Source organism: Deinococcus terrestris, assembly GCF_009377345.1.
GTDB lineage: Bacteria > Deinococcota > Deinococci > Deinococcales > Deinococcaceae > Deinococcus > Deinococcus terrestris.
Genome location: NZ_WBSL01000007.1, coordinates 1 through 57,671 on the forward strand (window position 1 = coordinate 1; position 57,671 = coordinate 57,671).

The 57,671-nt window shown below is 65.7% G+C and carries 52 protein-coding genes and 2 pseudogenes (1 of these 54 running past the window's edge); 37 read left to right on the top strand and 17 right to left on the bottom strand.

Annotated elements, in window-relative coordinates; genetic code table 11:
• Positions 1–128: 128 nt before the first annotated feature.
• Positions 129–407, top strand: a pseudogene (locus F8S09_RS18005) (integrase core domain-containing protein); the annotation flags it as partial.
• Here F8S09_RS18005 and F8S09_RS18335 read toward each other — a convergent pair.
• Complete coding sequence (locus tag F8S09_RS18335) at positions 395–637, bottom strand: helix-turn-helix domain-containing protein (RefSeq protein ID WP_152871939.1); 243 nt, start codon at positions 635–637, stop codon at positions 395–397. The pseudogene F8S09_RS18005 and the gene F8S09_RS18335 overlap by 13 nt on opposite strands.
• Positions 638–1,149: 512 nt before the next feature.
• On the opposite strand from F8S09_RS18335, the gene F8S09_RS13065 reads away from it, so the two are divergent.
• The 3 genes from F8S09_RS13065 to F8S09_RS13075 all read left to right on the top strand — a co-directional run bounded on the left by F8S09_RS13065 (position 1,150) and on the right by F8S09_RS13075 (position 3,044).
• On the top strand, positions 1,150–1,617 hold the full coding sequence (locus F8S09_RS13065) for a MarR family winged helix-turn-helix transcriptional regulator (protein WP_152871941.1): 468 nt from the start codon (positions 1,150–1,152) through the stop codon (positions 1,615–1,617).
• Positions 1,618–1,681: 64 nt separating this feature from the next.
• The gene (locus F8S09_RS13070; RefSeq protein WP_152871942.1) at positions 1,682–2,110 is read left to right on the top strand and encodes a DoxX family protein; all 429 of its coding nucleotides are present in this window, start codon (positions 1,682–1,684) and stop codon (positions 2,108–2,110) included.
• A 70-nt stretch (positions 2,111–2,180) separates the two neighbouring features.
• Complete coding sequence (locus F8S09_RS13075; RefSeq protein WP_152871943.1) at positions 2,181–3,044, top strand: VOC family protein; 864 nt, start codon at positions 2,181–2,183, stop codon at positions 3,042–3,044.
• Between the two features lie 308 nt (positions 3,045–3,352).
• On the opposite strand, the gene F8S09_RS18340 is transcribed toward F8S09_RS13075, so the two are convergent.
• The 5 genes from F8S09_RS18340 to F8S09_RS13100 all read right to left on the bottom strand — a co-directional run bounded on the left by F8S09_RS18340 (position 3,353) and on the right by F8S09_RS13100 (position 7,074).
• Complete coding sequence (locus F8S09_RS18340) at positions 3,353–3,550, bottom strand: PAS domain-containing protein (protein ID WP_152872006.1); 198 nt, start codon at positions 3,548–3,550, stop codon at positions 3,353–3,355.
• A gap of 155 nt (positions 3,551–3,705) precedes the next feature.
• Positions 3,706–4,008 (bottom strand): RrF2 family transcriptional regulator, encoded by a 303-nt coding sequence (locus F8S09_RS13085; protein ID WP_152871944.1) that lies wholly within the window; start codon positions 4,006–4,008, stop codon positions 3,706–3,708.
• 22 nt (positions 4,009–4,030) lie between these two features.
• A protein-coding gene (locus tag F8S09_RS13090) for an IS3 family transposase (protein WP_227978682.1) occupies positions 4,031–5,136 on the bottom strand; the annotation gives its coding sequence in 2 pieces (ribosomal slippage) (positions 4,031–4,887 and positions 4,887–5,136; 1,107 coding nt in all).
• A gap of 256 nt (positions 5,137–5,392) precedes the next feature.
• Entirely contained in the window at positions 5,393–6,307 is a 915-nt protein-coding gene (locus tag F8S09_RS13095; RefSeq protein ID WP_322618820.1) for a ParB/RepB/Spo0J family partition protein, read from the bottom strand.
• Positions 6,304–7,074, bottom strand: coding sequence for a ParA family protein (locus F8S09_RS13100; protein ID WP_152871945.1), 771 nt, complete (start codon positions 7,072–7,074; stop codon positions 6,304–6,306). The genes F8S09_RS13095 and F8S09_RS13100 overlap by 4 nt, the downstream gene beginning before the upstream one ends.
• An 862-nt stretch (positions 7,075–7,936) precedes the next feature.
• Between F8S09_RS13100 and F8S09_RS13105 the strand changes: the two genes are divergently transcribed.
• Positions 7,937–9,298, top strand: a complete 1,362-nt coding sequence (locus F8S09_RS13105; protein WP_194165341.1) for a replication initiator protein A — start codon at positions 7,937–7,939, stop codon at positions 9,296–9,298.
• Positions 9,299–9,455: 157 nt separating this feature from the next.
• On the opposite strand, the gene F8S09_RS13110 is transcribed toward F8S09_RS13105, so the two are convergent.
• The 3 genes from F8S09_RS13110 to F8S09_RS13120 are packed head-to-tail and all read right to left on the bottom strand — an operon-like array spanning position 9,456 to position 12,158.
• Positions 9,456–10,229: an ABC transporter ATP-binding protein gene (locus tag F8S09_RS13110; RefSeq protein WP_322618821.1), complete on the bottom strand. Its 774-nt coding sequence runs from the start codon at positions 10,227–10,229 to the stop codon at positions 9,456–9,458.
• Complete coding sequence (locus F8S09_RS13115) at positions 10,226–11,245, bottom strand: FecCD family ABC transporter permease (protein ID WP_152871947.1); 1,020 nt, start codon at positions 11,243–11,245, stop codon at positions 10,226–10,228. The genes F8S09_RS13110 and F8S09_RS13115 overlap by 4 nt, the downstream gene beginning before the upstream one ends.
• Positions 11,246–11,264: 19 nt before the next feature.
• A complete protein-coding gene (locus F8S09_RS13120) occupies positions 11,265–12,158 on the bottom strand; it encodes an ABC transporter substrate-binding protein (protein ID WP_152871948.1) in 894 nt (297 codons plus the stop codon).
• A gap of 491 nt (positions 12,159–12,649) precedes the next feature.
• Between F8S09_RS13120 and F8S09_RS13125 the strand changes: the two genes are divergently transcribed.
• From F8S09_RS13125 to F8S09_RS13155, 7 genes are all read left to right on the top strand, one after another.
• Positions 12,650–13,831, top strand: coding sequence for an O-antigen ligase family protein (locus tag F8S09_RS13125; protein WP_322618822.1), 1,182 nt, complete (start codon positions 12,650–12,652; stop codon positions 13,829–13,831).
• A gap of 423 nt (positions 13,832–14,254) precedes the next feature.
• A complete protein-coding gene (locus F8S09_RS13130) occupies positions 14,255–15,475 on the top strand; it encodes a polysaccharide biosynthesis protein (RefSeq protein ID WP_152871949.1) in 1,221 nt (406 codons plus the stop codon).
• Complete coding sequence (locus F8S09_RS13135; protein WP_152871950.1) at positions 15,472–16,521, top strand: glycosyltransferase; 1,050 nt, start codon at positions 15,472–15,474, stop codon at positions 16,519–16,521. Before F8S09_RS13130 ends, F8S09_RS13135 begins: the two co-directional genes overlap by 4 nt.
• A 1-nt stretch (position 16,522) precedes the next feature.
• Positions 16,523–18,412: an asparagine synthase (glutamine-hydrolyzing) gene (gene asnB / locus F8S09_RS13140; RefSeq protein ID WP_152871951.1), complete on the top strand. Its 1,890-nt coding sequence runs from the start codon at positions 16,523–16,525 to the stop codon at positions 18,410–18,412.
• Positions 18,409–19,428, top strand: a complete 1,020-nt coding sequence (locus F8S09_RS13145; protein WP_152871952.1) for an NAD-dependent epimerase — start codon at positions 18,409–18,411, stop codon at positions 19,426–19,428. The genes asnB and F8S09_RS13145 overlap by 4 nt, the downstream gene beginning before the upstream one ends.
• Positions 19,425–20,552 carry a glycosyltransferase family 4 protein gene (locus F8S09_RS13150; RefSeq protein ID WP_322618823.1) on the top strand — a complete coding sequence of 376 codons (1,128 nt, stop codon included), beginning with the start codon at positions 19,425–19,427 and terminating at the stop codon, positions 20,550–20,552. The genes F8S09_RS13145 and F8S09_RS13150 overlap by 4 nt, the downstream gene beginning before the upstream one ends.
• Positions 20,549–21,208 carry a sugar transferase gene (locus F8S09_RS13155; protein WP_152871953.1) on the top strand — a complete coding sequence of 220 codons (660 nt, stop codon included), beginning with the start codon at positions 20,549–20,551 and terminating at the stop codon, positions 21,206–21,208. Before F8S09_RS13150 ends, F8S09_RS13155 begins: the two co-directional genes overlap by 4 nt.
• Positions 21,209–21,376: 168 nt before the next feature.
• Here F8S09_RS13155 and F8S09_RS13160 read toward each other — a convergent pair whose 3' ends face one another.
• From F8S09_RS13160 to F8S09_RS13180, 5 genes are all read right to left on the bottom strand, one after another.
• Complete coding sequence (locus tag F8S09_RS13160) at positions 21,377–22,627, bottom strand: O-antigen ligase family protein (protein ID WP_152871954.1); 1,251 nt, start codon at positions 22,625–22,627, stop codon at positions 21,377–21,379.
• Positions 22,628–22,843: 216 nt separating this feature from the next.
• Positions 22,844–24,499 (bottom strand): tyrosine-protein kinase domain-containing protein, encoded by a 1,656-nt coding sequence (locus tag F8S09_RS13165; RefSeq protein ID WP_152871955.1) that lies wholly within the window; start codon positions 24,497–24,499, stop codon positions 22,844–22,846.
• Between the two features lie 233 nt (positions 24,500–24,732).
• Positions 24,733–25,362, bottom strand: coding sequence for a YdcF family protein (locus F8S09_RS13170; protein WP_152871956.1), 630 nt, complete (start codon positions 25,360–25,362; stop codon positions 24,733–24,735).
• Positions 25,363–25,532: 170 nt separating this feature from the next.
• On the bottom strand, positions 25,533–26,237 hold the full coding sequence (locus tag F8S09_RS13175) for an HAD family hydrolase (protein ID WP_194165342.1): 705 nt from the start codon (positions 26,235–26,237) through the stop codon (positions 25,533–25,535).
• A gap of 20 nt (positions 26,238–26,257) precedes the next feature.
• Complete coding sequence (locus F8S09_RS13180) at positions 26,258–27,238, bottom strand: ATP-grasp domain-containing protein (protein ID WP_152871958.1); 981 nt, start codon at positions 27,236–27,238, stop codon at positions 26,258–26,260.
• A 424-nt stretch (positions 27,239–27,662) separates the two neighbouring features.
• On the opposite strand from F8S09_RS13180, the gene F8S09_RS13185 reads away from it, so the two are divergent.
• On the top strand, positions 27,663–30,512 hold the full coding sequence (locus tag F8S09_RS13185; RefSeq protein WP_152871959.1) for an FG-GAP repeat domain-containing protein: 2,850 nt from the start codon (positions 27,663–27,665) through the stop codon (positions 30,510–30,512).
• Positions 30,513–30,786: 274 nt separating this feature from the next.
• Here the strand turns inward: F8S09_RS13185 and F8S09_RS13190 are convergent, their stop codons facing one another.
• Positions 30,787–32,790: an NPCBM/NEW2 domain-containing protein gene (locus F8S09_RS13190; protein WP_152871960.1), complete on the bottom strand. Its 2,004-nt coding sequence runs from the start codon at positions 32,788–32,790 to the stop codon at positions 30,787–30,789.
• Between the two features lie 466 nt (positions 32,791–33,256).
• On the opposite strand from F8S09_RS13190, the gene F8S09_RS13195 reads away from it, so the two are divergent.
• From F8S09_RS13195 to F8S09_RS13215, 5 genes are read left to right on the top strand one after another with little or no spacing between them, the layout of a single operon-like run.
• On the top strand, positions 33,257–34,645 hold the full coding sequence (locus tag F8S09_RS13195) for a UDP-glucose dehydrogenase family protein (RefSeq protein WP_227978684.1): 1,389 nt from the start codon (positions 33,257–33,259) through the stop codon (positions 34,643–34,645).
• Positions 34,642–35,592, top strand: coding sequence for a UDP-glucuronic acid decarboxylase family protein (locus tag F8S09_RS13200; protein ID WP_152871962.1), 951 nt, complete (start codon positions 34,642–34,644; stop codon positions 35,590–35,592). Before F8S09_RS13195 ends, F8S09_RS13200 begins: the two co-directional genes overlap by 4 nt.
• The gene (locus F8S09_RS13205) at positions 35,579–36,850 is read left to right on the top strand and encodes a glycosyltransferase (RefSeq protein ID WP_152871963.1); all 1,272 of its coding nucleotides are present in this window, start codon (positions 35,579–35,581) and stop codon (positions 36,848–36,850) included. The genes F8S09_RS13200 and F8S09_RS13205 overlap by 14 nt, the downstream gene beginning before the upstream one ends.
• Positions 36,847–37,977, top strand: a complete 1,131-nt coding sequence (locus F8S09_RS13210; RefSeq protein WP_227978685.1) for a DegT/DnrJ/EryC1/StrS family aminotransferase — start codon at positions 36,847–36,849, stop codon at positions 37,975–37,977. Before F8S09_RS13205 ends, F8S09_RS13210 begins: the two co-directional genes overlap by 4 nt.
• On the top strand, positions 37,974–39,407 hold the full coding sequence (locus F8S09_RS13215) for a polysaccharide biosynthesis protein (protein WP_152871964.1): 1,434 nt from the start codon (positions 37,974–37,976) through the stop codon (positions 39,405–39,407). The genes F8S09_RS13210 and F8S09_RS13215 overlap by 4 nt, the downstream gene beginning before the upstream one ends.
• Positions 39,408–39,422: 15 nt before the next feature.
• Here F8S09_RS13215 and F8S09_RS18010 read toward each other — a convergent pair whose 3' ends face one another.
• Positions 39,423–40,157, bottom strand: coding sequence for an LCP family protein (locus F8S09_RS18010; RefSeq protein WP_227978686.1), 735 nt, complete (start codon positions 40,155–40,157; stop codon positions 39,423–39,425).
• Between the two features lie 973 nt (positions 40,158–41,130).
• On the opposite strand from F8S09_RS18010, the gene F8S09_RS18265 reads away from it, so the two are divergent.
• The 12 genes from F8S09_RS18265 (at position 41,131) to F8S09_RS13280 (ending at position 53,275) form a co-directional block, all read left to right on the top strand.
• Entirely contained in the window at positions 41,131–42,804 is a 1,674-nt protein-coding gene (locus F8S09_RS18265; RefSeq protein WP_152871966.1) for a cellulose synthase operon protein YhjQ/BcsQ, read from the top strand.
• A 3-nt stretch (positions 42,805–42,807) separates the two neighbouring features.
• Positions 42,808–44,262 (top strand): undecaprenyl-phosphate galactose phosphotransferase WbaP, encoded by a 1,455-nt coding sequence (wbaP, locus tag F8S09_RS13230; RefSeq protein WP_152871967.1) that lies wholly within the window; start codon positions 42,808–42,810, stop codon positions 44,260–44,262.
• Positions 44,263–44,264: 2 nt separating this feature from the next.
• Positions 44,265–45,557 (top strand): lipopolysaccharide biosynthesis protein, encoded by a 1,293-nt coding sequence (locus F8S09_RS13235; RefSeq protein WP_152871968.1) that lies wholly within the window; start codon positions 44,265–44,267, stop codon positions 45,555–45,557.
• On the top strand, positions 45,554–46,399 hold the full coding sequence (locus F8S09_RS13240) for a glycosyltransferase (protein WP_152871969.1): 846 nt from the start codon (positions 45,554–45,556) through the stop codon (positions 46,397–46,399). Before F8S09_RS13235 ends, F8S09_RS13240 begins: the two co-directional genes overlap by 4 nt.
• Positions 46,400–46,446: 47 nt before the next feature.
• Complete coding sequence (locus tag F8S09_RS13245) at positions 46,447–47,208, top strand: glycosyltransferase family 2 protein (protein ID WP_152871970.1); 762 nt, start codon at positions 46,447–46,449, stop codon at positions 47,206–47,208.
• A 13-nt stretch (positions 47,209–47,221) separates the two neighbouring features.
• Positions 47,222–48,124, top strand: a complete 903-nt coding sequence (locus F8S09_RS13250; protein ID WP_194165343.1) for a glycosyltransferase family 2 protein — start codon at positions 47,222–47,224, stop codon at positions 48,122–48,124.
• A complete protein-coding gene (rfbB, locus tag F8S09_RS13255; protein ID WP_152871972.1) occupies positions 48,121–49,155 on the top strand; it encodes a dTDP-glucose 4,6-dehydratase in 1,035 nt (344 codons plus the stop codon). Before F8S09_RS13250 ends, rfbB begins: the two co-directional genes overlap by 4 nt.
• Entirely contained in the window at positions 49,152–50,051 is a 900-nt protein-coding gene (rfbA, locus tag F8S09_RS13260) for a glucose-1-phosphate thymidylyltransferase RfbA (protein WP_152871973.1), read from the top strand. Before rfbB ends, rfbA begins: the two co-directional genes overlap by 4 nt.
• The gene (locus F8S09_RS13265) at positions 50,044–50,613 is read left to right on the top strand and encodes a dTDP-4-dehydrorhamnose 3,5-epimerase family protein (protein WP_152871974.1); all 570 of its coding nucleotides are present in this window, start codon (positions 50,044–50,046) and stop codon (positions 50,611–50,613) included. The genes rfbA and F8S09_RS13265 overlap by 8 nt, the downstream gene beginning before the upstream one ends.
• Positions 50,613–51,341: an SDR family oxidoreductase gene (locus tag F8S09_RS13270; RefSeq protein ID WP_152871975.1), complete on the top strand. Its 729-nt coding sequence runs from the start codon at positions 50,613–50,615 to the stop codon at positions 51,339–51,341. The genes F8S09_RS13265 and F8S09_RS13270 overlap by 1 nt, the downstream gene beginning before the upstream one ends.
• A gap of 298 nt (positions 51,342–51,639) precedes the next feature.
• Complete coding sequence (locus tag F8S09_RS13275; protein WP_152871976.1) at positions 51,640–52,809, top strand: O-antigen ligase family protein; 1,170 nt, start codon at positions 51,640–51,642, stop codon at positions 52,807–52,809.
• Positions 52,796–53,275: a hypothetical protein gene (locus F8S09_RS13280; RefSeq protein WP_152871977.1), complete on the top strand. Its 480-nt coding sequence runs from the start codon at positions 52,796–52,798 to the stop codon at positions 53,273–53,275. The genes F8S09_RS13275 and F8S09_RS13280 overlap by 14 nt, the downstream gene beginning before the upstream one ends.
• A 160-nt stretch (positions 53,276–53,435) precedes the next feature.
• Here the strand turns inward: F8S09_RS13280 and F8S09_RS13285 are convergent, their stop codons facing one another.
• On the bottom strand, positions 53,436–53,645 hold the full coding sequence (locus tag F8S09_RS13285; protein ID WP_152871978.1) for a hypothetical protein: 210 nt from the start codon (positions 53,643–53,645) through the stop codon (positions 53,436–53,438).
• A gap of 342 nt (positions 53,646–53,987) precedes the next feature.
• Between F8S09_RS13285 and F8S09_RS17705 the strand changes: the two genes are divergently transcribed.
• The 7 genes and pseudogenes from F8S09_RS17705 to F8S09_RS13310 all read left to right on the top strand — a co-directional run.
• Positions 53,988–54,152, top strand: coding sequence for a hypothetical protein (locus F8S09_RS17705; RefSeq protein ID WP_194165344.1), 165 nt, complete (start codon positions 53,988–53,990; stop codon positions 54,150–54,152).
• A gap of 136 nt (positions 54,153–54,288) precedes the next feature.
• On the top strand, positions 54,289–55,299 hold the full coding sequence (ilvC, locus tag F8S09_RS13290) for a ketol-acid reductoisomerase (RefSeq protein ID WP_322618824.1): 1,011 nt from the start codon (positions 54,289–54,291) through the stop codon (positions 55,297–55,299).
• A gap of 223 nt (positions 55,300–55,522) precedes the next feature.
• Positions 55,523–55,711, top strand: coding sequence for a hypothetical protein (locus F8S09_RS13295; protein ID WP_152871979.1), 189 nt, complete (start codon positions 55,523–55,525; stop codon positions 55,709–55,711).
• 184 nt (positions 55,712–55,895) lie between these two features.
• Entirely contained in the window at positions 55,896–56,054 is a 159-nt protein-coding gene (locus F8S09_RS18345; protein WP_407643667.1) for a magnesium transporter, read from the top strand.
• A 108-nt stretch (positions 56,055–56,162) separates the two neighbouring features.
• The gene (locus tag F8S09_RS13300) at positions 56,163–56,912 is read left to right on the top strand and encodes an ATP-binding cassette domain-containing protein (RefSeq protein ID WP_322618825.1); all 750 of its coding nucleotides are present in this window, start codon (positions 56,163–56,165) and stop codon (positions 56,910–56,912) included.
• Positions 56,912–57,561, top strand: a pseudogene (locus F8S09_RS13305) (methionine ABC transporter permease). Before F8S09_RS13300 ends, F8S09_RS13305 begins: the two are co-directional and overlap by 1 nt.
• Before the next feature lie 28 nt (positions 57,562–57,589).
• A protein-coding gene (locus tag F8S09_RS13310; RefSeq protein WP_152871980.1) for a MetQ/NlpA family ABC transporter substrate-binding protein crosses the window boundary here: on the top strand, positions 57,590–57,671 show its start. The gene runs 689 nt beyond the window's last position; the window shows 82 of its 771 coding nt (coding positions 1–82); its start codon is at positions 57,590–57,592; its stop codon lies beyond the right edge, outside the window.

A 57,671-nucleotide genomic window follows, 5' to 3' on the forward strand; every position in this document is an offset into this window, starting at 1 on the left:
CAAATTTCGTGACTGGTACAACCAGGTCCGGCTTCACTCAGCTCTGGGGTACGCCTGCCCCTGGGCTAAGCTGCTGGAAGCGGCGAAGTCTCGCAACGCTGCTTGAAGGATTTCCTGGAGCAGTACCCGGCCCTGAGTTTATCAGCAAGGCTCTGGATCGGTGGGCCCACGGGCGAGGTATCCAGCAGGTATTCATCCGACCCGGAAAGCCCGTGGAAAACGCCTATATTGAGAGTTTCAACGGTTGCGTGCGGGATGAGTGCCTCAACCTGCACTGGTTCTAAACACTCCATCAGGCCCGTCTGGTCGTGGCAGCGTGGCGAGAGGACTACAACCGGATTCGCATGCACAGCTCGCCGGACGGAAAGTCACCACACGAGTTCGCCCGCCTGAGTCAGGCGGGCTGAGGTACGCTCGAAGTGCAATTGGACTGGGCCGACCATGGGGGCCCCTCAATCCAGGTGGCGATGTCCTCTTCGTTGCGCTTCACGGCTCGCAATGCGGGCCGCTGGTAGGAGAAGTCCCAGCGTCTAAGTTTCCGAGAGAAATGCGCTCGGTAAAGCCCTACACTGTGCTTCACGCCAATCACCTGGTGAATTCTTGAAATCGTACAGTCACTGCTGCCGAAGCCATGCATATGAGGATCACCGTGAGTCTAGGCAGTGGAGCGCCTATCTGCGTGAAGGCGTCAACCGTTCAGGTGGCTCGGGAAGCGCTTCCTGTCCGGCGCATCTCAGCCGCGCATGCCGCGCGCGGATGGTCACTTCGGCAACCCCGAATTGCTAGGCCAGGTCACGAGTGGTGCGCTTGGGGTCATACAGGACGGGCTGAGCGGCGTCTCACCGCTCCTCCTGTTGGGTGCGGGTAAGGCGGCTGGGCCGCCAAGGTGGAACCGTTACGCCCTACGCTACATATTTACGCACGGATCACTAATCGGAATCCGTATGAGGGCGCCACCGCGTACCAGCCTTGCTCTGCTCCGCAGCAGAGGCGCCACACATCATGATCCGCAATCCGTATCAGGCGGCCCTCTCCCCCGACTCCTGAGCCGATGACCAGCTCCACACGCCTGCCTCAAATCCCATCTTGACAATTTTTGTTACAACGACTATTGTTTAACCGTTGTTCTTGACAAAAAGGAAGTGCCTCATGTCTATCTCTCCCCCTCAAGCTGAAGCCGCGAGCACCCTGGAACATCAGGTCTACCTGAGCCTTCAGCGGTTGGCCGCCGATCTCGGGCACCAGACAGCCGAGGTGCTGAAAGGGTCTGGGCTCAGCCTGGCGCAGTTCAACGTGCTGCGCATCCTGCGGGGGGCGGGCGAGGATGGGCTGACCTGCGGCGAGATTGGCGGGCGGCTGATCACCCGCGACTCGGACGTGACCCGCCTGCTCGACCGGCTGGAAAAGCAGGCGCTGGTGACCCGCGTCCGCAGTACCCAGGATCGCCGGGTGGTCCTGAGCAGCATCACGCCAAAGGGCCGGGACCTCCTGGCCGACCTCGACGCACCACTGTCGACCCTGCACCGGGCGCAGCTTGGAGCCCTCGGGCCGCAGAAGCTCAGGCAGGTGCTGGCCCTGCTCGATGAGGTCGCCGCCGCAAGTCGGCAGGTCGGCTAAATCGGCGCTCCCCATTTGCCTAAATATTCGTTTTCACGACTTTCAGCCCGACAAGGAGGTTCTCATGACCACGCTGCCGTCTACTCCTACCCATCCCAAGGGGCTTGACCTCGGCCTCACCGTACTGCGCGTGCTGATCGGCGTGATTTTCGTGGCGCACGGCCTGCAAAAGTTTTTCGAGTTCGGCCTTTCCGGAACGGTCGGCGCTTTCACCCAGATGGGCGCCCCACTGCCTGGCCTCACGGCACCCCTCGTGGCGGGGGTTGAGCTGCTGGGTGGCGCGGCACTGATCCTGGGGCTGCTGACCCGCGTGACGGGCGTTCTGCTCGCGCTGGATATGCTCGGCGCCCTGCTGTTGGTTCACCTGGCAGGCGGGTTCTTCGCGCCCAACGGCATCGAATTCGTGCTGGCCCTGTTTGCCGCCAGCGTGGCCCTCGCCTTCACGGGGGCTGGCCGGTACTCCCTCGACGCTTTGATCACCCGCCGGGCCTGACCCGCCCTCCCTCACCGCTAGTCCGCGCTCCTGTCAGCCCATCCCCTTTCCCCCACCCCCCGGAGGACCCATGACCACCCCCCCCGCCTACCGCCTCCATCCCGACCTCTCCCCCGGCGCGGCCGAGCTGACCGTCTCTGACCTGAGCCGCAGCGTCACGTTTTACCGGCAGGTGCTGGGCATGACTGTGCTGGAGCGTGGGGACGGGACCGCCCAACTGGGCACGGCCACCCGCCCGCTGCTGCGGCTGATGGAAGTGCCTGGAGCGCCTCCCGCGCCCCGCTCCTCCCCTGGGCTGTACCACTTCGCGGTGTTGCTGCCCACCCGCGTGGACCTCGCCCGCTGGGTGCGGCACGTGGCGGGACTGGGGCTACGGGTCGGGCAGGGTGACCACCTCGTCAGCGAAGCGTTTTACCTGAACGACCCCGACGGCCACGGCATCGAGGTCTACCGCGATCGGCCACGGCCAGAGTGGCGCTGGACCCTCGATCAGGTGGAAATGGCCTCCGACCCCGTCGACATCGCCGGACTGCTGGCCGAGCCCGGCGCCGAGATGCCCTTCCAGGGACTGCCGGAGGGCACCGTGATGGGCCACTTCCACCTGCGGGTGACGGACGTGGCCGCCGCCGAGGCCTTCTACCGGGGCGTTCTGGGCTTTGACGTGGTGTCCCGCTGGCCGGGGGCGTTGTTCGTATCGGTGGGCGGCTACCACCACCACCTCGGCCTGAACGCCTGGCAGAGCGAGGGGGGCAGGCCCGCCCCCGAGGCGACGGCCCGGTTGCTGGGCGCGGAGCTGGTGCTGCCGAGCGCTGCCGAGATCGAGCGGCTGGCCGGGCATCTGGAGGCGGTGGGCGTTCCCTTTACCCGTGATGGAGCAGGGCTGGACGTGCGCGATCCGGCGGGCAACCGGCTGAGCTTCAGAGCTACAGCGTAGACACCTCAAAACGGCGGGCGGCCTGAGATGGAGGTTGCCCGCCGCCATATGTGTCCGGCCCGCCGTACCCGCTCAGACTTGGCGGCTCTGGCACAAAGGCGACCTGTTCGAGGACCGCCGCATTCCCCGTTGGTGCGCCGCAGGGCTTCTTCGGCCTGTTTGCTGGCCGTGATGTCACTGAAGGTCACCATGGCCCTCAGAATCTCGCTGCATGGCGACGTGCTCCACCGGGAAGCCAGTGCCGTCCCTACGTCAAAAGACCTTTGCGTCGGCGCGGCGGACCTTGACGTCTTACCGGGCCTGCCCGATCAGGCATTTCTCCTCCGCGGGTAGACCTGGCCGTCCGAGCGGGTAGGGTGCAGCAGCGGATGCTGGGAGCATCTCAGCATCGCGCCCAAGCTGTGGCTTGTCATCGCCAGCGCCGCCGGATTGGCAAAGGTCGTGTTGACAGAGGGGTCCACCCTAAGGATGCCTTCTCCAGCCGATTCGAGCAGTTGCCGGTTCAGCGCCTAAAGCTGCTATCCATGGCGGTGTTACGGTTCCCGACCTCCCGCCCGCCATATCCCTCAAACGGGCGCGGTTTCACCGGCCGAGGGGTGTTGCAAAGTTGCACCAGGGTGATGCTCCTCAGAGTCTCGCGGATGCCCCGCGAGGCCGAGCGTCACGCCCGCTTGAGGTTGCGCTCACCGGTACGCTGGTGGGTCGCGCAGCGCGGTTTGGTCTGGCAGGGATTGAGCATCACCGGGCCGTTCACCGCCCCAATCACGTCGAGCAGACTGATCCTGGCCGGGTCTACCTTGAAGGTCACGCCGCCGCCCCGGCCCTCCGTACAGGTGACGAAGTTCATCTCCGCGAGACGCCGCAGTACCTTGGCCAGAAAGGGATAGGGCAACTGCGATTGCTCAGCGATGGTGACGGCATTCGTGCTGAGGGTGCCCCAATTGCGGTACCAGCCGATTTGCAAAAGTCAGCGTACCTCAGCCCGCCTATTCTAGGCGGGCGAATTCGTTCGGGGTCCGTCCACCCAGCGAGGTATGCGGCCTGACGGCGTTGTAGTCCTGGTGCCAGGCAGAGAGGATCAGGCGTGCCTGATCCAAGCTTTGGAACCAGTGCAGATTCAGACACTCGTCTCGGACGCGGCCGTTGAAACTCTCGATGTAAGCGTTCTCGACGGGCTTCCCCGGCCGGATGAAGGTGTGCGTGATGCCGCGCCCATGGGTCCAGAGATCCAGGGCCTTGCCCGCGAACTCCGGGCCGTTGTCGGTGGTGATGGCCTGCGGTCTGCCCCGGAATCGCACGACCGCTTCCAGAGCGCGGACGACGTCATGACCCGTGATAGAGGTCCCGACGTGCATCGCCAAGCACTCCCGGGTGAAGTCATCCACGACGTTCAGAACGCGAAAACGTTGCCCGGAGGCCAGCTGGTCCGCCATGAAGTCCAGGCTCCACCGCTGATTGGGCGCAGAAACCGCAGGTTTCTGCTGGCGCTCTCCTACGCTGAGCTTGCGGCGCTCCTTCTTCCGAACGGCCAGCCCTTCGGCCCGGTACATCCGGTAGACACGCTTGTGATTGACGGCGATACCCTCTCGGCTCAGCAGCAGGTGAATCCGCCGATACCCGAACCGAGGTCGCTCTCGGGCCAGTGTGCGGAGACGCTCGACCAGGCGCTGGTCTTTTTCCCTTTTGGGGCTGTTCCGTCTGTGCGTGGTCCGGGAGAAGCCCAGCACCCGGCAGGCCCGACGTTCGCTGACCGCAAAAGAATCCCGCAGGAGGGTCACCATCTGCTTTTTAAGGGGCGTCTGCGCCTGGGACGACGTCCCAGGCGTCACCACTTTCGTCCTACCACCTCCTTCAGCATGGCGTTGTCGAGCGACAGGTCTGCCACCAGCTTCTTGAGACGCTGGTTTTCTGCTTCTAGCTGGCGGAACTTCCGGGTTTCGTCTTTGGTCATGCCGCCGTACTTGGCTTTCCAGCGGTAGATGGTCGTCATCGCGACTCCATGAAGTCGCGTCAGATCGCTGATGGGTGTGCCCGCTTCAAGCTGCCCGAGGATGTCCAGGATCTGTTGTTCGGTGTACCGTTTGCCTTTCATGCGCCTCCAAGTTTGCTGCTGGATTTGCAATCAGACTGGCACCGGAAACAGGGGCAAGGTCAGTGCCGGGATGCTGAGCGGTGTTCAGCAGCGCGTGGACTGCATAACTTTACTCACGCTTGAGCAGGGTACGTCAAGGGCCACCGGGAACCCCGGTTGGGCCAGCCGTGGACAGGGCGGTCGTGAATCCATCTTACCTGGACAGAAGTGTCCAGTTTCAGAACAGGTGGTGGAGTCCGCGCGATTCCCCCCGCGTTCACGTCGGGTCAGCCCCTTCCTCCACCCTTTCCCGCATCCACTTTGGCATCTGTTTCAGCCACTTTTTCAACTCGGCTTCCTGACCACGCCCAAGTTGCTGAAGGAAGCGGGGGTGGCCCAGGGTCCGGCGCACCTGTTCGAGTTGCCGCACCACCAGCGGGTCAGCTGGGGGAATCGGCCGCAGCGCGGCGACGGCCCCACGCAGTTCGCGCCCGGTGGCCCCTCCCAGGGCCATGTCCAGCAGGCGCGGGCGGTGCTCGTCGGCGACGGCGGCGACGATCCCAGCGACGCTATAGGGCAGGCCGTGGGACCGCATGGCTTCCAGCACCTCCGGCGGCCATTGCAACATCCTCAGCTTGTTTTTGGCGAAGCTCTGCCACGTCTGCTGACCTACCAGCGCGAAGACGTCCTCCAGCAACGCCACCTGCTGCGGGTCGGGGTTGCGGAGATTGGCCATCAGGGCCTGCCGCGCTCCCCCCGGCGTGAGGTCCAGGCGCAGGGCGATCAACCGCAGCAGTCCCTCGGTTTCGTCGATGGGTGAGAGGCCCTCGCGCTGCAGGTTCTCAACCAGACCAACTTCGATCATCTGCAAGTCGGTAAGGGGCCGCACCAGCACAGGCACCTCGGCCAGTCCTGCTGCCAGGGCCGCCCGGTAGCGGCGCTCTCCGGCCGCGATCTCGAAGCCTCCCCCCGAGGAGGCGGGCCGGACCAGCAGTGGCTGCAAGACGCCCTGTTCCCGCACGCTGCGGGTCAGCCGCTCCAGTTCCTCCGTGCCGATGTAGCGCCGGGGCTGGCTCCCGTAGGGCCGCAACTGCTCAAGCGGCAGGCGCTGAACTTCCGGGCCTGCCTGGGTCAGGGCTTGGGCGCCTCCCAGCAGGCCCCCCAGCTCACGCTGTGGCCGCTTACGGGTCACGCCGCCCCTCCCCGGACTTTCAGGCCCACGGCCCGCGCCACGTCTTCTGCCAGGCGCCGCACGTCCCCGTGCACGGGCGAACCCGGTGCATACAGGCCCACGGGCTGGCCTGCCGTCGTGCTGTCAAGCCAGACCGCTTCCCGCTGCGGCACCGGGCGGGCCAGCGGAGCAAGGTTGTCCTGCAGGGCCGCGAGCACCTCCCGGTCGTGCAGACGCCGGGCGTCATATAGGGTCGGGACGTAGAGGGCCACCGTCAGGTCCGGCCGCACATCCCGGTACTCCTGAAAAGCCTCGGTCAGCCCCGGCAGGGCGTCCAACCCCTTCTGGCGGGTGGGGACCGGGACAATCATGTGGTCGGCAGCGATGGCTCCCAGAATCGACAGTTGCCCCAGGCTGGGCGGACTGTCGATCAGCACGAGGTCGTAGTCTTCCGCGACTTCCAGCAGGGCGCGGCGTAAGCGGGCGTGTGCCCCCACCCGGCCCATCATCTGATTTTCTGCCAGAGCAAGGCTGACGTGCGAGGGAATCAGCGAGAGGCCATGCGTCTGCCGGGGCGTCGGTAGCCGTGCGCCGTCCACTGCAACGCTGTAGACCGTCTCTGGGCGCTCCACCCCGCTGACCCCCAGCCACCCAGTCAGGTTGGCCTGGGGATCAAGGTCGATCAACAGCACGCGCTGGCCCTGCTGACTCAACTCGTAACCCACCTCTCGGGTCACACTGGTTTTGCCCGCGCCTCCCGCGTGGTTGAAGACGGTGAGGATGTTCATGCCCTCACCATAGCCCGGTTCACCGTTCTTTTTGAAAAGAACGCACGGCCGATAAGTGGGCAGCGGTGCTGTCCTTCTTAGAATGGAGGGCGCCGCCGCGTCAGCCGGACCATCGAAAGACTTGGTCACCAAGGTAGGTCTGAAAGTAGAGATGCGTTCATGACCTAGACGCTGAATCGGCCTAAGCCACCTATGGTGCGACCCCCACCTCCTAATTCCCCAGCTAAAACGGCCTCTGCCACAGTGCCCTCGACCGAAAGGAACCTGTTCTTTTCAAAAAGAACAGTTCGGAGGACTGGGTCCAAAGACAGCCACCTAACAGGAATCTCTTGTGCCTTATTTCACTTTATTTGACGTTCGATAACTGACTGAGAAAGCAAAATGGCAATTGGCCCCAGCCTTCTGTATGGGCCACCTTGCAGTGTCTTGATGGCTGCCAATTGGTCAGTTGTTGGCCCAGTCTGTGCCTGAGACATACCTGTGGGATTCCCTGAGACATACCTGTGGAGTTGCCGTGTTTTGCCTGAGACATACCTGTGGGGTTTGACTCTCTTCCGCTGGGACATACCTGTGGGATTCGGACCATTCCCCACAGGTATGTCTCAGAGGCCTGCTGAGACATACCTGTGGCGTTTGCTGAGACACACCTGTGGCGTTTTTTTCGGCCTCTGGGACATACCTGTGGCATAAAGCCTGCCTGCCTGAGACATACCTGTGGCGTTTGCTGAGACACACCTGTGGAGAAAAATCCGAAAACGCCGTATGAGACGACATGTATAACGCCGCTTTGGTGGTGTTTTTTCACCAATATCTTTTCCAAAATCTTTTCCAGAAAGCACTACTATCCAACACCAGGGAACCTATGGACGACCACAAGCGGGCAGGCTTCGACGATCTGAACTGGGGACGGCTGAACCTCGTGTCGGCCCAGGATCAGGTCGTGCAGCAGCACAGTTGGCGGGTCACCTACCAGCAGGGGGACCGGGTAGTCCGGGTGGCGTGCCGCGCCCTGCCGGACTACGGGGTGCCGCACGGGATCGACAACGACGTCAGCAGCGCCCTGCTCGATCACTACATGAGCATCGGGCTGCCCGAGGACGGGGAGATGATCCTGGCGGTGTCCGAGCTGATGCAGCTCGCCAACTTCCACCGCAGCGGCAAGTACCGCGAAATGCTCGCGGTGAGCCTCGACCGGCTGCACACCAGCTCCTTCGAGGTCAGCGGGGGCTGGCGCGACCATCCCAACCGGCGCTGGACCACCGCGAAATTCCACTTTATCGAACTGCTGGAGTACACCCACCAGGGCGAGTCGGGACGATTCGACGAGCGCAGCATGCTGCGCATCCGCTTGGCCGAGCCGCTGGTCGCTTCCCTGCGCAGCGGGTACACCAAGCCGCTGAACCTCGACTTCATGCAGTCGCTCTCGCGGCCACGCACCCGCATCATCTTCCGGCTGCTCGACGCCATGCGCTACAACCCGGAAGACCCCGACGAACTGATTGACGAGTACGAGGTCGGCCTGATCGAGTGGGCGGACCAGTGCAAGCTGCCCAACACCCGCCCCGACGCCATCCGCCGCGCCCTGGAAGGCCCCCATGAGGAGCTGCTGCGCCGGGGCTACCTCCAGGAGGTCGGCCTCAGCGGACGGGGGCGTCAGCAGCGGTTGCGCTACGTGTTCTCGCCGGAATTCACACCGGTCAGCCCAGCTCTGCTGCACCGCCTGCGGCTGCACGGGGTGGCCGACGGCGTCTCGCGGCAACTTGCCCGCCAGTACCGGACGACGGTGCTGCTGAGCCGCATCGACCTCTTCGAGCGTCTGCTCAAATCCGGCAAGCTTACCCTGCGCAAGACGGCGGCCCACGCCCTGGTGCACCTGATCAAGCATCCCGACCAGTACGTCGAGGACGATCCTGCGCCCAGCCGCCGCGCCCCGGCCCTTCCGGCCCAGACTCAACTCGCCCCCGCTGAGCCCTCCGCGACGCCCGGCCTGCCCGAGCAGCTTCAGGGCCTCGGCGATGAGCAGCGGGCCACCTTCGCGGTCAAGCGGGTGTCGCTGCTCTACCACCGCAAATTCACCCCGCTGGAACTCGACACGCTGCGTCACCGCCTGCTGGAAGGGGAGATGGACGCCCTCGCGCTGCTGGAGGAGGCCTACCGCCGCCTCGCGGTGCTGGAAGCCCAGAGCTTCGTAGATGAGCTGAAGACCTCTCTGCGGTCCGGATGATGGTCGAGCTCGGATGCGGATGGGCCGTGCGGCTCCCAGGAAAGCCGTGAAGGCCCCTGCGCTCTGCCCCATGAACTCCGGGTCACCTCGCCGCCTTGAAGGGGCCTTCCTGAGCCTCCTGTGAGGTTCCCCCTCATCCATAAGAAAATCCCGCACTTCAGGAGCGCGGGATGATCAGCAGGGTTCCGGTTTCGGGGTCGGGGAGGACGCGGGCCTCCAGCCCGTATACCTCCCGCAGAAACGGCGGCGTGATGACCTCGGCGGGAGGTCCCTGGGCGACCACCTGTCCGGCTCGCAGGGCGATTACCCGCGTGGCGAAGCGGCTGGCCTGCGAGAGGTCATGCAGGACCATCAACAGGGTCATGCCCCGCTCGGTGGCGAGGCGCTGGAGGAGCCCCAGGGCCTCGTGCGCGTGGGCAAGGTCGAGGTAGGTCGTGGGTTCGTCGAGCAGCAGCACGCGCGGCTCCTGCACCAGCGCCATGGCGATCCAGGCCCGCTGGCGCTCGCCGCCCGAGAGGCCGTGGACCTCCCGCTCCGCGAGGTGGGTGATTCCGGTGTCACGCAGCGCCTGCTCCACGAGGTCCTTGTCACTCACCCCGCCCCCGGAGAGCAGCCCCCGGTGCGGAAAGCGCCCCCGAGTCACGAGTTCGCGCACCGTCACGCCTTCGGGCAGGGCGGGGGCCTGCGGCAGGATGCCCAGCGACCGCGCCGCCTCCCGCCGTCCCAGCTGGGCGAGGTCGCGGCCTTCCAGGCAGACCGTCCCCCCACGGGGGGCCAGTTGCCGCGCCAAGAGCCGCAGCAGCGTGCTCTTGCCGCTGCCGTTGGGGCCGATCAAGGCCACCCGCTCGCCGGGCGCGAGATGCAGGTCCAGCCCCGCGATCAGGCCCCCTGGCCCCCCGTACAGGCCTTGAGCATCCAGCGCCGCTGTCACACCCGCCTCCGCAGCAGGTGCAGGAAGTACGGGGCACCCAGCGCCGCCGTGAAGATGCCGACCGGGAGCTCGGTCGGGTCGAGCAGGAGGCGGGCGGCCGTGTCGGCCACGACGAGCAGCGCCGCCCCCAGCAGCCAGGAGAGGGGCACCACCCGTTCATGGGCCGCGCCCACCGTCAGGCGGGCGACGTGGGGCACCACCAGCCCCACGAAGCCGATCACGCCGCTCGCCGCCACGCTGGCCCCCGCGAGCATCGCCCCCAGGGCCAGCAGCCCTAACCGCAGCCGCTCGACCCGCAGCCCCAGCCCGTGCGCGAGTTCGTCGCCCAGCGCCAGCACGTTCATCGCCCTTGAGGCGACCAGCGCGGCGATCAGGCCCACCACGCTCCAGGGCAGCAGGGCTTCGAGTTCGCCCCAACTGCGCCCGGAAAAGCCGCCCATCAGCCAGGACATCACGACCGGAAGCGGAGCGCTGGACACGCTCAGCAGCGCGTTCGTCGCCGCCCCCAGCAGGCTGGTGAGGGCCACCCCCGCCAGAATGAGCCGCAGCGGCTGCGCCCCCTCTCGGTAGGCCAGCCCATAGACGATCACCGCGCTGAGCAGCGCCCCCGCGAAGGCACTGAGCGGCAGCGCTGCGAAGCTCCCCGCGAAGAAGGAGAACGCCAGCACCGCCCCCAGGCCCGCCCCCGCACTCACGCCGACGAGGTGGGGATCGCCCAGCGGGTTGCGCAAGGCCGATTGCAGCAGGACCCCGGCGACGGCCAGGTTGCCCCCCACCACCGCCGCGAGCAGCGCCCGTGGCAGCCGCAGGTCCAGGATCACGGTGCGGGCGAGGTCGTCCCCGCCCCCGCGCAGGACCTCCACGATCTGCGCGGGCGAGACGGGCACCGACCCCCGCGTGACCGCCAGGACGAGCGCGGCGAGCAAGACGGCGAAGGCCCCGGCCAGCCACAGCACGAAGGTGCCCGGCGACCGCCCGGCGGCGGTGGGGGAGACCGCGACAGAGCGGTTCAGCATGACCTAGACAGGCCCACGGTCACTTCTGGTAGATGAAGCGGGCGAGTTCGCCGATGGCCTCGGCGGCGCGGGGACCGGGGCTGGAGAGCACCACCTCGGGGGCGATCTCGTAGACGCGGCCCGACTGCACGGCCCGCAGCTTCTGCCACAGCGGGTTGCGCCGGAAGTCGTCCAGGACGCTGCCCTGCTGCTGTCCCGTGGTGGTCGGCTTGATCACGATAATCACGTCCGGGTTGTCGGCCAGCAGCCGCTCGAAGGAGTAGGGGGTAAAGCCGGTGTAGCGCTTGTCGTCCGGCCCCTTGGCGACGTTCCGCGCCCCCAGCGCCGCGATCAGGTTGCCGGTAAAGGACTCCTTCTTGGCCCCGAAAAAGCTCTGGGGTGTGCCCACCAGTGTAAAGACGTTCAGGGGCCGCGACCCCCCCTTGGCGCGGGCGGCGGCCACGGCGGCCCGCAGAGTCTTCTCGGCGCGCGCGGCCTGCCCCGGCTGGCCCAGCCAGGTGCCGAAGCGCTGGAGCATCCCGTAGACATCGTTCACGCTGCTGCTCTGCAGTGCCACGACCGGGATCCCCAGCTTCTCCAGGCTGGGAATGAGCTGCCGCTGCGAGACGCTGGAGACGAACACCACGTCGGGCCGGGTCGCCGCGAGGCGCTCGAGGTTCGGCGTGTAGCTCAGGCCCACCTCGGGCACCCTCAGCGCCGCCTGCGGGTACGTCGCGCTGCTGGGCCGGGCGACGGGCGTCACGCCAACCGCGAAGACGCCTTCGACCAGAAAGGGGCTCAGCGCCGCCACCCGCTTGGGCGCGTCGGGGATGGTGACCTGACGGCCGAGGTCGTCGGTGACCGTGCGGGCCTGGGCGGACCCCAGTGCGGCAAGGGTCAGGAGCAGAAAGGACTTGCGGGACAGGGCATTCATCGGGCGTCAATTTAGTCCGCCTGGGCGGGACGATTGGCCGTGTCCGACCGGTCGGTTATGCCGGGAAGGCCGGGGGGGGTGGCTCGGGGATCTGACGGGGCCGTAACGTGCTGGAGCGGCCGCGCGATCCGCGTAGGCTCATTGGGGACCAAGTTCAGTGGGCTCATGGGCGAATGGGCACAGGGCGCAAATCAGGTGAGAAGCGTCGGGTCCGGTGAGGGAAAGGACGGGCCACGGTACGGGCTGTGCGGGGCGTCCAAGAGGCAGGCCGACCCGGTCCGGGCCTTCACTTCCAGGGGGGGGCCTGCGGCTGAAACGCCCCGCAGCAGCCGCTGCAAACTGAACACGCCGTCGGCTCCGCGCTGGCGAGAAGCGGGACTGCGGCCCATACCCCCGACAGGAAGAACCACGCCTTGTCCAGGATCCGTCGTGGCTGCATCTCGGTGGCGCGGACGTTCTGCCCTCAGCTGCGCGTTTCTATACTGGCACGCGTGAGCTTTTCTCCAGCGGCTGCCCCCGTCTCAACTCCACCGAAGTGGGTAAGCTGGTTGATAGCTCTGGTTCCCCTTTTCCCGCCGCTGTATTTGGTCGCGTTGGGGTGTCTGGGTCAGTTGCGCCAGCTTCCCCTTCCAGCGCGATACGTCCTTTTTTTCTTCGCCAGCACCCAACTGATCGCGGCCCTCTTCACGCCCGCGCCCCTGCTGTCGTTGGGACTGGCCGTTGGCCGTACCCTGCTGATCTTCGCCATGATTGCCGCGGGCGTGTACCTGCGTGAGAGCTCGAACGTACGTCCCCTCCTCTGGGGGCAGCTGGCCGTGTTCGGAACGGCTTGGGCCTATACCCTGGTGGCGCAGGGCTTCGGTGGGGTGCAGGCGCGACTTGGACACCCCTACTATTCCGTCGTCTCCCTGGGACTGGTGGCAGTCACCGCTCTCTGGCTGGTGATGTTCTGGCGCGGCACGCGGGTGTGGTGGCGCTGGCCCGCCGGGTTGCTCGCGCTGATGACCTTCATCGCCGCTGGCAGCCGGGGACCACTGCTCGCCCTGGGTGTCGGCTCGCTGGCAGCTTTGGCCCTGGGTGGTCGGCAACGCCGGTGGTGGGTGCTGCTGCCAGCGGCGCTGGTGCTTGGCCTCGCGGCGGCTTCCAACTCCCTCCAACTTCCGCTCCAACCGCTTGACCGACTGTTGAATGACCAGACGAGCGGACGCGAATACATCTGGAAAGATGCTGTGCTCGGCTGGCAAACCTCCCCGCTGGGGGGCGTGGGGGCCTACCAGGGAGGACCGTACCTGACGTTCCTCTTCAAGGATGGATGTCAGCTGACTCCGACCCTGGTCCGGAGCGGCGTTACCTGTCCAGAGGAGATCAGCCGCTGGTCGAGCGTCTGGTTGATCGCCCACAACGCCTGGCTCCACTGGCTGCTCGAGACAGGTCTGATCGGCGTGGCAGGACTGCTCGGCGTTATGGGCTACGCCCTGTGGCGGGCGACCCAGATCGTTGACCCGTTCGTGCTCGCCGTGCTCCTCGGGTTCACGGCCATGAACGTCGTCGACGTTGTCATCGCCGTGCCAAGCCAGCACTTTGCCGAACTGTGGTGGGTCTGTGTTGGCATCAGCTTGAGCGCGGGCGCACCAGCTGGGCGCTTGCCGCAGGAGGCGCTGCCTGGAAAGTAATCCAGCGTCCAGAGGCGCCGTGGTGGAAGAAGTGTGAATCTGACCAGTCAACACTCAGCGCAGTTGCCAGCCTTGTCCAAGCGGGTCAGGTTCTCCGGCAGGTCGAGTCGGGGGCGCTGACGGAGCTGCCGTCGCCAGAAGTCCCGCAGGCAGAAGCCGGGCTATTGTGAAGCCCGTGAGAACCCTGACCGTTTCCGGCCATGTGGGGGGAACTGGAGAGTCCAGCCTGACCCGTCAGATGGGGCAGGGAGGAAGGCGGCTGGGCCACCGGGCGTGGCGGGTCGCTCCCGCGCCTCGGGTTTTCCTGGCAGGCTGGTGGGACCTGGGGAGCGTGCAACGGAAAGAGCCGGTTTCCGGGAGTGCGGCACACGGCACCGCCCCCTGCCGCCGGGGGCCTTCACCGCTTCTCGGGGAAACAAGGCGGTGAGGGGCCAGGGCGGCGCGCTGCTGCGGTACCTGGCCGCCCACCGGACTTCAGCGGCCGGACGGGCCTTGCAACTGATCGCCCAGGGATACGCCGTCACCCTGATTGGCCTGGCCATCGGCGTGTGTTCTGCCCGCGCCCTGTCGGTCGAGGACCGGGGCACCCTGGCCCTGTTGCTGCTGGGGGGACAACTGTTCAGCCGTCTGGGCTCGCTCGGGTTCGAGCAGTTGATTCAAAAGGATGGCGTGGAGCGGGCCAGCCTCACGGCGTACTACCAGGCCGCCGCACTGGGCAGCGCGGCGTTGTTGCCGGTGATGGTCGGTTTCGTGATGTTCACGGACCTGGCACCGGCGCTGGCGCTGACGACCCTGCTGGGTGCTGGGCTCGTCAGCGTCCTGCGAATACACTCGGCCCTGCTGCTTCATCTGGACCGGCTGCGGACCCTCTTCGTGCTGAACGCGGCGCAGGCCGTCTTGCAACTGCTGCTGTTCCTGGCGGTCTTCCCGACCCATCACTACGGCGCCTTTTACGCGGCGTGGTTGCTCACCGTGGGCCTGGCCGCCCTGCTGAGCGCCCGTCTGGTTTCCGATCAGCGTGCGTCCTTGCCGGGCACAGCGGGTCCGCGGGCGGTCTGGGGATGGAGCCGGAGGTATGCCAGCGTCGCTTTCCCGGAAACCGTCCTGAGCTTCTGCCTGGAGTTGCCGATCGTCCGGTTCGTGCTGGGGGAGACGAGCGCGGGGCTCTACGCCATCTCCAACACCTTCACCAACATCTATTTTCAGGTGTACACCGCCCTGTCCGCCGTGCTGATCCGGCGCCCGTCCGGTCCCCGGTGGCCCATCTACCTATTGGTCGCTCTGGCCGGAGCTGGCCTGACCGTGATCAGCCGACCGCTGATCACCCTGCTGTTCGGCCCGGCCTACGCTGGGGCAGCGGACTATGTCGCCTGGATGATCCCCGCCACCTTCCTGCTGGGCGTGGCCCGGCTCGAGCAGGTCACGGCCAGGGCACCCATCCCGTTTCCGTGGCAACTGGGGTTGGTGACCGGATTTCTGCTTCTGCTGGTGCTGGCCGCGTTGGTGCCCGAACGGGCGCTGGCCGTGCCGTACATTGCGGCATGCTACGGTAGCTACTCCCTGGCCCTGGTCCTGGCTTCCCGCTGGCAGGGCCGGAAGGTCCCCACCGACGACGTTCCTTCCACTCGCCAGGAGACGCCATGAGAGTGCTGGCCCTGACCCCCTACCCCCCCGAAGGCCCCAGCTCCCGCTACCGGACCTACAACTTCGGTCCCTTTCTGGAGCGCGAAGGCGTGTCGCTGGACATCCGGCCCTTCATGACCCCGGAGATGTACCGGCGCTGGATGGCCCACAAACGTCTGGACGTCCCCATGCTGGCGGCGTTGGCGGGGCGCGGCACGCGCCGCTTGCTGGAGGTGGTGCAGGCGGGGCGTTACGACCTGGTCTGGATTCACCGTCAGATCGCGCCCGCCTGGCATGAGCCCTTCGCGCGGCTGCTGGGCCGAACGGCGCGGGCCGTGGTCTTTGATATGGATGACGCGGTGTTCACGGAGTATCCCATTGATTCCCTGCTGCGCCGCAGCCACGCGGCCACGGTGGGCAATACTCACCTGGAACGCTACGTCGGCCTGATCAGTCCCGAAACCCAGACCCTGGTGGTGCCCACGGTCATCGATCCGCACATCTACAGGCCGCTGGCCAGGCCACCCCACCCGAGGGTCCGGCCGCTGGTGGGCTGGATTGGGACGGGGGCCTCGTTTCAGAGCTACCTGAGGCCGGTCCTGTCCGCCGTGGTCGCCACCTGCCGTGACCACGGCGCAGACTTCCGGGTCATCGCTGCGGCGAGCGTGCGCGAAGAGGTCAGGGCGGCAGGGGCCGAGTTCACCGAGTGGACCCTGGACGGCTACCTCCAGGCGCTGGGAGAGCTGGACATCGGCATCATGCCGCTCCAGGACGACGAGTACGCGCGCGGCAAGTGCGCTTTCAAACTGATCGAGTACGGGGCCATGGGCCTGCCCAGCGTGGCCACGGACATCGGGGCCAACCGCGAGGTCATCGCCGACGGGGAAACCGGATTTCTGGCTCCGGATGACGCGACCTTCGCCCGGCGGCTCGGCGAACTGATAGGCCGTCCCGAGCTGCGCCGCCGTCTGGGGGCCGGTGCCCGCAGGCGCGTCGTGGAACACTACAGCCTGGAAGCTCAGGCGCACGCCGTGGCGCAGCTGTTCAGGCGCCTGGCGGGGGGTTGATATGTGCGGAATTGCGGGAATCTGGCATGCCCAGGAACAGGGACCGGTGGGCGAGGGCACCCTCCGCCGCGGTCTGGAGGCGCTGCGGCACCGGGGTCCCGATGGAGAGGGGCTCTACCACACCCCGGACGTCCATCTGGGGATGCGGCGGCTGGCCATCATCGACCTCGCGGGGGGGGACCAGCCCCTCTACAACGAGGACGGCAGCGTGGCGGTGGTCTTTAACGGGGAAATCTACAACTACAAGGAGCTGAGGGCGGGGCTGCGGGCGCGGGGGCATACCCTGGCCACCTCCTCGGACACCGAGGTGCTCGTTCACCTGTACGAGGAAAGAGGACCCGAACTGGTCCAGGAATTGCGCGGCATGTTCGCGTTCGCCCTGCATGACCGGCGGCGGCGCCGCGTCGTGCTGGCCCGTGACCGCTTCGGTAAGAAGCCGCTGTATTACCTGCAGACGTCTGCGGGGGCCTGGCTGTTCGCGTCGGAACTCAAGGCGCTGCGCGCGATGGCTGCGGAGTGTGGGGAACCGCTGAGCCTCAATCCACAGGCCCTCTACGACTTCCTGTCGCTGGGCTCGGTGCCGCAACCCTCGACCATCTTCCGCGGCGTCTACGCCCTGCCGCCAGGCAGCTGGGCCACCCTCGACGAGAGCGGGCTGAAGATCCAGCGGTACTGGGCGCCCGAGTTCTTGCCCAAGCACCCGCTGGGCTATGGGGAGGCCCAGGAGCGGGTGCGGGACCTCGTGGCCGAGGCCGTGCGGCTCCGCCTGCGGTCGGACGTCCCCCTGGGGGTGTTTCTCTCGGGGGGGGTCGACAGCACGGTGGTGGCGTACGAGGCGGCGCAGGTGGTGGGAGACACCCTTCAGACCTTCACGGTCGCGGTGGAGGACCGCGCCTTTGACGAGTCGGCCATCGCGGCGCAGACCGCCCGCCGACTGGGCGTGCAGCATACCGTCTTGCCGCTGAAGGTGGAGGCGCTGGGCAGCCTCCAGGCCCTCGTGCGGCAGTACGACCAGCCTTTCGCCGATCCCAGCGCGATTCCCAGTCTGGGCATCGCCCAGCTGGCCCGCGAACACGTCAAGGTGGTGCTCAATGGCGATGGGGGAGACGAGGTGTTCGGCGGTTACCGCCGGTATGTGGCGGCGCAGTGGGCGTCTCCTTTCTCCCACCTGCCCCGGCCCGTCCTGCGGGGAGTGTCGCAGGCCCTGGGTCAGCCCGCCGCGCGGCGCTCGGCCCTGGGCTTCGGCGCCCGCTTCGTGCGCGGCCTCACGCAACCTGCGGGCGAGCGGTACCTGACCTGGACCACGGACATCCTGCGCGAGCAGGACAAGCGGGACATCTGGCGCGGTGCGCCGCAGTTGCCGACCGAGGACCGCGTCGCTGCCCGGCTGGACCCCCGGCTGGACCTGCTGGACAGTCAGGTGGCGCTGGACCTGCAGTTCAACCTGCTCTCGGGCCTGCTGGTGAAGATGGACATCGCGACCATGGCCCACTCCCTGGAGGCCCGTTCCCCGCTGCTGGACCACCGGCTGGCAGAGTTCGCCCTGCGGCTGCCGGGCACCTACCGGGTCCGGGGAAGCCGGGCCAAGGCCGTGCTGCGCGACGCGTACCGGGAACCCCTGGCCGCCGCGGTGGTGCAGGGCCCCAAGCGGGGCTTCGAGATTCCGCTGGAGCGGTGGCTCCGGGAAGACTTCCGGGAGGTCCTGCACGACACGCTGGGGGCGCCGGACGCCCAGGTGCGCGACTGGGTGGACCCGACCTTCGTGGACGGCCTCCTGGCACGGCGACTGCTGCCCGACCGCAACTGGGCGACCCTGGTCTACATGCTCCTGACCCTGGAATTGTGGCTGCGCGAGCAGCGGGAGTCCGGCGTCCTGGAAGGGACGCGATGAAGATCCTGGTGACGGGAGCCGCCGGATTTATCGGCTCGGCCCTGGCCCTGCGGTTGCTGGAACGGGGCGACGAGGTGATCGGGGTGGACAACCTCAACCCCTATTACGACGTGGCCCTCAAGGAAGCCCGGCTGGACCGGCTGCGGACCCATGCTGGATTCCGGGAAGTCCGGCTGGACGTGGCGGACCGTCCGGCGGTTGCGGAGCTGTTCGGGGCCGAGCGGCCCACCGCCGTGGTGCATCTGGCCGCCCAGGCCGGGGTGCGTTACTCCATCGACCATCCCGAGGCGTATATCAGCAGCAACCTGGTGGGGTTTGCCAACATTCTGGAAGGCTGCCGCCACAGCGGGGTGCAGCACCTGGCCTACGCCTCGTCGAGCTCGGTGTACGGGGCCAACACCCGGTTGCCCTTTTCGGTGGACGATCCCGTGAACCACCCCATCAGCCTCTACGCCGCAACCAAAAAGGCCAACGAGCTCATGGCTCACACCTACAGCCACCTTTATGGCCTGCCCACCACGGGTCTGCGGTTTTTCACCGTGTACGGTCCCTGGGGACGGCCCGATATGGCCCTCTTCAAGTTCACCCGCGCAATCCTGGCCGGGGAACCCATCGACGTGTACAACCACGGGCAGATGCAGCGGGACTTCACCTACATCGACGACATCGTGGAGTGCGTCACCCGCATCGTGGACCGCCCGGCGGTGCCGGACCCTGCATGGAACAGTGACGATCCGGTGCCCGGCACCAGCCGCGCCCCTTACCGGCTGTACAACGTGGGCAACCACCAGCCGGTGGAGCTGCTGCACCTGATCCGGGTGCTGGAGGCGGCCCTGGGGCGGCGGGCGGAGCTGCGGCTGCTGCCGCTGCAGCCCGGAGACGTCCTGGCCACGTTCGCGGACGTGGAGGGGCTGGTTCAGGAGTTCGGGGTGCAGCCCGCGACGCCCATCGAGGTGGGCATCGAGCGGTTCGTGGCGTGGTACCGCGACTTCTACGCGGCGCCGGAGGCCCGGTGACGCGCCGTCCCGAGAAGGTGCTTGTGATCGCCGGGTACGCGCCCTCGCTGCCGAATTTCCGCGGTCCCCTGCTGCGCCGCTTGGTCGAGCTGGGCCACGAGGTGGTAGCGGTCGCCCCCGAACAGGACCCGGAGACGGAGGCGAAGCTCGCTGGCCTGGGGGTGCGGTACCGCGCCGTCCCCTTCCGGCGCACCGGGCTCAATCCCCTGCACGACCTGGGCAGCAGCCTGGGCCTGTACCGGGTCATCCGTCAGGAACGGCCAGAGCTGGTGTTCGCCTACACGATCAAACCGGTGATTTTCGGGTCGTTCGCGGCGCGGGCGGCGGGAGTGCGCCGCATCTACGCGATGGTGACCGGACTGGGCTCCATCTTCACCGAGACGGACCCCCGCACCCGGCGGCTGCGGCGGCTGGTCCAAGTTCTCTATGCCCTGGCGCTGCGCCTGGGCCGCACGGCCATCTTTCAGAATCCGGACGACCGGGCCGTGTTCACGTCCCGCCACCTGGTGCCCGCCTCCCGCACGCGGCTGGTGGACGGGTCAGGCGTGGACCTGACCCACTACCGCCAGGCCCCCCAGCCTGCTGGTGACCTGACCTTTGTGCTGGTGGGGCGGTTGCTGCGCGGCAAGGGGATTCCCGAGTACGTTCAGGCGGCCCGCCTGCTGGCTTCCCGTGGGCGTGCCCGCTTCGTGCTGGTGGGTCCCCTGGACAGCAATCCCTCCGGAATTCGCCGGGAAGAGCTGGAAGCGTGGCAGGCCGAGGGCCTGGTGGACTATGTGGGCGCCACCGACGACGTCCGGCCCTACCTGGCGGCCTGCCACGTGTTCGTCCTGCCCTCGGCGTACGGGGAGGGGGTCCCGCGATCCGTGCTGGAAGCCCTGGCCACCGGACGGGCGATCATCACGACCGATACGCCGGGATGCCGCGAGACCGTTGCGCCGGGGCACAACGGGTTTCTGGTGCCCCCGGGAGACCCGGCGGCGCTCGCGGAGGCCATGGCCCAGTTTCTGGACGACCCTGGCCTGGCGGGGCGAATGGGAAAGGCCAGTCTGGAGCTCGCCCGCCAGAAATACGATGTCACCCTGGTCAACAAGCAGATGCTGGAGGCGTTCGAGCTGTCATGAAGGCCCTGATCAAGCGTGGAATAGATGTCGTGGGGGCGGCCGCCGGGCTGCTGGTCCTGTCGCCCGTCATGCTGGGGGTGGCCCTGCTGGTGCGGTGGCGACTCGGCCAGCCGGTGCTGTTCCGGCAGCTCCGGCCAGGCCTGCGGGGGCGTCCCTTTCCCCTCTACAAGTTCCGGACCCTGCGGGACGCGGCGGACGCTCAGGGCCAGCCCCTTCCGGACCACATGCGCATGACGCCGCTGGGGCGCTGGCTGCGGGCCACGTCGCTTGACGAACTGCCGGGACTTTTCAACGTCCTGCGGGGTGACATGAGCCTGGTGGGACCACGGCCGCTGCTGATGGAATACCTGCCGCGCTACACGCCGCAGCAGGCCCGGCGCCATGAGGTGAGGCCAGGGCTGACCGGCTGGGCGCAGGTCAATGGGCGCAACGCCATCTCCTGGGAGGAGAAATTTGATCTCGATGTCTGGTACGTGGACCACTGGACCCTGCGCCTTGACCTCGCCATCTTGTGGAGGACCGTGGGCAAGGTGCTGCGGCGTGAGGGCGTCAGCGCGGCGGGCGAGGCGACCATGCCAGCCTTTCAGGGCACGCGGACCGAACCCGGGGCGCAGGGTGAGGCTCCCCTCAGCCCCCGGCGCGACCTGCGCCCGTGATACGGTTGCCGTCCACTCCGTTTTCCCCTACGGAATGATTCAATCCAAATCGAGCGAGCAGGAGCGGAGCGGGTTCTGGGCGTGAAGTTGGCAACCCAGTGAGATTCCGAGGTGTTAACGGAACGGGCAGAATCCGTATCAGAAGGCTTTGCCGCCCACCAGGGGCGCTCAGATCTGACCGCGGCGCTTCATCAGGTTGATCACGGCCACCGGCAGAAAGAGGGTCCAGAGATGGCCGTAGGCCTGCAGGTACGGGTTGGTGGCGTTGGCCACCAGAAAGCAGGTCAGCCCGGTCAGCAGCGCAGTCATCTCGGAGCCTGCCTCCCCGCCCCGCCGAATGATCCGCACGCCGTTGCGAAAGATCCAGGCGATTCCCAGGCCGTAGAGCAGCACGCCCAGCACGCCCATCTGAAACAGGTGCATGTGGTACTGAAGCTCGTAGTTCCAGGACCGCTCGGACCGCAGGTAGCCGGTGGTGGCCCCCAGGCCCGCCCCCACCAGGGGGCTTTTTACCCAGCCGTCAAGCAGGGAGTCCGCCTGCTCGACACGGACCACATCGTCGGCCGTCTGTTCGGAGGCAAAGAGGCTGCGGCTGACCTGGCCAGCGAGTGAGCCGATCAGGACGCGGGGACCTTCAAAGAAGGCGGCCGAGACCCCACCTCCCAGCACGGCCAGGCAAACCAGCCCCGCCATGCCGCGGGTGGCCCGGCGGCGCAGCGGCCCCGGCGAGAACTGAACCAGCGTCAGGGTGAGGGGCACGGCCAGCGCCACCGTCACCAGGGCGGCCCGGCGCCCCGTGAAGAGAATGGCCGCGACGCCCAGAAGGAAGGCGGCGGCGGTCAGCCCCCGTTGCCAGCGGCCAGCGCCGGGGGCGGGAAAGAGCAGCTTGGCCGCGGCGTAGGGAATCAGGAAGATCAGGGTCGAGATCGCGTAAAACCGCAGGGCCGTGAAGCCCTCGTATTTGGCGATGCCCTGTCCAAAAGGCAGGGCCAGCAGGGGCGTGGCCGGAGCGAGGCCAAAGCTGTAGGCGACGAAATAGAGAATGAACAGACTCAGGAGCAGCAGGCTCAGGAGCATCAGGCGGCGCAGCACCCGGTACACGGACCACGACGAGAGGGCAGTCGTGAAGACCACGAGGTAGAACGTGGGCCAGATCAGATAGATCAGGGTGGAGAACAGCGCCCCAGGGTTTTGCCTCAGCAACCCGTACAGCAACCAGGCCAAGCTGGTACACAGGGCCAGCAGCGCGGCCCTCAGGGTCGACGGGTGCAGCGTGAACCGTCCACGCCGGGTCAACTGAAGGAACGTCGCCAGGGCCGCCAGCGCCGCCAGCCCAGCCTTGAGGCCATTGGCCGAGACGGGCAGCATCAGGATGACGAAGAAATACAGGTAAAAGGGAAGATAGAGGGCCGCAGGCACCGGGGCCTCCGGACCGGGCGGGGAAGAGGTGGAGACCCCTTGGGAACCGCGCGACTGGGTCCTATGGATGCCGGATTCTCCGTGATGGCCCCTTCTCTTTGCGGCAGTGCCTTCACTCCTCTCCGTCATCCTTGTTCCCGCTCCCTCTGCTGGCGCCGCTTGACGAGTCCGGTCGGGACGTCCCGTTCTGCCCCCACTGTGCAGCCAGAATCCGGATCACTCGGCCTCGGCCATCTCCCGGTGCGGGGTCCAGTGCTCGTGGGAGCGCACTTCTGCCAGGGGAGCATGAATCGGCGCTGACCGTGCGGCGCGGCTGCGGTTGAGCACCACGCCCAGGACGGGAGCGCCAGCGGCCTGGGCCGTCTGGAGGGCATTGCCCACATGCTGCACTTCGGTTCGTCCGGCGGCGACCACCAGCAGCAGCCCATCACTGTGGGAGGCGACGGCCGCCGTATCCGGGACGTTCAGGAGGGGAGGCGCGTCCACCAGCACCACGTCGTAGCCCCCTCCCCACAGTCCCAGCAGCCGACTGAAGCCGGGCTGCTCGAACAGCGAGGCCCGGCGTCCGAGGCGCTGCGTGACGGCCCGGACCTCACTGGCAGGCAGGAGGTCGACATTCGGGGCCACCTGCAGGGCCATCACGCTGTGTTCGTGGTACGGCTGAACGCCGGCCCGCTCAGCTTCCGGACCCTCCGACGGCAGGGTGATCCAGCGGAGTGGGGAAGGCGCCCACAGGGCCTGCTGAGCCGGAACCGGCCGCTCCATCTCGACGACCAGCACCCGGTATCCCCGCTCGCCCAGGGTGGCGGCCAGGCCCGCTGCGACGCTGCTGGTCCCCTCACCGGGCTGAGCGCTGGCCAGCACGAAGCGCCGATGCCCGGCCCCCTCGCTGCTGGCCAGCAGGTTGAGGGTCAGAAACGCCAGCCCCTTCCCCCAGGTCTCGGAGGCGCCCGTCTCCCGCGGCGCGGCGCGGCGCCTTTGCGGCAACTGTCCGAGGACGGGGAGCCCCAGGCGGCCGACGTCCGCAGCGCCGTGGACGCGGGGCCGCAGGAAGTTCCAGAGCAGGGCGAGGCCGGTGGCGAGCAGGGCCATCAGGAGCCCGGCCAGCAGAGCGTCGCGCAGGGGGTTGGGAGAGACGGGTTCACGGGGCGCGACGGGCCGTGCCACGACGGCCAGAGAGCCCTCCACAGAGGTCTGGAGGCTGTTGACATAGGTCAGCGTGCGGCGCACTTCCCCCAGGGTCTGGCGCAGGCGCTGCTGCTCGGCCGTGCCGTTTGACGCCGTCTCCAGCAACTGGGACAACTCGTCGGCTTGGCGCTGCAAGATGACCTGTGCCCGGTCGACGTCCTGCTGGGTGCGGTCGCGGTCCCACTGCTGCAAGGCGGTAGCACCCACCGCCGCCAGGACACGTGCCCCTTCCGGCGTCTCGGCCACCGCCCGAATCTCATACACGCCCCCCACATCCGGGTCGTCCGGCGCCTTCACGGTGAAGCGCGTAAAGTTCTCCTCGACCAGTTCCTGCTGCAGGTCGGCCGCGATTTGCCGGACCTGCCCGTCTTCCAGGGAGGTGCGGCCCAGGCGCCGGACGACATCGTTGAGGACGGTTTCGCTGCGCAGCGCCTGGGCAATTGCACCTGGGGGTGGGCTGGGAGGAGCGGCCACGTCAATCAGGCTGCTGGCGTAGGCATTGGCCCCGGTGACCAGGGCCACCGTTGACGCGTACAGCGGAGTCTGCTGCCGGGCCAGGGCATACATGCCCCCCGCAGCCAGGGCCGTAGCCAACACAATCCAGGGGGCCGCGCGGCGCAGCACCGGCAACAACTGGAGCGCCTCCGTGTCCTCGGCGGGTCGGGCTGGGGGGAACGGCCTCATGCCTGACGTCCATCCGGCACGCGGCCTGTGGCAACCTTCCGGATAAGCGGAGGGCCAGACGTCTCAAAAGCGAGGCTCAAGAGGGGCATTGGCCAAACTTTATCCTTCGGCGTCGCCCCTGGGGCGGCACTGACCTTTACTCTTGTGGGGCCGCGCCTGCGCTCCTCCATAACGGGGGACCGGGATGGGTCGCCGCGAAGGTTCGCTGGCCCGGCCGGATTCCGCACGCCGCCTCAAAACCACCCGTTCAGCACACCCCGAGCAAAGCCCCCTCCCTCATGCGCGAGCACCTTCAGGGCGCTCAGGCGGTGAGCCACCGTCGGCAGCCGGGCGTCGAACTGGACTTCTTGGGCGGCAATCACCCGCACGTCCAGATCCAGAGCCTGGAACAGCAGTTTGGCCCGGCGGGTGTGCAGGGGGGAGGTGACCACCAGGAGACGCTGCCAGCCCCGCGCTCCGGCGAGTTCCTGGGTCCGCAGCGCCTCGCTGCGGGTGTCCAGCGCCGCGTCCAGGCGGAACACCTGGGCGCGGCGGTCTGTCAGCCGCTCCCGGATGTAATGTGCCTGGGCTGCCGCCGCGTCGACGCAGGTGCCTCCTGCACCCGAGACGTCGGTGACCGTCAACCGCTGGCTGTACCCGGCACGTACAAGCGCGATGGCCCGGTCGGTTCTGGCCCGCGTCATCGAGTACAGGCGTCCTGTGGCGCAGTCCGCGCCGCTGCCCAGGATGATGATCGCGTCCGCAACTTCCGGGCGGTCACCGACCTCCAGCCACTGGAGGGGGACCCGCAGGGCCGGTGTTCCCAGCAGCAGTGCTGCCCCCAGGCACACCCCGAGCAGTGCCGTCCGGACAAGGGGCCACACCCTACAGTGTGCGCGGCAAGTCCGGGGCAAGCAAGGGCGTGCCGACGCTCCTGCACCCGGCACCGGAGGGCCCCTGTCGGGTGCTGAGCACGGACGCGCTCTCTCCACGTTCCCTGCTCTGCTGACCCCTCTTGACATTCTTTGACGCCAGGATTCGGTCGACCGGGTGTTCAGCGTCCACGGTCAGGCCCCGCAGGCCCTCCGTCCTCTCCCCGTGACCAGTTCTGCAGGAGGACGTCCAGAGCTTTCCATGACGTGACCCGGACCTCCGGGCGTCCCCCGGGCCCCGCGCGGCGAGCGGCGTGAACCTGACGGCGGGAGCGCAGGCATACGGTTCTCCACCCCAGGGCATTGGCCGCCACGAAGTCCTTGGTGAGGTTGTCTCCGACATACGCGAGTTGTGGTCCGCCCAGGTGCCAGAGGCTCTCCAGATTGCGGTAAGCCCGGTCATGGGGCTTCCAGTATTCACGCCCCCACACGTCGGTCAGACATATCTCGTCTATCAGCTGACCCAGTCCTAGGGCCTCCACTTTGCGGCGCTGCGTCATCAGAGGGCCGTCGGAGATGAGGCCTATCCGCAAGCCGGAAGTGCGCAACTCCTGAAGGGTTCGCAAAACGTTGGGTGCAAGCCGCACCTGTGGGGTGTGGGACCGGTAGATGTCGAGCAGCACGTCCACCGGTTCGTCACGTCCAGACCATTCCAGCAGGGCATTGAGCGATCCCGCATGCTGCCCGCCGACAAAACGGTCCCACAGCCAGCGTTCCGCTTCACGCGCCTGAGACGTCTGGCCGAAAAGGGACTGGGCAACAGCCCGGTAGGCACTGCGGACGTACTTCCACTCAGGCAGCAGGGTGTCGTCGAGGTCGAAGACCACGGCCCTAAGTTGATCATCCCTCACCATCTTGGGGAGGAGGTAAACGTTTCCTCATAATGGCGGGTCATATACAGGCCCCGCTGGTAGGCGCCCAGGCGCGGCTGCACGGCCTGCCCCAGCGAGAGGGCAAGGAGCCACTCGGGGTAGTGGGCGCCAGCTGCGTATCCCAGGGGATAGCCTCCACCGAAGCGGGGATTGATTTCCGTGAGTACCGGGCCCCGCGCGGTCAGGAATCCCTGGACCGTGATAGGACCGCGGGCGCCCAGGCGTCCAGCCACCCCCAGCACGGTTTCCAGCCACGGACCGATCTGGGCGTTGTCCAGCGTTTCGCCCTGGATCGATTCGCCGCCCACCGTACGGATTCGGCGGCGGGGCACATAGTGGAGGGGCTCGCCGGCAAAGTCGAGAAGGGCGTCGACGGTGATCTCCTGTCCGGTCAGCCGCTCCTGCACGACCGCGTTGGGAACCCGGGGAAGGCTGGTTTCCAACTCATCTCGCGTGACGGCCGAAGCGTGCAGGCTGGCACTTCCGTCTCTGGGTTTGATAAAGAGGTCTTGCGGCAGATTCGCGGCGGTAGCAGCTTCTGCGGGCAACCACGCCCTGGGGGTATCCAACCCCGCCTGGGCAAACGCCTCCCCGAACAGCCATTTGTCGTTGCAGAGTTCGGCAAAGGGCAGCTCGCTGACGATGGGGGTGGCCCCCGCTTCACGGAGGGCGCCCGCGTTCCTGGCCAGCAAAGGCAATTCGGTGTCGATGGTGGGAATGATAAGGCTCACGCCGCAGTCCTGCACGGCGGCCAGCAGCTCCGGGAGGTAACCGGCCGCTGTGACCGGGGGGAGGGCGAACGCGCGTTCCGCGAGCAGCGCAGCCGGAGCCAGAGGGTCCATATCGGTCACCAGCACCGTCCGGCCGTGGGCCGCCGCCGCACGTTGCCAGGCACGCAGCAGGGAAACTCGCCTCCCGGCCGAGGTCAGCAGGATTGGCCCGGTAGAGAACGTCATGATGTGAATTGTGACAGATGAACTCTGCACCGGGCCCTCAGGGGTGGAACGGGAGGCCAGGCATTTCGACCCCCTCAGTTCGAGGCTGTTCCCGCCGCTGTGGGGTCAAGCTCAGGATCGTGACTCAAGTGAACGGTGGTCGATAGACTGACCCTGTGCCCATCTGATTGCAACTTCAGCTGCAGACGGGAGGGCACACCAAAGGCAAACGATGCACCGAGCAGCCGATCCTGGAGAGTCTTGGACAGCTTGAGACAGGCCCACCCCTCAACGCTCTGACACGGTCCCCTCCTGCGGCACTGGGGGTCCAGTCTCCGGTACCTTCACTCTTAGCCGTCATCCTTTGTCCTTCTCTCTCGGTGCCTGCCAGACTGGGCTTCTGACGCGCACGCGGGGGCTGTGCTCGGCACGACAGGAGCGCCATATGAAAGAACCTTTCCCCCGCCGGGGTACCCGCCCCGCTCCGCTGTCCCGCTCCGGTCTGCTGTGGTCTTTGTTCCTTCTGACCGCCGTAGGGGCGGCGCTGCTGGCCACCGGGGCCGCGGCGCAGGCGCCGGGCGCGTCCGCACGCGGGGCGCCGACCTCCGGGCGGGCCGACTTTGATGGGGACGGCAAGACCGACGTGCTCGGGGTGGGCGCTCTCGACGAACAGGGGAGATACACCGGCGCCGGGAGCCTGTTTTACAGCACGGGCGCGTCCCGCCTTCAGGACGAGGTGGGGTGGGCGGCCGGGGCTCGCGAGTGGGCTGGCTACGGGTTCCAGATCGGGGATTTTGACGGCGACCGCAAAAGCGACGTCCTGGGGGTGGGCGCCCTGGACGAGACGGGGAGATATACCGGCACCGGGGGCCTGTTTTACCGCAGCGGCGCGTCCCGGCTGCGCGGCGAGGTCGTCTGGTCGGCGGGTTCACCCGCGTGGAGGGGCACGCAGTTCCAGACGGGCGACTTCGACGGCGACGGCAAGACCGACGTGCTCGCGCCGGGCACCCTCGACGAGAGTGGGAAGTCGACCGGGACAGGGTGCCTCGTTCTCTGGACGCGTGGCCTGAAAGAGCGGCAGACGGTCGCCTGCGACGTTCCCGCGTGGAGGAACTACCGCTTCGAGGTGGGGGACGTGGACGGCGACGGCAGAGACGACCTGCTGGGCATCGGCGCGGTGGATGAATATGGGCGCTACACGGGGACGGGGCGGTTGTTCTACCGCACCGGGGCTTCCGGGCTCAGGCGGGAGGTCGAGTGGGCAGCTGGCGCCCGGGGCTGGGCGAACCACCGCTTTCAGCTCGGGGACTTCGACGGTGACGGCAAGGACGACCTGCTGGCAACCGGGGCCGTCGACCCCTACGGAAGATTGACCGGCAGCGGTGCTTTCGTCTTCCTGACCGGGGCTTCCAAGCTCACGCGCCTGGTGAACTGGGGCGCCGGAGCCAGGACGCAGGCGTGGAGGAACTACCGCTTTGAGGTGGGGGACGTGGACGGCGACGGCAGAGACGACCTGCTGGGCATCGGTGCGGTGGATGAATATGGGCGCTACACGGGGACGGGGCGGTTGTTCTACCGCACCGGGGCTTCCGGGCTCAGGCGGGAGGTCGAGTGGGCGGCTGGCGCCCGGGGCTGGGCCAAGCACCGCTTTCAGCTCGGGGACTTCGACGGTGACGGCAAGGACGACCTGCTGGGTGTCGGCCCGGTGGACGAGGCCGGGCGTTACCTGGGCCAGGGACCGCTCTTCTACCGCACCGGGGCGTCGGGGTTGCGGCGCGGGGTGACGTGGGGCGGCGGAGCGCCCGCCTGGAGCGACTACCTGCTGTTCGCGGGCCGGGTCACGCGCCCGGCGGCGCGGCCGATCGCTCCGTCGTTTCTGACCCCGGCGCTCATTGACCTGAACGGTGACGGCCGCCTAGAGCCCTTCGGCTTTCTCAACAGCGGCAGAGGGCTCGTTCCCCAGGACCTGCGGGTGATGGGCATCACGCAACTGCGTGAGGGCGGGCGCACTCCGCGCGACAACCGGGTGGCCGACTTCAACGGCGACGGCCTGCTCGACGTGCTGAGCAACACCTACGACTGCCAGAACTTCGGGGCTCAGGTGGCGCAACTGTATCTCGGCCGCAAGGACGGCACTTTCTCCCTTGATCCGCAGTTTTCCAAGCTCGGCCTGCGGGGGCGCGGCGAGACCATCGTGACGGCCGACTTCGACAATGACGGCGACCTCGACGTGTTCTTGCCCTACTACGCGGACGAGATCGGGGGCCGCAGCGACGGCACCGGCGCCGAGGTGGTGGTGTGCGACGGCCGGGTGAGCAACGCCAAGCACAACCCCCTCCTGATCAACGACGGCCGGGGGCGCTTCCGCGATGTCGGCCTCCAGACCCCGATGGGTCGGCAGCGCGGCGAGGAGCGGCCCGAGGGTGCGCAGGCCCTCGACTTCAACTTCGACGGCTGGATTGACCTCTATGTCTCGGGCCGAATCTTCCTCAACACGGGGGGCGCCAAGTTCAAGGAGCGCAGCGCCGAGTACCGCCTGCCTTACCTGTTCGAGGAGGGCGCGAAATTCTTGGATTGGAACAACGACGGCCACTTCGACCTGATCCAGATGCACCCGGAGAATGGACCCCGGTTGCTCGAGTTCAACGGCAAGGTGTTCCGCGACATCACGGCCAGCACCCTGCCGCGGGAGCGCTACGAGCATGCCAACGGCATGAACATCTACGACATGAATGGCGATGGCCGTGAGGACCTGCTCGTGATGGGCGGCCTGAACAACCAGAGCGGCGTGCTTCTTAATCAGGGGGGGCGCTTCGTGCGTTCGGACTTCTTGCGTGGCCTGGGCAATGGCCGCTCGGGAATGGGGCTGGGTGACATTGACGGCGACGGCCGGGTGGACGTGCTGTATTCGGGCCGCGAGCTGAGATACTTCCGCAACACGCTTCCGGCAGGCCCGGTGCCGCCCATGACCGTCGAGGTGCTTGGACCGGGCGGCGAACTCAATCAGCATGGCCGGGTGATCCGGGTGCGCCCCACGCTCCATCAGGACGTTCGCTTCACGCGGGCAGTGGACAGTGGCTCGGGCTACATGGCCCAAAACCAGTATCCGGTCCTGATCGGCACGCCCTACTCGGGAGCCCACACCGCCGAGGTGATCTTCGCGCCGCTGCCGGGCAAGACCGCGCCCAGCGTCGTTCGCTTCACGCTCCAACCGGGCCAGCGGGCTCAGGTCTTTGCCCCCAGCCCGGCGCGGCTGCAGGGCCGAGTCAAGATCAGCCGGACCGCGTTCCGGTAGGCAGGTGGCGCTTCTGTAAAGCCCTGGCCCCGTGGTGCAACTCCAGCCGCGTAGTGCCCGCAGCGGGGCCAGGGAGCGGCAGCAGGAGGGAGCCAGGCCAGGGATGTGCCCCACCCCTGCAGGGCCGTGGGCAGGGTGAGGCCCGGCGGCTGTCGGTCGCGGCACACGGACACTGCCCCGCACAGTTCCGCGACTGGCCTGAAACCCCCGACCTGCCAACCACTAGCCCAGGTGGGGCGGGTGGATGTGCAGGCCGGGGGTTTCAGCGGGCCTGTTACTGCAGGAAGTCGTTGCCCTTGACGCCCAGCAGTTCGATGTTGCTGGCCACATTGGTCGCCCGGTTCAGCACGTGGTCGTTGAACCTCTTGATGCCGTAGACCAGCTTGCCATTGTCATTGATGATGCGGCTTTCCAGGATGCGGATGTTGCGGGATTCGCCGCTCGAGAACGCGATGCCCAGGCCATTTCCATTTTTCACGGTGACCTTGTTCAGGGTCACGCCGTCATTGGAGTAGATGGTCAGGGCCTTGTAGCCCAGGTTGGGGTCGTACCCGACGTTGTCGAACGTGACGTTGTTGAGCGTGATGTCGCGGTTGAAGCCAGCTCCGTCTCCAGTGCCGATGTAGGCGAAGGCGCGGGCGTTCTTGAAGGTCGTGTTCTCGATGACCGCTCCCTTCATCTGGGTAAACAGGAAGGGCCTGTAAATTCCGTCGAAAGTCGAGTTGATGACCTTCAGATTCAGCGGCGGGGTCGTGGCGGTGGGCAGACGGGTCGAACTCCAGGAGGAGTGGGTGAGGCCCAGTCCAGTCTGGCCCTCCTGGTTGTTGCCGTAGCCCCGGACGTTGCTGATGGTGATGTTTTGCGAGGGCGTGGTCAGGTTGTCCTGGGGACGCAGCAGCAGGGCAATCAGGGTGTCCGCACCCACGTCCCTGAACTCGCAGTCATCGATGGTGATGTTGCGAATACGGCTGAACGCATCGTTGTCGCCGTCGGGTTCCAGGTCAATGGCGCCGGGCATTCCGCGGCGGCCCGTGCGAACGAAGGTCGACCCGCGAATCTCGATGTCCGTGCCGTCAATGATGGAAATGCCGTTGCGGTTGTTCTTCACGACCCCGTCGAACTGACTGTTCAGAATTTTGACCCGTTCGTTGTGCCGTTCCGTGTTGCGCGTGTTGCTGGAGCCCAGGTAGACGCCGTCGCCGACATACCCTTCAAAGACCATTTCGTTGACGGTGACGTCGGAAACGGCGTTGAGGTTAAGCAGATGGATGTGTTCGTCGAAGGCGACCCGCCCGGCCTGCCCCTTGAGCTTGAAGCGCTCAAGCTGGATGTGGCGCAGGTTGTCGGCCACGTTGGGCGTCCCCTTGCGGCCGGGGTTGGCACTCAGGGCGTACTGAGCCCCGACCTTTTGCAGCAGGACCGAGGCGCTGCCCTCGCCCATGACCGTCTGGTTGGATTTCAGCTCGAGGTTGCCCACCACGCAGGTTCCAGCGGGAATGTAGACCTTCGCCTCGTTGGTCAGGGCACGCTGAATCGCCGCGCTGTCGTCGGCCACTCCATCGCACTTGGCGCCGTAGGCTTTCACATTGACAAACCCGGCGGGCGCGTTGACTGGCGCAGACAGTGTGGGCGCCGGTGCCGGAACGGGAGCAGGTGGGGTGGCGGGAGGGACCACGCCAGCGCACTGCGTCAGGACCGGGTTGGCCCAGTTGGCATGATCGGAGACGTCATTGTCCGACTTGTGGGCCATCAGACGCAGTTCCCGTACGCCCACCACATTCAGGTTGATGTTTTTTGGGGCCATGCTGCCCGTCAACCGGCCACTGCGGTACAGCAGGCGGCCGTCGGCATAGACCTCGAAGACCACGCTACCGGCGGCGCCCACCTCGTCGTCGATGCCGATGGATGTCATGAACCGCCCGCATTGCGCCGGAAGATTGAACGTCAGGCTGGAGTCCGCGTGGACGCCCAGGCCTGTGGCGTAAGTGGTCCCCCCCATGGTCATGGTCCGGCCATCCCCAGGCCTGTCTCCGCCGTAGCTCTGGTTGCGCTCGACTGGTCCCCGGCTGTTGGTGGACGCGGCCCAGGGCAGGTCCGCCAGGTTCAGGGTGGTTGTGGAAGTGGCCTGGAGAGCCGCCAGCGTGGGCGATTCCTCTAGGTCTGCTGCCTGGGTGGGACTGGGCGTGCCCCGGCCGCAGGCCGACAGCAGCGCGGAGAGGGCCAGCACACCGAGCGAGAGCGGGCGAAGGGGACGGGAGGGGGAAATCGGTTGGTGCATGGTGTCTCCTGAAGCCGTAGGACCACCCTGCCTGCCCGCTGGAGGGCGGGAGGTCGACCGAACTGCTACGGCGGAATTGCAAGAACCCGTAAGGGTGCTACCGGACTTCCGGATGAGAGATCTGTTCGTCTCTCTTTACCTAGCCAACCTAACGACGGGACTCTTACAGATCTGTTAAATTCCCATCGTTTATTCGATGGCCCCCTTCGACTGTGAAAAATTCCTCTTTATAGGCTTAAAGGGCCTCCAATCCTTGACAAGGGAGAAGCCTTTTTGAAAGTGAGAATTCTGACAGCCGGGTCAATACTCCGGGGGCAGCGGTGGGGCTGACAGGCTGTGCGGACGCTTCTGCCCCCGGCTCGGGGTGCCGCAGTCCGCAGACAGCTGTTAAAATATTCTCCTCACACAAGGTCCATTCGCTGGGATGTGCCTTGCCGTGATTCCCCGTTCGCTCTCGGAGGCGGTCTTGACACACGAATCTTCTCAGCAGGTGGTGGTCATCGGAACGGGGTACGTCGGCCTGGGCACAGTGGCGCTGCTGGCCCACCTGGGGCACCGGGTTACCGGGCTCGACATCGATGCCGCCAAGATTGAGCAGTTGCGCCGGGGCGAGGTGCCAATTTATGAGCCGGGGCTCGCCTCCTTGCTGGCTCAGCAGGCTGACCGCGTGCACTGGACCACCGACTACGCGGTGGTGGCGCAGGCCGACGTCATCTTTATCTGCGTCGGCACGCCGCCCGGACCCGGCGGAGCGCCCGACCTGGAATTCATCACCGGGGCCGCCGTGGGCATCGCCCCCCACCTCAGCGATCGGAGCCAGGTGCTTGTCAACAAGAGCACCGTGCCCATCGGTACGGGGGATTTCGTGCAGCGCCTGCTGGAGGAACATTCGCCGCACTTCGACGAGACGCGTCACTTCGTGGTGAGCAATCCCGAATTTCTGCGTGAGGGGACGGCCCTGGGAGACAGCCTCTACCCGGACCGGATCGTGATGGGGGGGGCTCCGGAGGGCGTGGCCCGGCTCACCGCGCTGTACGCGCCCCTGATAGAGCAAACGTTCGCGCCGCCAGCCGAAACGCCGCGGCCCGAAAGCTACCTGCGCCCAGGCGTCGTCGGCACGACCCTGCAAAGTGCGGAGATGATCAAGTACGCGGCCAACGCGTTCCTGGCCCTGAAAATCAGTTTTGCCAACGAGATTGCCGGTCTGTGCGAGCGGGTGGGGGCCGACATTCAGGAGGTCGCTACCGGCATCGGGGCAGATGCCCGCATCGGGCCGAGATTCCTGCAAGCTGGACTGGGGTGGGGCGGCAGCTGCTTTGGCAAAGACACCCAGGGCCTGATCAGCGCGGGGCGGGAATACGGGTATCCCATGCCGATCCTGCAAGCGGCGATCGACGTGAACTACCGTCAGCGTCAGGTCGTCATCGAGAAGCTGCAGCGTCACCTCAAGACCCTCAAGGGCAAGCGGATCGCCGTGTTGGGCATGGCGTTCAAGCCCAACACCGACGATCTGCGGGACGCACCGGCGCACGACCTGATTCAGCGCCTGCACGCGATGGAAGCCAGCGTCGTCGCGCACGATCCAGTGGCGATGCCCCGTGCGCGGCGGGAGTGGCCGCACCTGACGTATACCGAGGCACCTGACCCTGCCTCGGCGCTGAGACGGGCCGACGCGGTGGTGATCGCCACCGAGTGGGACGAGTACCGGGGCCTCGACTGGCCCGCCCTGCTGCTCACCATGCGCCGCCCACTGATTATCGATGCCCGCAACGTGCTGCGCAGCCCGCTCCTGGCCCAGATCGAGCAGTTTGGCCGCGAGGGGCCTTCTTCTCCGGCAGAGACGGTGCATCCTTGAATATCCTGATCACGGGGAGTGCGGGCTTTATCGGGGGCCATCTGGTCCGGCGCTTGCTGGAACAGGGCCACCACGTGACCGGCGTGGACAATTACATCGGCGGGCAGCCCGCCACGACCGAGCGGCTGCGTCATCCCCGATTTCAGTTCACCGAGGCCGATGTCCGGGTCGCCCTGCCCTACAGCGGCCCCCGCCTCGACTGGGTGCTGCATCTGGCCAGCCTGGCGAGCCCCGCGCATTACCAGCGGTTTCCCCTGGAAACGCTGCAGGTCAACGCCCAGGGCACCCAGCAGGCCCTGGAGCTGGCCGCGCAGCATGGCGCGACCTTCCTGCTGGCCAGCAGCAGTGAGGTCTACGGGGATCCCCTGGCCCATCCCCAGCGGGAAGACGACCGCGGGCACGTGAGTTGCACGGGACCCCGCAGTTGCTACGACGAGGCCAAGCGCTACGCCGAGGCCCTCACCATGGCCTACCACCGGACCAGGGGCGCCGAGACGCGGATCGTGCGCATCTTTAATACCTATGGCCCCCACATGCGGCCCGACGACGGGCGGGTCGTCACCACCTTCGTTCAGCAGGCGCTGCGGGGCGAGCCCCTGACCGTGTACGGGGACGGCGAGCAGACCCGCAGCTTTCAGTATGTCGATGACCTGATCGACGGTCTCCTGCGGCTGATGGCCGTGCCGTACCACGGACCCGTGAACTTGGGCAACCCCGAGGAGGTGACGGTTCTGGAACTGGCCAGGCTGGTGGGGGACCTGGTGGGCAGCCCCCCACAACTGGAGTACCGCCCCCTGCCGCCGGATGACCCCCGGCGGCGGCAGCCCGACATCACCCTGGCGCGGCGCCTGCTGGACTGGGTGCCCCGAATCGGGTTGCGGGAGGGCCTGGAGCGCCTGCTGGCCGAGGAACGGGCCTCCGGGGGGGGGCGTCATGCCGCCTCTTAGGTTCCTGTACGCGTTCACGGTGCCAGCCACGGCGCTGGTCTTTTACACGTCTCACTTGCGCGACCTGCAGCGCCGGGGTCACCGGGTGCATCTGGTGAGCGACCCTGAGCCGCCGGGTGTGGTCCGCGAGGTGGTCCGGCGCAGTGGAGTGACCTTTCACGCCGTTCCGATGCGGCGCGAGATTCGGTTGCGGGCGGACCTCGCGTCCCTGGCAGCGATGGTCCGGACCGTGCGCCGCGTGCGGCCCGACGTCCTGAACTTCACCACGCCCAAGGGGGCCTTGCTTGCGGGCCTGGCGGGCGCCGTCCACCGGGTCCCGCTGCGCGTGTACAACATGATGGGCCTGCGCAGCGAGACCGCACGCCGCACCCCGCTGGCTCCCCTGAGGCCCCTGCTGCTGGCGATGGAATGGCTCACGTGTGCCTGCGCCCACGAGGTGATCTGCATCAGTCCCTCCAACCGGGACGAGGCAATTGCCCTGGGGCTGGTGCGCCCTGGCAAGATTCGCGTGCTGGGATCGGGCAGTGCCGCCGGGATTCCGGTGGAGCGGTACGCGCGTCCGGACCCCGCGGCTGTGCAGGCCCTGCGCGGTCGCCTGAACCTGCCGGAGGGGACCCCGGTGGTCGGCTTCGTGGGCCGCCTGGTGCTGCAAAAGGGCCTGACGGAACTGCTTGAGGCCTGGCCGCTGGTCCACGCCTGCTTTCCGCAGGCCCGGCTGCTGCTGGTGGGGGAGTTGGACCCGGCCAATCCCCTTCCGGCGGCCGTGCGCCGGGCGCTGGACACCGGCCGGGGCATCGTGCGGCTGGACGCCGAAGCCGACATGAGCCGCGTCTACCCCCTGATGAGCGTCTTTACCCTTCCGAGCCTGCACGAGGGGCTGGGGATGGTGCTGCTGGAGGCCTCGGCCGCCGGGGTGCCGACCGTGGTGACCGACGGTGCCGGGGTACGTGACACGAATCTGCCAGGAATCACGGGACTCCAGGTGCCTGCCGGAGACGTGCCTGCCCTGGCGCTGGCCCTGCAGCGGCTGCTGGCCGATCCCGCCTGGGCGCGTCGCCTGGGCCAGCAGGGGCAGGCCTGGGTTCAGGCCACTTTCAACGAACAGATCATGAATGACCACTGGGCCACCTTCTATGAGGAGGCCTGGGCGCGGAGGCAAAGGGCACGCCGCGCGCGGCCCGGTTCCCCCACCCCGCTGACCTGGGGTCAGCATTCACCACCGGGCGGCCAGCAGGGACCGCCCAGGGAGGTTGTATGAGTGTACCGACCCAACCGCGCCGTCCTCTGGACATGGCGGCGTCCGAACTGGACCAGAGTGACATCCAGGGGGTACTTGACGTGCTCCGCAGTGGCCGCCTGGCCCTGGGTCCCCAGGTCGAGGCCTTCGAGCAGGCCATGGCCGAGTACGTGGGCGTGCGCCACGCCGTCGCCGTCAATTCCGGAACTGCGGCCCTGCACCTGATCGTGCGGGCTCTGGGGCTGGGTCCCGGCGACGAGGTGCTGGTGCCCTCCTTCACCTTCGCGGCCAGTGTCAACGTGCTGCTCTACGAGGGCGTTCGCCCAGTGTTCGTGGACATCACCCCCGACACCTACAACCTGGACCCGGAAGAACTCGAGCGCCGACGCACGCCCCGGACGCGGGCGGTGATGGTGGTCGACGTGTTCGGGCATCCCGCACCCTGGACCGAACTCCAGGCGTTCGCCGAGCGGCACGGCCTCGCCCTGATTGACGACTGCTGCGAGGCGCTGGGCAGCCGCTACCGCGGCATTCCCCTGGGGCAGCTCGGGGACGCCGGGGCCTTCGCCTTTTACCCCAACAAGCAGATCACGACCGGGGAAGGCGGCATGGTCGTGACCAACCGCGACGACCTCGCGGACCTGGCCCGCAGCATGCGCAACCAGGGCCGGGGTCAGATGGGCGCCTGGCTGGAGCACGAGCGCCTGGGCTACAACTACCGCCTGCCGGAGCTGTCGGCGGCGCTGGGCGTCACCCAGCTCGCGCGGCTCGATGCCTTCGTCGCGGCCCGGTCTGCGGTGGCCGCCCGCTACGACACGCTGCTGCAGGGGCTCGGGACCGTGACGCCCCCCGTCGTCCGGCCCGAGGTCGACATGAGCTATTTCGTGTATGTGGTGACCCTGCAAGGGGGACTGCACCGGGACCGGGTGATGGAGGCGCTGCAGCAGCGCGGCGTGCCCAGCCGCGGCTACTTCGCGCCCCTGCACCAGCAGCCGTACCTGCGAGAGCTGCTGGGTGAGGCGCCCGACTTGCCCGTGACCCAGGACGCGGCCCGCCGGACCCTGGCCCTGCCCTTCCACACGCGGCTGGGCGCGGAGGACGCCGCTTACGTCGTGCAGATGCTGCGCGAGGTCACGGAGCAGCCATGACTTGCCCGGACCCTGGCGGACAGCGGACCTTGATTCTGGGGGCTGGCTACGCGGGGCGGCTGATCGCCGAGGAGTTGCGGCGCCAGCCGCGCGCGGACCTGCTTCCGGTCGGATTTCTCGACGACGCCCCGGCGCTTCAGGGGCAGCAGGTGGCTGGCCTGCCTGTTCTGGGACCGATCCGGGGCCACATCGCCCTGGCCGCGGACCAGGCCCAGGCCCAGCGGCTGATTCTCGCCATGCCCTCCGCGTCCGGCGAGGAGGTGCGGGGCATTTTTGAAGAGGCGCAGGCCAGTGGCCGACTGGTGCAGATCATGCCGAGCCTGAGTGAACTGCTGCTCGACCGCCCCAAGGTGCCGCAACTGCGCGACGTCAACCTGGCAGACCTGCTGCGCCGCCCCCCGGCCCGGCTGGCGCACGAAGACATCGGCGCGTATCTCACCGGACAGACGGTGCTCGTCACCGGAGCGGGGGGCTCGATCGGCAGCGAACTTGCCCGGCAGGTGGCGCACTATGCGCCGGGCCACCTGATTCTCTTTGGGCGCGGGGAAAACAGCATTTTCTCGATTCAGCAGGAGCTGATCGAGCGCTTCCCGGAGGTGCGGCAAAGCGCCATCATCGGGGACGTGCGGCATGCCAAGCACCTGCAGCGCGTCTTCGAGCGCTGTCAGCCCCAGGTGGTGCTGCACGCGGCGGCCCACAAGCATGTCCCCCTGATGGAGGACAGCCCCAGCGAGGCCATCTACAACAACGTGATCGGCACGCGGATTCTCAGCAGCCTGTGTCTGGAATTCGGCGTGCGGCGCTTCGTGAACATCTCCAGCGACAAGGCCGTCAACCCCACCAGCGTGATGGGCGCGAGCAAGCGCCTGGCCGAGATGATCATCAGCGTGGCGGCGCAGAGTGCCAACCCGGATCAGGCGTTCATGTCTGTCCGGTTCGGCAACGTGCTGGGCAGCCGCGGCAGTGTGGTGCCGACCTTTATCCGCCAGATTGAGGCCGGGGGGCCGGTCACCATCACCGACGAGCGGATGACGCGCTATTTCATGACCATTCCCGAAGCGTCGAGGCTGGTCTTGCAGGCCGGAGCCCTGGCGGACAACGGCAAGGTGTACGTCCTGAAAATGGGGCAGCCGGTCCGGATCGTCGACCTCGCGCAGGACCTGATCCGGCTGTCGGGTCAGGACATCAAGATTTTGGTCACCGGGATGCGCCGGGGCGAAAAGCTGTACGAGGAACTGCTCACCGCCCACGAGAGCGTCGACCAGACCCCGCACGAGGACATTTTCATCGCCCGCCTGGAGGTGCCGGACGCGGAGTGGCTCGCGGCGGAACTCGCGGCCCTCGAAGCCTACGCCCGCGAGGAGGATTACGCGCACGTGCGGCAGCAGTTGCGCAAGATGATTCCGGAAAGTCAGGTGGCGGCCGAGTAAGGGCGGCTCCCTAGGTCAACGGTCGCGCAGCAGCAGGTGGAGACGCTGGCGTTCCTGATCCGGGACCACGTAGTACCAACTGCCGCCGATGATTTTGCCCGTTCCCCGCACCTGCTCGTGGGCCTGGCTCTCCAGCAGGTAGCTGTGCTGGGTCCGTACCGTGATGACCTCGGACGGGGTGAGGTTGGTCCGCAGGTTGGAGGCCAGGTCATCAAGCAGCCGGTCGACGAGCCCAATCAGGTCGTCCAGCGGAACCGCACTAAATTCCCGAATGAGACTGGCAATCACTTCCTGCTGCCGGCGGTTGCGCCCCAAGTCCCCCTCGGGATCGTTCTTTCTCATGCGGGTGTAAGCCAGGGCCTGCAAGCCGTCCAGGCGTTGGGAGCCCGGCGTGAAGGCGTACGGTCCCACTGTGAAGGCAAAAGCGGGATGAACCTCGACCCCTCCCACGGCGTCGATGGCCTGCCGGAACCCGGCCAGGCTGATTTCCACGTACCGGTCCATCGGAAAGCCCAGAAAGCGCTCGACGGCCTGCGTTTGCAGGCTCGGCCCCCCGTAGGCGTAGGCGGCATTCAGTTTGACCCAGCCCCGGCCAGGGAGCTGCACGCGCGTGTCCCGTGGAATATTCAGGAACGTCAGCCGCTTTCCCACGGGATCGAAGGTCAGGACCATCAGCACGTCGCCGCGGCCGCGGCCGAGTTGCTCCTCGTCGTTGCCGATCAGGAGAAGGTGGAGCCGGTGGTCCGACATCGCCCGCTCGCGGAAGGTCGCCGGGACAGGAGGGGAGGCGGCTGCCCCGGGGGACCTGGGGGCAGGTGAGGCGGCTTCCTGGACCGTGGCCGCCGCTGGTGGGGAGGGCGGCGGGGCCGCAACGGGCGGCGTCACGCGAGGCTGAGGTTCAGGCTGCGGGGGGGGCGCGGGCTTCGGGGGTGCTGGAGGGGACGGCGCGGGCTCCTGGCGAGCGGCGGCGCCCGCCTTGCCGTGCTCCCGTGGGGGCGCTGGTGGGGGAGACGGTGTAGTGGGGGCAGGGGGCGGAGCGGCGGGCCGTGCGGCGGCCGTGGGGCCAGAAGACTCCGGCGGTTCTTGCGCTTCCGGCTCCGGAGCAGGGGGCTCGGGCTCCGGAGCCGGGGCAGGTTGTGCGGCGACGGGAGCGGACGCGGCCTTCTCCTGCGGCCGGGACGTTTGATACCGCCCCAGAGAAGTCGGCCGGTCCGGGGGAGGAAGTTCCAGAAAGATGGGGTCATCCAGCACCCCTGGCGGCACGGGGCTGGCGTCGCCCTCCAACTGCGCGTACATTTGAGTCCACAACTGCCGCAGAGTGGCCTGGGAATCGTAGAGCCACCACCCTCCCAGCCCAGCCACGATCAGCAGGGCCGCGCCTACTCTCCGGAGCCAGCGGCGTTTCATTTGACCATCTTGACATCTCGCAGCTGTGCGTAAAGGCATTTCCTGCGGCGCGGTCCTCCCAGGGCGGGCGACGTCCGCAGGCGCGGAGAGCAGGTTCCTCTGAGCCGAACGAAGTGGGCCACCCTGCGGAAGGCAGCCCTCCCGGGCCCGGTGCTGGCGGCGCACGCCACATGGAGCGCCCCAAAGTCGGGCGAGACAGTAGACTCAGGCGGATTGGGCCTCAAGCCCTCTTGTGCCTGCCCCCCGTGAGGAGTGTATCTATGTTCGACCCAGTGCTCGTGCCTGGACAGCGGCAACCGGAATCGGAGTGCTTCGCGTGACCATCGGCCGCACTTCCGCCCCCGGTTCTTCAGAGGCGTCTCGCCAGGAGGCCGAAACCGAAATTGATCTCGCCACGCTCTTGCAGGGCGTGAGGCGGCGTCTGCCCGCTGTCCTCCTGACGGCCGCTGTCCTGGCGCTGGCCGCCTACCTGTGGTCCCTCATCCGGCCGCCGGTGTACGAGGCCACCGCGAACCTGCTGGCCTCCAGCAGCCAGAGTCAGATTGGTGTGGTGGGGGGGGCAGTGGTTTCTCCGTTGCCCCCGGGCACGGTTGCGGACGTCGTGGCGAGCCCCCTGATTCTGCGGCCGCTGGTGCAGGCTGTGGAAAAGAGCCCGGAGATCGGGGCAGAGGAGCGGCAACGGCTGGTCCGCACGCTGACACGTGACCTGCTGACCGGGGGGGAAGAGGGGTCGGTAGCCCCGCAACACCGGACCATCTCGGTCACAGCCGAGCAGGGAGGTCAGGAGAACAGCACCTATCAGGTGCGTGCCCGTGCGCAGACCCCCCAGGCCGCGCAGGTGTTGGCCAACCTGACGGTGAGCTTGCTGCTGGAGTGGGATACGGAGCGCACGCTCCGGGACGTGCGTCTTGCCCGGGAGAATTTCACCCTCCAGTTGGCCCAGACGGACCGCCGACTGGCCCTGCCGGGTCTGTCGGCCCTGGAGCGCCAGACCCTGCTGTACCGCCGCGCGACCATGCAGGACAATCTCGCGCAACTCCGCTTGCTGGAGCAGGCGCAGCCGGGGGTCCTCAAGCCTCTGTCGGCGGCCACCGAGCCGCTCCGTCCGGTCAGTTCCTCTCCGCTGCGCAACGCTGGACTGACCGCGTTGCTGGCGCTGCTGCTGGGCACTGGCCTGGCAACCCTGCTGGCGGTGCTGGATCGCCGGATCCAGAGCGAGGCGGGCCTGCTGAGCCTGGGCCTGCCCGTCCTGGGAGTTCTCCCACGTCTGTCCGGCCGGGGCGCTGCCCAACTGGAGCAGACTGACGCCCTGGGATTTGTGCGGATCAACCTTCAGGCCACCCTGCCAGTGCCGCGGCCCATTCTGATGATTTCGGGAATCACCGGGGGCGAGGGTGCCAGTGCCCTGACGTCTGCCCTGGCCAGCAGCTTGGCGGCCAGTGGCCAACGGGTGCTGATTCTTGACGCGGACGCGCGGCATGGTCGGCCGCGGGAGTGGGACGCGGCCAAACACGCTGGGTCCGGGCCGCCGCTCAGCGGCGCGAGTGGTGTGCGCCGCCTTGAAGAAGCTCCCGGTGCCCCCACGAGCGTGCAGGTGCGGCCTGCTGCGCCGGGCGTGGACGTGCTGCCCATCGGCATGGTCTCTGGAGGGAGTCTGGGGCTGAGTCATCCAGAGCTCGGAGAGTGGCTGCGCCGCTGGAGCCAGGGGTACGATGTGGTTCTGGTGGATAGCCCTCCCCTGTCGACCTTCCCCGACGGCTTGGCCCTGGGCAGACACGCGGACGCCACCCTCCTGGTGATCGCCGCGGGTCAGACGCTCCTGCCCGATGTGCAGCAGGTGCTGCGCCGCCTGCAGGTGGCCGGAGCGCCTGTCTTGGGATTCGTGCTGAACCAGGGCGCGGCGCCTTCCCGGCCGTTCCGTCGCGGCTCCGGGCCGTCTGTGGCGGCCCCCCGCCCTGCCCCTTCTCCGGCTGTAAAGGAAGTGCGGTAGGCCATGGGCCTGCGCGTCCCGGCGGGAGGGGCGAGGGCGGTGGCGTCAGTCCGGCCGAGCCGTCGGGTGGGCGCGGCTCGCCTCACCGGACTTCCCCAGGCGATCTGCCTGGCGCTGGCGGATGTCCTCAGCGCCCTGATTGCGTACGCCCTTGCCTCGCTGGTCCTGACTGCTCTTGGGCGCTCAGGCTTGCCACTGGAGAGCCTCCTGATCTGGCTGGGCCTCTGGGTGCTGTGGCGGGCCTACCAGGGCCTTTATCCCGGATATGGCCGTTCTCCTCAGACGGAACTGCGACTTCACACGACCGGAACCATTCAGATCGCCGTAGGGCAGTTGGCTGCCGCGTTTGCCGTGGACCGCTGGGCACCTGGGACCCTGGGGGTCGTGCTGGTATGGGCGCTCATTCTTGTCCTGTCCCTGCTGCTGCGGTATGCCGTCCGCGCCTTGCTGATTCGCGCCGGACAGTTCGGGCGGTCTATCAGCGTGATCGGAGCTGGGCGCACAGGTTCCCTGATCATCGGCCACCTGTGCGCCCACCCGTCCTATGGCCTCAACCCCGTCGCCGCCTACGATGATGACCGTTCCCTGCACGGCACGGCGCTGCACGGCGTTCCTGTCCTGGGTCCTATCGAGCAGGCCCTCACCCAGCCGCTGACGGAGCAGGCCCTGCTCTCTATTCCTGGGGCGCGCGCAGAGACGCAGCGGCATCTTGTGAACAGCGTCTACGGTTCCTTTGCGATCACCTGGGTGATTCCGGACCTGTTCGGCGTCCCCAACCAGGCCCTCTTGCCTCACAGCATCGGCAACGTGGCGAGCCTGGAGATCAGGAACAACCTCAGGAGTGTGCAGGCGCGGGTGCTCAAGCGCAGCATCGATCTGCTGGGAGCGGTGCTGGGTGGCCTTCTGATTTCTCCCCTGCTGCTGCTGATTGCTCTGGCGATCCGCCTCGACACGCCAGGCCCCGCTGTCTACCGTGCCCGCCGCCTGGGCCGGGGGGGACAGATGTTCGACTGTTTCAAATTCCGCAGCATGTATCGGGATGCGGACGAGAAATTAAAGCATGTGCTGGAGGATGACCCAGCCCTTCGCGCTGAGTTCGAGGCCACACACAAGCTCAAAAGTGACCCCCGCGTGACCCGCGTCGGGGCTTTTTTGAGAAAAACCAGCCTGGACGAGTTGCCGCAGTTGGCCAACGTCCTCCTGGGCACCATGAGCCTGGTCGGTCCACGGCCAATCGTGCAGGCTGAGGTGGAAAAGTACGGAGCTGTCTACGACACCTACAAGCTGATCCGCCCTGGGATGACGGGCTATTGGCAGGCCAACGGCCGCAGTGACACCAGTTACGCTGACCGGGTGGCCATGGACAGGTTTTACATCACCAATTGGACGCCTTGGCTGGACATGGTCATCATGATCCAGACCGTCCGTGTTGTGGTGATGGGCAAAGGAGCGTACTGACCTTGACTGGCCGTGCCCGAATGGTCAGCAATCTCCTCTCGCTTTATGGCGTTCAGTTGGCCACCCTTGCCCTGCCGCTGGTCACCTTGCCTTTTCTGTCCCGTGTGCTCGGGCCAACGGCTTGGGGTCAGCTCGCCGCAGTTCAGGCCCTGGGTCTGACCCTCTCTTTGGTCATTGAATACGGCTTCGCCTACAGTGCCACCCGCGCCGTGGCTGCCCACCAGGACAGACCTGACCTGATTGCCCAGGCAGCACAACAGGTGTTGAGTGCCAGGTTGGTCCTCACCGCACTCGCTGCGCTGGCTGGAGCGCTCATTTTCATACTCTCATCCCCGTTTCGGGAGGAACCTCTACTTTTTTTATTTGGCTTGCTGTATGCGGCTTCCAGGGGGTTCACGCCACTCTGGTACTACCAGGGGATAGAAGATATGCGTCTGGCCGCTGTCATTGATATGGCGATGAAAGCTCTGGCCGCCGCCCTTATTTTCCTACTGGTTCGTCTGCCCGAACAGGCTTGGTTGGTTCTCGCCCTTCAAGCCTGCACAATTCTGATAGGGCAGTGGTTAAATACAGCCCGCATGTATAGGTCCATTCCCTACAGTCCCCCGACTCTGTGGGCTGCCGCCGCTGGACTGCGGGCGGGCTGGAGTATGTTTCTGTTCAGAGGCTCCGTGGGACTCTATACCACGGCCAATGCCGCCATCCTGCGCGTCTTTGTTCCCGGGAGCGCGGTTTCCTACTATGCAGGCGCTGAGCAACTCACCAACGCGGCAAAGAGCCTGATTCAACCGATCTCCCAACTTATCTTTCCTAGAATGAGCTATCTGGCCAGGCACGATTCTCTGTTTGCGGCAACATTGGCACGCCGGACTCTGGTTCTTCTTACTGCTGTTATGTCCGGCATTGCGATGATTGCTTTCTTGACAGCGCCAGCCTTTATTCCGTGGTTTTTTGGAGGGGACTACGTAAAAAGTACTTCTATTTTCCAGTGGCTGTGTCTGACCCTGCCTCTAACCACGATCAGTGGCGTGCTCGGAATTCAGTGGATGCTCCCTCTAGGCATGGATAGGGCATTTAACACGATCATTATTTCGGGCGGTATCATCAATATCGTTCTCGTTTCTTTGCTCACGCTGAGGATGGGCTTGTATGGTGCTGTCTATTCTATAATCATTACCGAAGCTATCATAGCTATAACCATGGTGCTTTACCTATATAAAAAAACTCCGCAAATCTTTTATCTGGGTGTACCTAAGAATTTCGAGATGGCTCGTATTGCGGGAGATAAGAAGTGAAAAATGTTTGCGCCATCGTAGTCACTTATAATAGGCAAGCCTCACTCGAAAAATGTATTCAAGCGATCCGATCCCAGTCCTATCCGACAGATATACTTGTTGTGGACAATGCTAGTACGGATGGTACTCCTAAGTATATCAAAGAGATGTACCCGGAAATCAGTCTGATTCAGCTTGATGAAAATCTTGGTGGTGCTGGGGGATTTTCGGCTGGAGTAAAGTACGCTCGCGATCATCTTTCGGCCGATTGGTACGTTCTGCTGGATGATGACGCCTTCATGCATCATGATTGCGTTTTGAATATGGTCTCATACATGAATGATGTCAATTACGCGCACAGCGTGTTGATATCGAGACTAATCGATGATGCATCTTACTTCGAGGCAGAGCGCGGTGCAATGCCTGTGGACAAAGGCACTTTTGTCGGCTTCTTTATTTCTTCAGAAATGGTCGGGAACATTGGGGAACCTAAAGGGGATTATTTCATCTACTGGGATGATGCGGAATACTCCTATAGGGCGAAAAATGCATCCTACGGCATTTATAGGGTGGGAGAGAGCATTATAGAGCATAAGGACTGGAGTGGCCGAGGCCAGTTAAATATCAGGTACGGCCCAGTGAAATTCAACTATACTCCGCTGGCGGGCTGGCGGACTTACTACCTTATCAGGAACAGATTCCTTTGTGATTCAGATTCCGGGCACTCGATGTGGAAGGCTGGCCTGAGTGCGCTCAAGTATCTCCTTAAAACCATGTTGGTCAAGCCGTCCAACACCGTAATAGTGCTGAAGGCAATGCTTCATGGTGTGACAGGTCGCAGAGGCAAGCTGATTTCCCCCTGAAGAATCTTAAATAACAGCAGACAGCTTTTGAGTAGTTAGGAGAACAGATGTACAGTGTATCGGTGTGCATGGCTTCTTATAATGGTGGGCAGTATATATCTGAACAGATTGATTCGATTTTGCCTCAGTTAAATAATGATGATGAACTTATCATCGTCGATGACGGTTCCACCGATCTAACCTTAGAGATTATAAAAGACTATTCCAACCCCATGATAAAGCTGTACGCCAACAGGGTCAATCTAGGGGTGGTTGACTCTTTTGAGAAATCTCTATCGCTGGCTTCTGGCGACATCATAATTCTATCTGATCAGGATGATATTTGGCTTCCGGGAAGGGTTCAGGCTGTCAGGGATACTTTTAGAGATATTGAGGGCGCGAGTGTAGTTGTGGTGAATGCTTATCTTATGCACGATGACAGGATAGATCTCGAAACCTTTTACGAAGTGCGCCGTAGTGGTGCCGGGATGCTGAAAAACTTATATAAGAACACGTATATAGGGTGCTGCATGGCTGTGCGCAGAGAAGTTTTAGAGCTGGCTTTGCCATTTCCGAAACACATAACCATGCACGACCAGTGGTTGGGCCTTGTTGGGGAACTGTGCGGCAAGAGTACATTCCTCGAAGATCGTTTTGTCGTTTATAGGAGGCACGGTGGCAACCTTACCGGTTTGACCAGAGGGAAAATAAAGAGCGTGATCAACAAAAGACTGATAGCGGCCTCAATGGTCGCCGAAGCCTACGGAAGGAAGATTTTCGGCCATAAAACGCTCAAAGAGCACCAGACAGAGTGTGCCTCATATGAGTAAGTTGACTTTGGTGGTGCCGACCCTCAACGCCGCTGGCTACATCTCCCAGTTCGTGGGCGGCTTGAACCGGCAGGTTCGTCAGCCTGACAGAGTCATTATTCTCGACTCTGCCTCTACCGATGGAAGCCCGCAGCTTTGGCGAGAGCAGGGACTTGAAGTGGTTTCCATTCCCAGGGGCACCTTTGACCACGGCGGTACCCGTAATCTAGGCGCTCGGCTGGCGGGTGAGGGCATCTGCTGCTTTTTGACGCAAGATGCGGTCATGGCGTCGCCGCAAACCTTGGCCGCGTTGATCGAGCCTCTCGAGAAAGGGCAGGCGGCGGCCACGTTCGGGCGCCAGCTCCCCCGGCCCGAGGCGTCGCCTGCTGAGCGGTACGCCCGGTATTTCCAGTACCGGGCCGCCAGTGAGTGCCGCTCGGCCCAGGACGTGCCTGGCCTCGGCGTCCGCGCGTACCGTTTTACCAATGTCTGCTCAGCCGTTCGTCTGGAGAAGTTCTGGGCTGTGGGCGGTTTCCCAGAACGCATCATTTTGAACGAGGATATGTTGCTGGTGGCCCGCCTGTTCGCGGCGGGGGAGCGCGTATGTTATGTGGGTGCGGCGGAGGTGCTGCATTCACACGACTACACGCTCAAGCAGCAGTTTCAGCGACACTTTGATATCGGGGCTTCTTTTGCAGACGCCGCAGAGCTGCTCCGCGGAGCCAGGGTGGGGGGTGAAGGGGTGCGTTTTGCCGTGGGTCAAATGGGCTATCTGGTTCGCCTTGGGGAGTGGAGGCAGGTTCCCGCTGCCGTTGGCGATCTGGGTGCCCGTATGCTCGGCTTCCAACTGGGACGGCGACACCAAGCCCTGCCTACCCCCCTCAAAAAGAAATTGAGCATGCACAGCTACCACTGGGATCAAAAGGAGCAGAGATGACCGGACACCACGCTCTTCTCGTGACAGGAGGCTGCGGCTTTATTGGCAGCAACTTCGTGCGGTACTGGTTGAAACAGCATCCGGAGAGCAAGGTGGTGGTGTACGACAAACTCACCTACGCCGGGCGAAAGGAAAACCTGCACGATGTGTGGGGCAGCCCCGGCCTATCGCTGGTGGTGGGCGATATTGGAGACAGAGATCTGGTCCGGCGCACCTGTCAGGACCATGCCATCGATTTGATAGTCAATTTTGCAGCGGAAACCCATGTGGACCAGAGCATTCTGGGGCCCCTGGTTTTTACGGACACCAACGTGCGCGGCACCCATGTCCTGCTGGAAGTGGCCCGTGAACTGGGGATTCGGCTGCACCATATCAGCACCGACGAGGTGTACGGCCACATCCGCGACGGGCACCAGAGCGTGGAAACCGATGAGCTGGCGCCGCGCAGCCCCTACGCCGCGAGCAAGGCGGCCGCCGATCAGCTGGTTCAGGCCTACGCGATCACCTACGGCCTCTCCGTGACCATCACCCGTGGGGCGAACAACGTGGGACCGTACCAGTATCCGGAAAAGGCGGTGCCGCTGTTTTCCACCAACGCCCTTCTGGGCGAGCCCCTTCCGGTGTATGGCGACGGTCAGCAGATGCGTGACTACGCCCACGTCGAGGATCACTGCACCGGGATTGAGGCAGTCCTTTTGAAAGGGAAGGCTGGTGAGGTCTACAACGTGGGAACCGGGCACGAAATGACCAACCTGGAGATGGTCGACATCGTGCTGGAGACTCTGGGGCAGGATCACCGGCTGGTCCGGCATGTGGCCGACCGCCCCGGCCATGACCGCCGCTATTCCATGAATGTGGACAAACTGCGTGCGCTAGGATGGACGCCGAAGTACGACCCTCGGCAGGCGGTGGCCGAGGCGGCGAGGTGGTACGCAGACAACCGTTGGTGGTGGGAACCCATCCGCCGCGGCGCGTTTCGTGAGTATTACCAGAAGCAGTATGGCGAGCGTCTGGAGGCCGCCCGCCCATGACCTGCGCCCACCCTTCGCGCCGCGGCATCATCCTGGCGGGCGGCAGTGGGACGCGGTTGTACCCAGCGACCCTGGCAGTCAGCAAGCAGCTGCTTCCCATCTACGACAAGCCGATGATCTACTACCCGCTGACCACACTGATGCTGGGCGGGATGCGCGAGATCCTGATTATCTCGACCCCCGAGGACACCCCCCGCTTCAGGCAACTTCTGGGCGACGGCTCGCAGTGGGGAATCGAGCTGAAGTATGCCGTGCAGGCCAAACCCGACGGACTGGCCCAGGCTTTTCTGATCGGCGAGGAGTTCCTGGCTGGGCATCCCAGTTCGCTGATTCTGGGCGACAACATCTTTTACGGGAATGACCTGTCAGACCTGATGCTGTCTGCCAATGCCAGGACGCAGGGTGCCACGGTGTTCGCCTATCAGGTGAGCGACCCGGAGCGTTACGGTGTGGTGGAATTTGACCGACAGGGCCGCGCCCTGAGTATCGAGGAAAAGCCCGCCCGGCCGAGGTCCGACTTTGCAGTCACGGGGCTGTACTTCTATGACGGGCAGGTGGTTGAGCGGGCGCGGGGCATCAGACCCTCGGCACGTGGCGAACTGGAAATCACCGATCTGAACAACCTGTATCTCGAGGAAGGCACCCTTGACGTGCAGTTGATGCGGCGGGGGTTCGCCTGGCTGGATACCGGCACGCACGAGAGCATGCTCGAAGCCAGCCTCTTTATCCAGACCATTGAGCACCGTCAGGGCCTCAAGGTCGCCTCACCCGAAGAGATTGCGTGGCGGAGCGGCTGGATCGGGACCGAGCAACTCACCGAGCAGGCCCGCAAGCTCGCCAAGAACCAGTACGGCAGGTATCTGCTCAAAATCAGTGAGGAAAAGTTGCATGGCTGACACGGCTAACCGCTCCGGTCTTCATCCCATCAAGCTGGCCCCCGAGTATGCCGGGGCGCTGGCGTTCGAGAGCTATCCGGCCCAGCCCCAGATTGAGGGGGTCTGGTTCCACAGCCTGAAGAAAAATCGCAGCGAAAACGGCGCTTTCATGGAGTATCTCCGGCTCGGCGAACACGGCGTGCAGGGGCTGCCAGGGACGCTCACGCCCCGGCAAATCAGCGTGTCGTGGGCCGCGCCGGGGCGAATCAACGCCTTTCACATCCACGTCAAACAGGAACAGAACGAACTCTGGTGCGTTTTGCACGGCCAACTGACCATCTGGTTGGTGGACTGCCGGGCGGACAGCCCCACCCTGGGTGTGCGGCGCAAGCTGGTCTTCAGCGGCGAGCAGCCTATGCTGGTGCATATCCCCAGTGGTGTGGCGCACGGCTATCAGGCCGGTGAGAACGGCGCGACCCTGCTCTACACCATGGACGCCCAGTTCGACATCAGCGACCCGAACGAGGGCCGTTTGCCCTGGCACTTTTTCGGCGAGGACCTCTGGGCCGAGGACCGGGGCTAATGCTGAAGTTTCTGTTGACCGGCGGAAGCGGACGGCTCGGCACCGAGTTGCGTGCCCTGTTGCCCGGGGTGGTGGCCCCCTCGTCCAGTGAAATGAACCTGTTGGACGCGGCGCAGGTGCACGGCGTCATCCAACGTGAGGCCCCGGACATCATCGTTCACGCGGCGGCCTACACCAACGTGAGCGGCGCGGAGCAAGACCGGGAAGCCTGCTGGCAGACCAATGTGGTCGGTACCCGGCACATAGCCGCCGCCGCGAACGGTGTCGAGGCCAAGCTCGTCCATATCAGCACGGATTACGTGTTCAGTGGCGAGGAGGGCGGCTACCAGGAAGACGACGTGCCGGGGCCGGTGGTCAACTACTACTCGCTCACCAAACTGGTCGCCGAGGAAGCTGCCCGCGCAGCCCGCAGGCACCTGATTGTGCGAACCAGCTTTCGCCCACGCGAGTTTCAACATCCCGCAGCTTTTTCCGACGTCTACACCGGGCAGGACTACGTGGACGTCATCGCGCCGGAAATCGCTCTGGCAGTGCGGCACGCGCTGGATATCGGAGACAGGGTGCTGCACATCGTCACCGAGCGCAAAAGTGTCTATGAACTCGCCCGGCGCCGCAAACCGGATGTGAAGGAAGGGAAGCGGGCCGACGCCGGGGTGCTGCTGCCGGGCGACGTGAGTCTCGATACGCAGCGGTGGCAGGTTGTCAGGGCGCTTGTTTGTGGGAAGTGAAGCCCCTATTCCAGGCGCCGAAGAGCCGTAAAGTGCCACTGGACGCGTCCTCCTGTGCCGTGAGAGAGGTGCCACCTTGAACGTGGTCGAAGACATCCATCCGATGTCATCCGGCGGACTGGTGGCAGTCACAGGACAGTGAAGATCGAAAGCCAGAAACTAGTTTCGACTGCGCCAGACGGCGTTATCCGTAGTTCCAAACAAGGGTTTGGTCAGTTTCAGAACTATGATTCTATCTAAGCGTGCGCTGACGTCTATTCTAATTGCCTTATTGGTCGGAGTCCAATTCATCCCAAAGGTGAATCTGGGCTTTCAGGTCAGGCCAGACGATCTGATTTATTTGCTCAGCTTTGGCTTTCTGGTAATCCTTTTCAGATCACTTCCGTTGGTGGTGCTGGGCTATGGTGCCACAATCTTATTAAGCAACTTCATTCACTTCTACAATGCGCTCGCCTTAGATGCCAGAGGCTTCCTTTTTGTAGGGAGGTATACGGCGTTCGCGCTTATGGTCGGCCTTGGCGCCTGGCTTCGTCAAGGCATCTCACCCTATTTTGGCAGAACTCTTTGGAGGGTTCTGTCCTGTTTCGCCGTGGTGCAGGCCGCCGTAGTGATCGCGCAACGTTGGGGCGCCTTGCCAATCATCATAGATAACAACCTGGTTATCAATGCCTCCAGAGCAACTGGCATGACCTCCCATCCTACAGAATTGGGATTTGTCAATCTGTTGCTCATAGCACTCGCCTACCAAATCACACATTCCGGAAAGCGAAGAGTGGGATTTTACTTTGTAATTCTGTGTTTTGTTGGGGCATTGGTCGCTGCGGACAGCAGAACGAGTTTGGTCGGCGGACTTGTCATGATATGTCTGTACGAGCTTTATACACGGCGCGGAAGTATAAAACATAGTGTGTATCGCTGGGCGCTGTCCCCTCTCCTGGTTCTAGGAGGGTGGTTCGTCGTGAGTCAAAGTGGCCGAGTCGCGGAAGTCCTGAGCAGTGGAAATGCAACATTTGTCACCCAGACACTTCGGGACCCTCGTCATGTCGATGATTTTAGCAACATCAATCCACAACTTGCTCCAAGAAACGTAGATCCAAGCCTGTATGTTCGTATCAAGAAGTGGGGACATATCCTGGCTGATGTCGAGGCCCGCCCCTTGACGGGGAGTGGGCCAGGAGCGTACGGGGCCGCAGTTGATGGCCTATATATGCGCATACTGGGAGAGGGTGGGATCCTGGGCCTGGCCGTATACTTGTCTGGACTTGGCATTTTGTTTTTTTCAGCGAAATCGTTCTACTTCCGCTTATTCTTCTTGGCTATTCTCTTCTCCAGCATCTTTATAGATGCACTCTTCTTCAGTAGATTTGCGTATGTATTCTACCTCTACGCTGGCCTGCAAATTTCCGGGGGCGCCGCACGCATAGAAGCTCTGGGTGTAGATACGGGCCTAACCAATGTCCGACTTTAACATAGACCTTCTGGCTCCCGCGGGAGCCGGGTGGAGTGGAATAGGCTGGGATGGAATCAATTATTTCAAAAACATAGAAACATTTCCGGCTATGGTCGGCTGGAACTCAAGAGAGTCTGTTCGGGGAAAAGTGTTTTTAAAAGTTTATCCGATTGCTGAATCGTGCGGCTGGGTGGAACTGAAGGTCAATGACAAATCCAGTGGCCGTGTTCCGCTTACGCCCGATACATTTCCTGAGGTCAGTGTAGATTTGACATTTTTATCAGGAGACAACACGGCGAGCATCACATCGGATTGTCCTGCAAATGGTCTACGGGTCTACAAATTTCAGGCGCATGTTTTGGCGCCTGCTTCCACACCAGTTGGTCAGCAGATTGCGGCAGGTATGGTGGCCTCGTTGCTCGTATGGCTCTTGTGGCGCTTGTTGGTGTCCCGCCCCCAGACCCGTGCCACGGGAAGCTCTTGATGACCGCCGAAGTGCGAATCGACCTTCTCCAGGAATTAGGCGCCGTGGCGCACGTTCCAGAGCTCGCCCATGCCATTTGCCAGTTGCGGTGGACGCCGCGTCTGTAGAGGCTGACAGGGCAGAGGCGTAGACTCAGGGCGCAGAACTGATCCTGGCCGATTCACGTACCGAGACTCGCCGACTTGGTGGCCAAGCGACCCAGGTCCGCGCTGGGCGTCTGGGGCGAGGCGGGCTTGGGGAAGACCCACACAGCCCTGGTCCTGCCGGTCTGCCACAGTTCGTCGGCAGTACTCTCCGCGCTGCTGGCGGCTTCCACGGGCGTGAATGCCACCCACGCCCCCCGGCAGGAGCACACATGACGGAACAGCATGCCAGCAGGGTAGGTCCAGCGGAAGGCCGCGTCCTCGTCAACCCCATCGGGGGGACGAATGATGCTCAAGGTTCCCGACACCTTGACGGTGGGCGTCTACTCCATCAGGTACGGCAGGCTCGAGTTCGTTTCAGGCGGAAGATCTGCCCTGGCGCCGTCAGTAGCGCGGGGAGTCTGGATGTGCTGGAGCACCCGCCGCTGGCGAACGGTCGCCAAGCTCATGCCCCCGCTCACCAGTTCGGCCGCGTGACTGACGCTCTGCTCTGGTAACGGAGCCGTCCCCCGCGTCCGTCCTTGGTGGTCTGGAAGGGAAAGGGGCCGCGGATAGCGCTGAGGTTCCCGGTGCGACGTCTCGCCCCGCCTCTCCTTTTCACCCTGGCCATCCTCCTGGACACTTCGCAACTCGCGCTGACGGCGATGGGGGCGCTGGTCACGGTCTGGGGCGTCTTCGCCATCTGGGCGCTGCGACGGAAACCGGCGGATCGACCTCTGCCTCAGGCGGCCTGATACGGGTACTGGCAATCCGTTCCCGAACTGGGAAAGCGCCGACCGGGCCGAACAGTTTCTGTAGCTGCTGGGTTGGAATCCGTGTAACGCGGGCGGGGGCAGCGTCCCCACGTCCCGGTTGGAGGACAATTCCCCTGTGACCGCGACACTGTACTTCGACCGCGACGTGGACCTCTCGCCCCTTGAGGACAAGCTCGTGGCCGTCATCGGCTACGGCAACCAGGCGCACGCCCATGCCCAGAACCTGCGCGACAGCGGGCTAAACGTAGTTGTGGGCCTGCGGGAGGACTCGGCCAGCCGCGACCGGGCCGAGCGGGCGGGCCTGCAGGTCCTGAGCATCGAGGCGGCCACCCGCGAGGCCGACGTGATCATGCTGCTGATCCCCGACGAGGCGCAGCCGGGCCTGTACGAGCAGAGCATCGCTCCCCACTTGGCGCCCGGCAAGGCGCTCGCCTTCGGGCACGGGTTCAACGTCCACTTCGGGCGCATCGTGCCGCCCCCTGGCGTGGACGTGTTCCTGTTGGCCCCCAAAGGGCCAGGGCGGATGCTGCGGCGCCTCTATGTAGACGGCAGCGGCCTGGCAGGCCTCTTCGCGGTGGCCCAGGACGCGACCGGGCATGCCAGGCCGCTGGCCCTCGCCTATGCCCGCGCCGTGGGCTGCACGCGGGTGGGCGTGCTGGAGACGACCTTCCGGGAGGAAACGGAGACCGACCTCTTCGGAGAGCAGGCCGTGCTGTGCGGCGGGGTACCCAGCCTGATTCAGGCGGGCTTCGAGACACTGCTGGAGGCCGGATACCAGCCCGAGGTCGCTTACTTCGAGACGGTGCATGAGGTCAAGCTGATCGTGGACCTGATTTACGAACGGGGCCTGGCCGGGATGCGTGAGGCCATCTCCAACACGGCCGAGTTCGGCGGTTACGTTACGGGGGCGCGGGTGGTCACCCCAGAGACAAAGGCCACCCTGCGGGACGTGCTAGCCGACATTCAGGGTGGGCGCTTCGCCGAGCGCTTCACCGCAGACGCCGAGGCATGCTTCCCCTCCATGGGAGAGCAGCGCCGCCGGATGCGCGATCACCCCGTCGAGGCGGTGGGAGCCGATCTGCGGACGAGACTGCCCTTCCTCCAGACCAGGGAAACTGAGATCTGATCCGGGTTCCGGCTCGTCCGTTGCGGGGCTTCCACGTCTCACCGTCCTCCTTGGTCCTGTCGCCTGTGCAGCGCAGCTCCGCGAGCCGGGTCGGGACCTACAGCACTGGGATCACTGCTCCTTCGCCATCCGGATAGGCCGGGGGTGGTCTCCGTTCTGCCAGGCCGGACACCCCGCTTGGCGGGGCTGGTGGGTCCCTTTGTGTCCGGCGCACACTCAGGGCATGAAGACGCCTCTTCTTCCCGAAAAACTTCGTCTCCAGCGCCTTCTGTCCGGCCTGACCGACCGCCCGCTGGTGTGGCAGCGCGGCGGCGAGGAAATCACCAGCCGTGGCCTCGTCGTGACCGAAGAGGAGATCCGGCTGCACCACCGTCTGGGAGCCCAGAGCCGCGCCGAGCGGTACGCGAACTGACCAGCCCGGAGCGGCGGCCCCCACCTGAAGCAGGCCGGGGGCCGCCGCTCCGATACGGCGGGTCACCGCACACCGGAATGGACCTCGCGGCAGATTCGCCTGGGATGGACAGGTCACTCTTGACGGAGGTGGCGGGGTCGGCGGGGATCACCCACGACCTGCCGTCCGCAGCGGGGCGTCGGGGGTGGCCGCCCCCTGCCCGCTAGTGCTGCGCCGACTCCAGCTCAATCCCGCTGTCGTTTCCGTGCCCCGCATCACCACGGTGGTGGACGGCACCGGGCTGGCGATCCACCTCCTGGTCGCCGGGGCCGTTCCTGGGCTCTGGCTGACGTCCCCCCCGTGACCGGGTCAGAACGCACGGGATGACGTGGGCCTGCCGGTGTCGGGGTCCTCAAGCCCTTGTGGCTCTGGCGGCCCGCTTCGGCGCGTTGCTCGGTGGAGTCGCCGCACTGTGGTTGCTCCCAGAGGCCTCGCTCCCCTTGCGTCCCACCTCGCGGGCGGCCTCGCCTCTCTGGCTGGCGATCTCCCGCTGACGCTCAGGGTCTATTCCCGCGAACCCCTGACCTTCGCCGTTGCTGGAGTACCCAGGGCCGCCCGTGAGGCGCGTGCCCGCGAACTGCTGGCAGACGTGGGCCTCGCGGACCTTGCGGGCCGCTATCCCGCGCAGCTCTCCGGCGGGCAGAAACAGCGGGTGGGCATCGCCCGTGCGCTCGCGCTGGAGCCGGACCTGCTGCTGGCCGACGAGGCCACGAGTGCCCTGGACCCGGAGACGAGCGCGGGCATTCTGGCCCTGCTGACCGAGGTGCAGCGCAGCCGTGACCTCACCCTGATCGTGGTGACGCACCAACTCGAAGTCGTGCGGGCCGCCTGCACGCACGTCGCCGTGCTGGACGCGGGGCGGCTGGTGGAGAGCGGCGAGACGCGGAAGGTGCTGGCCCGGCCTGCCCACCCGGTCACCCGCGCCCTGCTGGACGCGCACCGCCCGCAGCTCCCGCTCTCGCCGGGCGAGACGCTGCGCCGGGTGACCCTTCCCGACCTGGGCTCGGGCACGCTGGAGCGGCTGGCCGCCCTGGGGGCTCGGCTGGTGCAGGCCGAGCCGCATCCGCAGGGGGTGGACGCCTGGCTGGTGCTGCCAGAGACGGCGCCGACCCCGCACCTCTGGCCGCGCGAGGTCCGCCTCCCGCTGGGGGCGAGCGCCTGATGGACAGCCCCGCGCCCCTGCTGTGGCAGGCCACGCTGGAAACGCTGTGGATGGTGCTGCCGAGTGCGCTGCTCGCGCAACTGCTGGGCACGGCGCTGGGGGTGGCCCTGACCCTCGCCCGGCCCAGCGGCCTGCGCCCGCATCCCCCCTGTTCCGGGTGCTGGACGCCGCCGTCAACGTGGGCCGCAGCCTGCCCTTCATCATCCTGCTGGTCCTGCTGATCCCCTTCACGCGGCTGGTCACGGGCACCAGCATCGGCAGCACGGCGGCCATCGTGCCGCTGACCGTGGCGGCGATTCCCTTCGTGGACCGGCTGGTCGAGGGAGCGCTGAGGGATGTGCCCCCCGGCGTCCTAGAGGCCGCCCGCGTGGTGGGGGCCACGACTCCTCAGCTCGTCGGCAAGGTGCTGCTGCCCGAAGCCCGGCCCGCCCTGATTCACGGCTTCACGGTGACGCTGGTCAGCCTGATCGGCTCCAGTGCGATGGCCGGAGCGATCGGCGGCGGCGGGCTGGGTGACCTCGCCATCCGCTACGGCTACCAGCGCTTCGAGACGGACGTGATGGTCGCCACCGTGCTGCTGCTGCTCGTGCTGGTGCAGGGCGTGCAGTGGCTGGGCGACCGCGCCACACGCCGCGCCGATCACCGCTGACCTCCTCTTCCTGACTTCGGAGTTCCCAATGAAAACCATCCTGATTCTGTCCGTTCTCGCCCTGACCCCCTTCGCCTCTGCCGGGACCCTGCGTGTGGGCGCCACGCCCG

Bases quoted from the DNA above. Each gene is read 5' to 3' on its own strand.
- wbaP (WP_152871967.1), top strand. From the start codon at position 42,808: ATGGGCCTGCGCGTCCCGGCGGGAGGGGCGAGGGCGGTGGCGTCAGTC.
- F8S09_RS13100 (WP_152871945.1), bottom strand. From the start codon at position 7,074: ATGAACATCCTCACCGTCTTCAACCACGCGGGAGGCGCGGGCAAAACC.
- F8S09_RS13285 (WP_152871978.1), bottom strand. From the start codon at position 53,645: ATGCTGTTCCGTCATGTGTGCTCCTGCCGGGGGGCGTGGGTGGCATTC.
- F8S09_RS13180 (WP_152871958.1), bottom strand. From the start codon at position 27,238: ATGACGTTCTCTACCGGGCCAATCCTGCTGACCTCGGCCGGGAGGCGA.
- F8S09_RS13280 (WP_152871977.1), top strand. From the start codon at position 52,796: ATGTCCGACTTTAACATAGACCTTCTGGCTCCCGCGGGAGCCGGGTGG.
- F8S09_RS13120 (WP_152871948.1), bottom strand. From the start codon at position 12,158: ATGAATGCCCTGTCCCGCAAGTCCTTTCTGCTCCTGACCCTTGCCGCA.
- F8S09_RS13210 (WP_227978685.1), top strand. From the start codon at position 36,847: ATGAGTGTACCGACCCAACCGCGCCGTCCTCTGGACATGGCGGCGTCC.
- F8S09_RS13145 (WP_152871952.1), top strand. From the start codon at position 18,409: ATGAAGATCCTGGTGACGGGAGCCGCCGGATTTATCGGCTCGGCCCTG.
- F8S09_RS13185 (WP_152871959.1), top strand. From the start codon at position 27,663: ATGAAAGAACCTTTCCCCCGCCGGGGTACCCGCCCCGCTCCGCTGTCC.
- F8S09_RS13155 (WP_152871953.1), top strand. From the start codon at position 20,549: ATGAAGGCCCTGATCAAGCGTGGAATAGATGTCGTGGGGGCGGCCGCC.
- F8S09_RS13105 (WP_194165341.1), top strand. From the start codon at position 7,937: ATGGACGACCACAAGCGGGCAGGCTTCGACGATCTGAACTGGGGACGG.
- F8S09_RS13070 (WP_152871942.1), top strand. From the start codon at position 1,682: ATGACCACGCTGCCGTCTACTCCTACCCATCCCAAGGGGCTTGACCTC.
- F8S09_RS13215 (WP_152871964.1), top strand. From the start codon at position 37,974: ATGACTTGCCCGGACCCTGGCGGACAGCGGACCTTGATTCTGGGGGCT.
- F8S09_RS13245 (WP_152871970.1), top strand. From the start codon at position 46,447: ATGTACAGTGTATCGGTGTGCATGGCTTCTTATAATGGTGGGCAGTAT.
- F8S09_RS18010 (WP_227978686.1), bottom strand. From the start codon at position 40,157: ATGTCGGACCACCGGCTCCACCTTCTCCTGATCGGCAACGACGAGGAG.
- F8S09_RS13165 (WP_152871955.1), bottom strand. From the start codon at position 24,499: ATGAGGCCGTTCCCCCCAGCCCGACCCGCCGAGGACACGGAGGCGCTC.
- F8S09_RS13065 (WP_152871941.1), top strand. From the start codon at position 1,150: ATGTCTATCTCTCCCCCTCAAGCTGAAGCCGCGAGCACCCTGGAACAT.
- F8S09_RS18335 (WP_152871939.1), bottom strand. From the start codon at position 637: ATGCATGGCTTCGGCAGCAGTGACTGTACGATTTCAAGAATTCACCAG.
- F8S09_RS13265 (WP_152871974.1), top strand. From the start codon at position 50,044: ATGGCTGACACGGCTAACCGCTCCGGTCTTCATCCCATCAAGCTGGCC.
- F8S09_RS13205 (WP_152871963.1), top strand. From the start codon at position 35,579: ATGCCGCCTCTTAGGTTCCTGTACGCGTTCACGGTGCCAGCCACGGCG.
- F8S09_RS13295 (WP_152871979.1), top strand. From the start codon at position 55,523: ATGAAGACGCCTCTTCTTCCCGAAAAACTTCGTCTCCAGCGCCTTCTG.
- F8S09_RS13135 (WP_152871950.1), top strand. From the start codon at position 15,472: ATGAGAGTGCTGGCCCTGACCCCCTACCCCCCCGAAGGCCCCAGCTCC.
- F8S09_RS13115 (WP_152871947.1), bottom strand. From the start codon at position 11,245: ATGCTGAACCGCTCTGTCGCGGTCTCCCCCACCGCCGCCGGGCGGTCG.
- rfbA (WP_152871973.1), top strand. From the start codon at position 49,152: ATGACCTGCGCCCACCCTTCGCGCCGCGGCATCATCCTGGCGGGCGGC.
- rfbB (WP_152871972.1), top strand. From the start codon at position 48,121: ATGACCGGACACCACGCTCTTCTCGTGACAGGAGGCTGCGGCTTTATT.
- F8S09_RS13075 (WP_152871943.1), top strand. From the start codon at position 2,181: ATGACCACCCCCCCCGCCTACCGCCTCCATCCCGACCTCTCCCCCGGC.
- asnB (WP_152871951.1), top strand. From the start codon at position 16,523: ATGTGCGGAATTGCGGGAATCTGGCATGCCCAGGAACAGGGACCGGTG.
- F8S09_RS13270 (WP_152871975.1), top strand. From the start codon at position 50,613: ATGCTGAAGTTTCTGTTGACCGGCGGAAGCGGACGGCTCGGCACCGAG.
- F8S09_RS13190 (WP_152871960.1), bottom strand. From the start codon at position 32,790: ATGCACCAACCGATTTCCCCCTCCCGTCCCCTTCGCCCGCTCTCGCTC.